Origin of the sequence: Steroidobacter sp., assembly GCF_036402275.1 — a bacterium.
Classification (GTDB): Bacteria; Pseudomonadota; Gammaproteobacteria; order Steroidobacterales; family Steroidobacteraceae; genus Steroidobacter.
The window spans coordinates 1-56985 of record NZ_DASWTF010000015.1; the positions used below are offsets into that span (position 1 = coordinate 1).

The following is a 56985-nucleotide window of genomic DNA, read 5'->3' on the forward strand; positions in this document are numbered from 1 at the left end:
CATGTGGTTCACGTTATCGGTGAGGTCCTTCCAGGTGCCGGCGACGCCTTCCACTTTCGCCTGGCCGCCGAGCTTGCCTTCCGTACCCACTTCGCGCGCCACGCGCGTCACTTCGGAGGCGAACGAGTTGAGCTGGTCCACCATGGTATTCACGGTGCTCTTCAGCTCCAGAATTTCGCCGCGCGCATCGACGGTAATTTTCTTGGAAAGATTGCCGCTCGCCACCGCGGTAGTGACCTCGGCGATGTTTCGGACCTGGCCGGTCAGGTTCGCGGCCATGTGGTTCACGTTATCGGTGAGGTCCTTCCAGGTGCCGGCGACGCCTTCCACTTTCGCCTGGCCGCCGAGCTTGCCTTCCGTACCCACTTCGCGCGCCACGCGCGTCACTTCGGACGCGAACGAATTGAGCTGGTCCACCATGGTGTTCACGGTGTTCTTCAGCTCCAGCATTTCGCCTTTGACGTCGACGGTGATTTTTTTGGAAAGATTACCGCTCGCCACCGCGGTGGTGACTTCGGCGATGTTTCGCACCTGGCCGGTCAGGTTGGCGGCCATGTGGTTCACCGAGTCGGTGAGGTCCTTCCAGGTGCCGGCGACGCCTTTCACGTGCGCCTGACCGCCGAGTTTGCCATCCGTACCCACTTCGCGCGCCACACGCGTCACTTCGGAAGCGAACGAGGCGAGCTGATCCACCATGGTGTTCACGGAAGTGCTGATGCGCAGGTACTCGCCTCGCATCGGCCGGCCGTCGACTTCGAGATTCATGGTCTGCGACAGGTCGCCGTTCGCGACGGCGCCGATGACGCGCGCCACTTCGGATACGGGATAGGCCATTTCGCCGACCAGGCCGTTCACCGAGTCGATACAGTGCGACCAGCTGCCGCTGGCGGTGTTGAGGCGGGCGCGTTCGGAGATGCGGCCTTCGCGGCCGATCATTTCGCGCAGCCGGGCGAACTCCCGGGTCATGGAGTCGTTGAGCTCGACCACGTCGTTGAAGGTCGTGGCGATCTCGCCATCGATTCCGGCCATATCCATGGGCAGGCGGACAGAGAAGTCGCCGCGCTTCAGCATGCGCAACGCCTTGAGGATGTCGCCGCGGTCCAGTGAAGCCGCGGTCTCGATTACAGCTTGGGCCATTTACTCACCCGTCGACGATCCAGACGCGGGGTGGATGGCGTTGTTTAGTCGCGGGGCGGCAGCTGAGCCACTGCCGCGATCAACGCTCGTTCCACGTCCGCTTCGGTATAGGGCTTCGCGAGGAAGCCCAGAGGTTGTGCGTCCTTGACCCGGTCGCCCAACGACGCCAGGGGCGCTCCGGTCATCAGCAAAGCCGGGATGCCGTGCCGGGCGCGCAAGGCGATGGCGGCATCGATGCCGTCCCCGCCGTCGCCGGCCAGGCCGACGTCCACGATCGCCAGGTCCGTCGGCGTGCCGGCCGCGAAGGCCAAGGCCGTCCTCAATGAAGGAGCGATGCCGCTGACTTCATGGCCCAGGTCCCGCAACACGCCTTGCAGAAACAGGCTGACCAGCGATTCGTCTTCGACGATCAATACGCGCAGCACCCGGGTGACGGCGTCCGTTGCGGAAGAATCGGAATTCATTTGCATGCGATGAGCACGTCCACCGCGCCGCTACTCCCGGAAATATATCGCGCCCAATGACCGCGGTTTTCCACCCTGCGGCCACACCTACTGCCCCTAACTCGCGGCACCTTGAGAATATGTCGTTGTTTCGAGCCAGGTCGCGGCGCAGACCACCAAATGCGCTGCTCGTGTAGAAAGTTCCGCGTCGCTCCCAAGGTGCTTCATGATTGTGACTGAAATACTTACAAGAAGTGCGTTATGACGTACTTTTCTTAGGCTTTACCGTAGGTTATACGCAGGGTGCGCGGACTGCAGTACACTGCGCCGCTCAGCGCGCCGGGTCGCCATGGTGGCAGCCAGGCAAGTAAGAAGACAACCAAAGATCCATGACAGATACGCAGTCAGGACCCGCTCGCGTTCTCATCGTCGAAGACGAGATGCTGGTGCGGATGTTTGCGGTGGACGCCCTCGAGGATTCCGGCTTTCAGGTACTGCAGGCGGGCGACGCCGGAGAGGCGACGGCCGCGTTGGCCGGGGCGCCAGATGTCGCAGCGGTCATCGTAGACATGGGCTTGCCGGATCGGTCTGGCGACCAGCTCGCCGCGGAAATGCGGGCCCAGCGGCAAAGCCTGCCCATCCTGATCGCCAGCGGTCGCAGCGAGCGCGAGTTGAAGGACAAATTCGCGGCCGACAAGCGCATCGGCGTGCTGGTCAAACCGTACACGGCGTCCATGCTGATCAATGCGCTGGCCGCATTAGGGGTGCAGGCTCCGTCGCCTCAACCTCTATAGGGGCGAGCCGCGTCAGTGACTGCGGCTCCACTCGTCGGGCCGGTTCTGGTCCTTCACTTTGCCTGGATTGGCGGCTTCGCCCTTGCGATAGCCCCGCTCGAACAGCCGTTTGCGGAACACGAAAATGGTCAGCGCGATCGCCAGCGCCAGCAGTATCACCACGGCGACGAAGTGCTGTTGGAAAAACTCCTGCATGACGCACTACCTCTGAAGCGACGTTCCTAGAGGTAACGGCTGAACGACTGGCGATGTTTCCCCGGCAGTCGCTGGGTAACTCAGCGCTTGCGCCTGGCGCGCAGCCAGATCACGGCGATGACGAACGCGATCAGCAGCAGAATGACGACGACGCGCAAGCGCTAGCTCTCCGGGGTGGGGGCGCTGTAGGTCGATTCCGGCCGCTGAAAACGTTCCGTGAGCAGGGCGAGATCTTCCGGGGTATCCAGATCGATGGCCGCGTTCGCCATGGGCACGCGCGTCAGCCGATAGTTGTTTCGTTCGAGCACCATGCGCGCGCCTTGATCGCCGCGCAGCTCGGCCAGCTCGCTGAAGCTCAAGCGCGGAAAAATCGCTGGCACGCCGACGCGCTGATCGTACACGCTGGCCGCGATCATGCTCTCCTCGCCTTTCCATGCGCTGACCAGTCGCTTCAAATCGTCCGCGGTAACGGCGACCTGATCGCCCAACAGCACCATCACTGCATGACACGCCGGCGGCAACGACGCGACCCCGAAGCGCAGCGACGACGCCATGCCTTCTTCCCAGTGGCGATTGACGATCACCGAGGCGGGCGAATGGGCCAGCAGATGGGTCATCTCACGGGCATGCGCGCCGACCACGACGGTGACGGCATGGCCGGCCACGGCCACGGCATTGGACACCACGATGTGCAGCGCCGGCCGACCGGCCAGCTTCACCAGCTGTTTCGGCTGACCCAGACGCCTTGAAGCGCCGGCAGCGAGCACCAGAACATGGGGTGTTGAAGACATGCGGTGACAGTTGGATGACAGGCGATTTGGGTCAGATAGGTTACGATGGCGATGCGGTGGTGTCGCCGGTTTTTAACGTTCGATTTGTAACATGGCTGTCCGTCCGGTCTTGAGAATGGGTGATCCCGTGCTGCTGCAGGTGGCGAAGCCTGTGGAGCACTTCGACACGCCCGAGCTGCGCGCGCTGCTCCAGGATATGAAAGACACCATGGCCGCGCTGAACGGCGCGGGCATCGCCGCCCCGCAGATTGGCACATCGCTCCAAGTCGTGATCTTTGGCGTGGGCAAGAATCCGCGCTATCCGCAGGCCGAAGAAGTGCCTTACACCGAGCTGATCAATCCCGTGCTGGAGCCGCAGACCGACGCGATGGAAGATGGCTGGGAGGGCTGCCTGTCCGTTCCCGGCATGCGCGGCGTGGTGCCTCGTTACACGAAGCTGCGCTATCGCGGCTTCGATCCGCAGGGCCGGCCCATCGATCGCACCGTCGAGGGCTTTCACGCCCGGGTCGTGCAACACGAAGTCGATCACTTGCACGGCATCCTCTATCCCATGCGCATCCGCGATCTGCGCAATTTCGGTTTCAACGAAGCATTGTTCCCCGGTCAGCAGCTGGTCGACGATTGATTCGCCGCGCTGACCCTTATTTCCAGTCGGAGCATTCCATGGCCGCCGCCCCTCAGAGCACGTTGTCCCTTCGCGATCCCAGTCTGTTTCGCCAGCAAGCCTTCGTCGGTGGGCGTTGGGTGGATGCAGCCGGCGGCGAGGTGAAACAAGTCTTCAATCCCGCCAACGGTCAGCTCGTCGGCACCGTGCCGAACTGCGGCGCGAAGGAAGCGCGGGAAGCCATCGAGGCCGCGGACAAGGCGCTGGCCGACTGGCGCTCGCGCACTGCGAAGGTGCGCGCACAGCTGCTGCGCAAATGGTTCGATCTGATCATGGCGAATCAGGAAGATCTCGCCGTGCTCATGACCGTCGAGCAGGGCAAGCCGCTGGCGGAAAGCCGCGGCGAGATTGCGTACGCCGCTTCATTCATCGAATGGTTCGCCGAAGAAGGTAAGCGCGCTTATGGCGACGTGATTCCCGCGCACGGCACGGACAAGCGTATCGTCGTGTTGAAGCAGCCCATCGGCGTCACGGCCGCGATCACGCCTTGGAACTTCCCCACGGCCATGATCACTCGCAAGGCCGGCCCGGCGCTGGCGGCGGGCTGCACCATGGTCATCAAACCGTCCGAGCTCACTCCTTTCTCTGCACTCGCGTTGTGCGTGCTCGCGGAGCGTGCGGGGTTGCCGTCGGGAATCCTTTCGGTGGTCACGGGCGATCCGAAGCCGATCGGTGGCGAATTCACCAGCAATCCGTTGGTGCGCAAGCTGAGCTTCACCGGGTCCACGCCGGTGGGCAAGCTGCTCATGTCTCAGTGCGCCGGCACGGTGAAGAAAGTTTCTTTGGAGCTGGGCGGCAACGCGCCGTTCATCGTGTTCGACGATGCGGATCTGGAAGCGGCCGTGAATGGCGCGATCGCCTCGAAGTATCGCAATGCCGGCCAGACGTGCGTGTGCGCCAATCGCATTTACGTCCAAAGCGGCATCTACGATCGCTTCGCCGCGCGCCTGGCCGAGAAGGTGTCTTCCATGAAGGTGGGCAACGGCTTGGATCAAGGCACGGTTATCGGGCCGCTGATCGAAGAGAAAGCCATCGCGAAGGTCGAAGAGCACGTGCGCGATGCTGTGAGCAAGGGCGCGAAGGTTGTCGTCGGCGGGAAGCGCGCCGATGGCAACGGTCACTTCTATGTGCCCACGGTGCTGACGGGCATCAAGGCGGACATGCTGGTCTTGCGCGAAGAAACATTCGGGCCGGTGGCGCCGCTGATGAAGTTCGAGACCGAGGAAGAAGTGATTCGGCTGGCGAACTCCACCGAGTTCGGACTCGCCGCTTATTTCTATAGCCGTGACATCGCGCGTGTCTGGCGCGTGGCGGAAGCGCTGGAGAGCGGCATCGTCGGCATCAACGAAGGCATCATCTCCACCGAAGTCGCACCTTTCGGCGGCGTGAAGGAGAGCGGCATCGGTCGCGAAGGCTCCAAGTACGGCATCGACGACTATCTCGAGATCAAGTATCTCTGCATGGGCGGGATTAGCTGATGAAGGCGCGCATCAAGTGGGTGCAGGACGTGATGTTCCTCGGCGAGTCCGGGTCGGGACATACCGTCGTGATGGACGGCGCACCCGACGCGGGCGGACGGAATCTCGGGTTTCGGCCGATGGAGATGTTGTTACTCGGACTCGGCGGCTGTTCCGCCTTCGACGTCATGCTGATCTTGAAGCGAGGGCGCGAGGCGGTGACCGATTGCGTCGTCGACATCGACGCCGAGCGCGCCACCACCGACCCCAAAGTCTTCACCAAGATCGTCATGCACTACACGGTCACCGGACACGCGCTCGACCGCAAGAAAGTCGAGCGCGCCGTGCAGCTGTCGGCGGAGAAATATTGCTCGGCGAGCGCCATCATGGCGAAGACGGCTGAGCTTTCTCATACCATCACCATCGTCGAGTCCCAACCTACTTCCTCTGGAGCAACGGCATGAAACGCACTGCATCCGCCGTCTGGAAAGGCGGCTTGAAAGACGGCAAGGGCGCCATCTCTACCGAGAGCGGCGTGCTCAGCGATACTCAATATTCCTTTTCGACCCGCTTCGAGGAAGGCAAAGGCACCAACCCCGAAGAACTGATCGCCGCCGCCCACGCCGGCTGCTTCAGCATGGCCCTGTCCGCCCAACTCGGCAACGAGGGTAAGACCCCTGAAAACATTCAGACCGAAGCTGCCGTGACCTTGCTTAAAACCGACGCCGGCTTCACCGTCACCGCCGTCCACCTGAAAGTCCGCGCCAAAGTCCCCGGCTCCACCCCACCCGACTTCCTCAAAGCCGCCGAAGCCGCCAAGGCCAACTGCCCCATCTCGCGCCTGCTCAAAGCGGAAATCACGATGGAAGCAAAGCTGGAAGGCTGGACCTGAGCTAGTTTCGCAAGACTGCCTGTAGACTTCCGGCGGCCAACAAGCGATCGCCAATCGCGTCCAGTTCCTCGCTGGATCTGGACGCGATGTGGTCCTTCACTTCCTCACTCAGCGGACCGGCCGCGGCAGGCCGCGCTGAAGGTGACGAGCTAGCTTTTCGGAGTTAGCGCTTCCTCCAGGCTCGCCGCGGTCAGCAATCGATCGCCGATCGCGTCCAGTTCCTCGATGGAGCTGGCGGCTATCCGCTGTTTTACTTCTTCAGTCAGCGGGCCGAACCGCGCGTTGAGCTGACGCGTAATCAACGCCGCGCGTCCTTCCACGCATCCTTCCGATCGACCTTGCGTGAAATAGCGCTTCGCAAAGTCGCTCTGATACTCATACTTGAATGGGAGCATGTTCTGCACCGCCGTACGGGCGGCCTCACTCAGTGCATCCAGGATCACGTCAAAGTACAGATTGGACCAGTCAGCGTCGAGCTTGGCGCTGACCCCCAACGCAATGGTCGCGATTTGTGCGGCCTTCGCGACATTCGGATCGCGACCATGCGCCACTGCCGATAGTATCGCCAGCTCCGGAGCTATTTCCCCGCTCGCTGAGTCGGCAATTGCCGGGATTTCGTCCGGCAGAACAACTCGTGGAATGAAAACGTTGGCGCAGCCTATAGGGATGGGTTGTTCAGCCCACCTGGCCACGTCCATGTCCTTGCAGACTACGAGCAAACAAACCGGGCAGCGCCACCGCGCGCGCAAGGTAGCCACGTATACGGGCCAAGAATATCGCTTGCTGCCATCGATCGACAGCTGCACCTCGAGAATGACGCAGAGCACGGGCTTGCCATTCGAAATCGATAGTACGAGATCCGCGCGATATTCCGTGGGCTGTATCTCGGAAAGATCTGCTGACTCGATCTTGACGTCGGTGTAGCGCGGCAGCCCTCCGCACACTTTATCGCGGAGCAGGTCGAGCGCCAGCTGTGGGCGGAGACGGAACAAGTAGACTAGCGCTTCGTGAAGTCGCGATGGCATGCACGAAGCCTATGGCCGTGCGCGTGTGTGTAGCGACCTGAATTTTATAAATAACAAAGCTAACAAACGAATTCGAGATATCGAGATCGTGCTAGGGCAGCGTCCGCCGCACCCAGAGATAGCACAGCAACGCTAGAGATGCGCCAGTGGTCATGATCGCAGCGAGGGTGTGGACGGCGCCGTTGTTGAAGGCGGCGACGGCGAGACCGCCGCAGGTGGTGAGGGTGGATTGGGTGGCGCCCATCAAGGCGGAGGCGGTGCCGGCGTTGCGGCCGTGAGGGGCGAGCGCTAAAGCAGAAACATTGGGGCTGACGCGGCCGACGCTGAGGAAGAACAACAGCTGCAGCGAGACCACCGCCCACAGCGGCAAATGGAATAAGAAACTGAGGGCGAGCAAAATAAAGCCCAGCACGGGCGAAGCCCAGACATAGCGCGACAGCACCTGACGCGGCGTCATCGTTCGCAAGGCGCGCATGTTGAGCATGCTCGCGGACATGAACGCCAATCCATTCAACCCGATCAGTGCGCCGAACTGCTGCGCCGACAAGCCATAGTTCTCCGTGATCACTCGGGGTGCGCCGGTCACGTAACAAAACATCGACGTCATGGAGAAGCCGAGCAGCAGCGATAAAGCCATGAAGTGGCGATCGCGAGTCAGCCGGCCGTAGTTACGAAGGATGTCACCAAAGCTCACGTTGGGATCGCGAGTGACATTGGACTCCCTCAGCACGTTGTGCATGGTGAGCATCAACGTCAGCGCCAGCAGGGCCTGGACGACGAACGTCGCGCGCCAACCCAAGTAAGTAACAATCAACCCGCCCACAGCCGGCGCGAGCACCGGCCCAAGGGCAACGATCATCGTCAGCGTAGTAAACGCTCGCGCCGCTTCGTGAGGCTCACAGCGATCTCGCACGATCGCGCGACCAATGACCAAACCCGCGCACCCGCCCAACGCCTGGACGACGCGCATCACCGTGAGCATCGTCATGTTGACCGCCAGCGCACATCCCAGCGCGCCGATCATATAAACGCCGAACCCAAAGTACAGCGGCGGCTTGCGACCGAAGCGGTCGCTGATGGGTCCGTAGAACAGCTGACCGATGGCGATGCCGATGATGAACGCCGCCATCGTCACTTCGACGCCGCGCTCGCCGAACTCGCGCTCGATGGCGGGGAAGCCGGGCAAATACATGTCGATCGAGACCGGCCCGACGGCGGTCATCGCCGCAACCAGAATCAACCACCCGGGAAGTCGTGGCCTCGACGCGCCGGTCAAGTCAGCAGCTGGCGGCCATGGTGCCGCAAATGGTCTTCCATGAACGTTGAGATGAAATAATAGCCGTGGTCGTAGCCCGGATGCATCCGGAAATGCAGCTCGCTGCCTGACTCCCTGACAGCGTCGGCGAACAGATCCGGTTTCAATTGCTCCTCGAGGAATTTATCGCGCGACCCCTGATCGATGAGGATGGGCCGCGGATACCGCTGCTTGCGAATCAACTCGCTGGCGTCATATTCCTTCCAGGCATTGCGATCCTCGCCCAGATAGCCGCTGAACGCCTTGATGCCCCAGGGCACTTGCGAGGGCGACGAGATCGGCGCGAACGCCGACACTGAGAGATACTGCTTCGGATTGCGGAACGCGCAGACGAGCGCCCCGTGACCGCCCATCGAATGTCCAAAGATGCCTTGCCGGTCCATGCGCGCAGGCCCGAGCGACTGCACGATCTCCGGCAACTCGCGCGTCACATAGCTATACATCCGATAATTCTGCGACCACGGCGCCTGAGTGGAGTCGACGTAGAACCCGGCCGCGATGCCGAAATCCCAGCTGGCGTCGTCGCCAGGGAAGCGCACTTTGCGCGGACTGGTGTCCGGCGCGACCAGGATCATTCCAAGCTCGGCGGCGACACGCTGCGCGCCCGCCTTCATGATGAATGTTTCATCCGTGCAAGTGAGGCCGGCGAGGTAATACAGCACTGGCGCCTTGCCCTTCTCCGCCTGCGGCGGCAGGTACACGGAAAATTTCATCTCGGTCCGACACTCACGCGACTCATGCGAATAAAAACGCACCCAGCCACCGAAACAGGCATGTTCCGAGACGAGATTGAGTGTCATGACGCGATCTCCTCTAATAGACGACCACCGACCGAATGGACTCGCCCGAATGCATCAGGTCGAACGCCTGGTTGATGTCATCGAGCGGCATCTTGTGGGTAATGAGCTCGTCGATCTTGATCTTACCGTCCATATACCAGTCGACGATCTTGGGCACATCGGTACGTCCACGCGCGCCGCCGAACGCCGTGCCCTTCCAGACCCGGCCCGTGACCAGCTGGAACGGACGCGTCTTGATCTCCTGCCCCGCGCCGGCCACGCCGATGATGATCGACTCGCCCCAGCCGCGATGACAGCACTCCAGCGCCTGACGCATCAGGTCGACGTTGCCCACGCATTCGAAACTGTAATCCGCGCCGCCGTCGGTGAGCGACACGAGGTAAGGCACGAGGTCGCCCTCGACCTCCTTGGGATTGACGAAATGAGTCATGCCGAACTGCTCGGCCAGCGCCTTGCGCGCCGGATTGATATCGACGCCGACGATTTTGTTCGCTCCGGCCAGGCGCGCGCCTTGAATCACATTCAAGCCGATGCCGCCCAACCCGAAGACGACGACGTTGGCGCCCGGCTCCACCTTAGCGGTGTTGATGACGGCGCCGATGCCCGTGGTGACACCGCAACCGATGTAGCAAACCTTCTCGAATGGCGCGTCCTCGCGGATCTTGGCGAGCGCGATCTCCGGCATCACGGTGTAGTTGGAGAATGTGGAGCAGCCCATGTAGTGATGGACCATGTCCTTACCGATGGAAAAGCGGCTGGTGCCGTCCGGCATCAGCCCCTTACCTTGCGTGGCGCGGATGGCCGTGCACAAGTTGGTCTTCTGTGACAGGCACGACTTACATTGCCGACACTCCGGCGTGTACAGCGGAATGACGTGATCGCCCTTCTTCAACGAAGTCACGCCGCGTCCCACGTCGACCACGACGCCCGCGCCTTCGTGACCGAAGATCGCCGGGAACAAACCTTCGGGGTCCGCGCCCGAGCGCGTGAACTCATCGGTGTGACATACGCCCGACGCCTTGATCTCCACCAGCACCTCGCCGTCACGCGGCCCATCCAGGTCCAGAGTCATGACTTCGAGGGGCTTGCCAGCGGCGAAGGCGACAGCGGCGCGGGTTTTCATGATTAGTGTGCTGAGAGCCGGGAACGGGGAGCGAAGATTGTCCTCCTTCGTGCTAGAACCGCAAGTGCATCCGAATCACCGCGCCACCCTCGACCGGCTGCAATGCCAGCGTCGAGTCCGGCGCGGACAATCCCATGAACGCGTCATTGATAAAGGAGGCGACGAAGTTGCCGAGCGCCATGCTAAACAGCGTGTCCGCCGGGTAATGCCAGCCTGCTTCGATTCGCGCCCACGACGTGCCGATGGTGAGCGCATGCAATCCGACGTCGAGTGCGACACGCGTGCCGTCGTACATCTCGATCGATTGCAGATTGCGAGACGCGAGCCTCGTATGCACGGCCGACGAAGACGTGTGTCCGGACGGGAAGCTTTCGCCGGCGAGCCCATTGGGACGTTCCCGATCGAAGCCTTTTTTCATTCGATTGGTGATCTGACCGGTCGCACTCACGGCGGCCATGTCGACCAGCGTGCCTTTGAGTTTGTTGAGCAGCCACTCGTCCGGCTCATCGCCGCTGGGTGTCGCAAGAATGGTGACGCGGTGAGCGAAGGCGGAAGCAGAGCGCAGATCGTCGCTCCACTGCTCGGCGCTGCTCTGTGAACCGAACACTGGTGTGTGCTCGCGTGCCCAATCCGACGTGCGGCGATCGAGGTTGTCGATTTGAAATGCGGCCGCGCCGAGCAGCGGACCCCAGGTCCAGGGATCCTTGGCGGCATTCACGGCCGATGTTTGTATCCGTTGCCAGCCGGGAACCAGGGTCGCTTCTTCACCCCAGCCCTTGCCATCCGGCAGCGTGCCGCATCCCGACAGCAAGAGCGCACACAAGACGATCGCAGAGCGTGATGGCATGACCCTCACCCATCTGGACCCCTGCTACTCGTGCCGTAGCGCCTCGATGGGATCGAGCTGCGCGGCGCGCCGTGCAGGGAAGTAACCGAACACGATGCCTACTGCGGCGGAGAAAGCGAAGGATAGCACCACGATGCCAGGGTTCAGCACGAAGGGCACATTGAACGCATTGGTCGCGAGCGCGCCCGCGCTCAATCCCAGCACGATGCCGATGACGCCGCCGAACGCCGCTAGCGTGACCGCTTCGATCAGGAATTGCAGTAGTACATCACGCGCCATGGCGCCCACCGCCAGGCGTGTACCGATTTCACGCGTTCGTTCGGTCACGGACACGAGCATGATGTTCATGATGCCGACGCCGCCGACCAGCAAGCTGACCGCCGCCACCGCGGCCAGCAGGCTCGTGAGCACGCGGGTGGTCTGCGTCATGGCGCTGCTGATTTCCTTCAGGTCGCGCACGTTGAAATCGTCGTCCGCGCCAGGCCGAATTTTTCGCCGCTCGCGCATCAGTCGTTCGAGGTCCGCTTGTACCTTTTCCGTCGACACGCCGTCGCGCGCCGACACCATGATGGAATTGACGTCGGCGTTACCCACCATGCGTCGTTGTAACGTTCGCAGCGGCACCAGCACCAGATCGTCCTGGTCCTGGCCGAAGCCGGACTGTCCCTTGGAGCTCAACGTGCCGATGACCTGGCAGGACAGGGTCTTCAGGCGAATGCTCGTGCCCAGGGGATCTTCCTGGCCGAACAGTTCGCGTTGCGGCGTGGCGCCGAGGATGCATACGGCCGCGCCGGCGCGCAGCTCCGATTCGGAAAAGTTGCGGCCACTGGCAAGCGGCCAGTCGCGCACCGAAATGTATTGATCGTCGCTGCCGGTGACCATGGTCGACCAATTTGCGTTTCCATAGATCGCCTGAGCGCTCGTGTTCGCGGCTGGAGCGACCGTGCGCACACCGCTGATCTCGTTCTTGACCGCCTCGACATCGTCCATGGTGAACGGCGGCGACGACGAGCGCGCGCCGCCCGGTCCGCCGAAGCCCTGGCCGCGAAAGACTTGCAGCAGGTTGGAACCGAGCTTCTGGATGTCGGCCTGCACTTGCGCAGTCGCGCCTTCGCCGATGGTGACCATGGTGATCACCGCGCCGACGCCGATGACGATGCCGAGAATAGTCAGCGTCGAGCGCAGGACGTTGCGGCGGATCTCGCGCAGCGCGAGGACGATGGCGTTAGCGAACATTACAGTTCCCGCACCGGCTCGTTGGCCTGATCGCTTTCGATGTGACCATCGCGGAATCGAACGACGCGTCGGGTCCAGGCGGCGATGTCCGGCTCGTGCGTGACCATCGCGATGGTGATGCCGCGCTGCTCGTTCAAGCTCGTCAGCAGCTTCATGATTTCCGCGCTGGTGGCCGTATCGAGATTACCCGTGGGCTCGTCGGCGAACAGCACCTGGGGCTGCGACACGATCGCGCGTGCAATCGCCACGCGCTGTTGCTGACCGCCCGATAGCTGACTCGGCACGTGAGTTTCACGTCCAGCCAATCCGACTTCGTGCAACGCCTTGCGCGCCATGGCGCGACGCTGCTCCTTCGGCACGTGCCGATACACCAGCGGCAACTCGACATTCTCGAGCGCCGTCGTTCGACTGAGCAGATTGAAGCCCTGGAACACGAAGCCCAGATAATTCCGCCGCAGCAGCGCGCGTTGATCGGCGTTCATCGTGCCCACGGGCACGCCGAGGAACTTATAAGTACCGCCGGTCGGTGTATCGAGGCAGCCCAGAATGTTCATGCACGTCGACTTGCCGGAGCCGCTGGGCCCCATCACGGCGACGAACTCGCCGGGATGGATGGTCAAATCGATGCCGCGCAAGGCGCGCACTTCGCCCTCGCCGTGACCATAGATCTTGGTCACTTGCGACAGATCGATGACGGGCGTCGGACTGGAAGGCATGCCGGTCACGGCGCCGGCGCTCCGGAATCGACGATGACTTTGGTGCCCGGCTCGAGCTTGCGCTCGAACGCCTTTTTCATTTCTTCCGGACTCAAAGCGGGAGCGCCCGGCCCGTTGATACGCATGCCGCCACCTTCGGGAGGACGCATGCCGCCACCGCCCTCGGGACCACGCATACGCATGCCACCTTCTTGACCATTCGGCGGCCGCTCGAACGGCAGCACTTGAGTCATGCGGCCATCGGTCGCGCCGGCACGGAACATCACCAGCGCCGGTTTGCCCTCTTCGAGAATGTACGCGCGGCCCATGCGACGGCCCGGCCCTTGTTGTTGCTGTCCGCGAGGACCGCCGAACCGCATCCTCGGCATGATCATCGACAGCGGACCACCGCCGCCCTGCGGGTTAGCCTGCGGTGTTTCCGGCGTGAAGCGCAACGCTGCGTTCGGCACGAGCACCGCATCGTTGATGTGAGTCGTGACAATCTCGGCCGTCGCTGTCATGCCCGGGCGCAACAGCAGCTCCGGATTGTCGACTTCGAGGACGGTCTCATACGTCACGACGCCCGTCGAAGTCGCGCTCGAGCTCGAACTGCTCGACGAAGAGGAGGACGCGCTCGACTTGGTATTGCTCGACGCAAAGTGCACCTGCGTGATGTGCGCGTTGAAGCGCCGGTTGGGATAGGCGTCGACGGTGAACGATGCTTCCTGGCCAACCTCGACCGAGCCCACGTCGGCCTCGTCCACCGACACGTGCAGCTCCATCTTTTTCAGATCTTCCGCCATGATGAACAGCACCGGCGCTGAAAACGACGCAGCCACGGTCTGACCGGGCTCGACGGAGCGCACCAGGATCACGCCGTTGATGGGCGAGCGAATCTCCGTCTTGCCGAGATCCGTCTTGATGGTTTCGAGACTGGCGCGCGCCTGAGCGACGGCCGCCTTGGCCGCCGCCAATTCACCATCGGCTCGCGCCGCGGCGGCCTCGGACACGTCGAGATCCTGTTGCGACGGCAGCTTGTTGCCGCTCAACTCACGCACTTTCTGCAGCCGCGCGAAATTGGCCTTGGCTTCCTTCGCGCCCGCATCCGCTTGCAACACGCGCGCCTCGGCCGACGCCAGCGAGCTCTCCGCCTGCAGCACCTGCGCCCTCAAGCGCGTGGTGTCGAGCACGGCGAGCACCTGTCCGGCTTTGACCTCGTCGTTCACGTCGACATTGACCTTGGCCACCGTGCCGGACAGCTCGCTGCCGATTTCGACTTGATTGCGCGGCTCGAGATTACCGGTGGCCGTAACGCTGACGGTCAGATCGCCGGTGACGACGTCCTGAGTCACATAGGACGTTTCTTTGGAGCCGCCGCGACCGAACGTGAAATACGCGGCCGCGATGACGACGATCGCGAGCACGCCCCACTTCAGATAGCGCTGCCACGGCGGCGGCCCTTCGAGCCCGGCTCTCAGGGTGTGAGACAGATCGGTGGAGTTGGTGGTTTCAGTATCCATGGAAGCCTTGCGATATTCAGGTCGCCGCCGGGAACACCGACCAGCCACCGCCGAGCGCCTTGTACAGACGAATCAGATTGGAAGTCATCTCGCCATCGCTGACCGCGAGCGAGTCTTCCAGCGACAGCAGCTGGCGATCCGCCGTCAACACGCTTTCGAAATCGACCAGCCCGGAGTTGTACTGGACCCGCGCCAGCTCGGCCGCGCGACGCCCGCTTGCGACCGCCTCGACCAGCGCTCGATGCCGACGCTGCTCGCTGGTCCAGGAATCCAGCGCGTTTTCGACTTCCTCATACGCCGCCAGCACGATGGACTCGTACGAGGCCAGCGCCTGATCGACCAGCGCGTTCTGCACCTTGATGTTCTGGCGGAGCGCGCCGCCGTTGAAAATCGGCAGGCTCAGAGACACGCCGCTGCGCTCGTTCTTGAAGCCGTCGAGCAAATCGCTGGCCGTGAGCGACTGCCAGGTGATCGAGCCATTCAGCGACAAGCTCGGATACAACGCCGCGGTTGCCACGCCAACCTGCGCAGTCTGCGCCGCCAGCTGACGTTCGGCGCTGCGAATATCCGGTCGACGCCGCAGTACATCGGCTGGAACACCTGCGACGATATCGACAGGTGCGATCGGAATGGGCTTACGGTCCTGCAGCGACGCTTCGAGCGCGCCAGGGGTCTGCCCGGTGAGCACGGCGAGCCGGTTCATGTTCTGAACCAGGCTGGATTCCAGCAAGGGAATCTGCGAGCGGGTCTGCTCGTAATTGGTATTCGCCTGCTCGACATCGAGCACCGTGGTCAGGCCGGCTTGCGCGCGCCACCGCGTCATATCCAATGCTTCACGCTGCGACTCCAGATTGCGCTCGGCGAAATCGAGGCGCGATTGGGCCGTCCGGACCCCGACGTAACTCAGCGCCACGTCGCCCAGAAGGACGACCAGCACGTCGCGCAGCTCCGCTTCGGTAGCGGCGAGTTGCGCCGTTGCGGCCTCGTACGAGCGCCGCTGACCTCCGAAAAGATCCAATTCCCAACTGGCACTGAACCCGGCGCTGTAACTTTCGCCGACCGTGCTGACTGCCTCGCCCCGCTCGTTGAAGTTGCCTTCGGACTCGCTGCGGCTGGCGCTGGTCGACGCGCCGATGCTCGGCCAGAAGCCCGAGCCGGCGATGGCCCGTTGCGCGCGCGCCTGGACCACGCGGGCATACGCCTGCTTGACGGTCTTGTTGTCGGCCAGCGCGCGTTCGATCAATTCGTTCAGTTGCGGATCGTTCAGGCTGGTCCACCACGCCGCCAGAGAGGGGGCGTCGGGGGATTCAACGCGAACTCCGGTCTGGGGCAGCTCGTGCCACTGATCCGGAGTGACCGTCCGCGGCGCTCGATAGTCTGGCCCCACGGCGCAACCGGCCAACGATATCGACACGGCCAGCGCGACCAGCGGGCGGAACACGGGGACGCGGTCTGTCGTTCCTGCCGAATTCGACGGCGCTGCCGGGCGGAGTTGTGAGAGCGTCATTGGCATGCTGAAGACGGGTTCGTGATGGCCGGGACACGACACAAATGGCCGGCCAGTGGGCTGGCGTGGAGTCAGGCGCCGCGCCAGGATGCAAGTTCAGCACGGCCCCGTGCCAAGTAGTGTTACAAGATTGTAAGCATATGTATCTGAAAAGGCCGTGTTTTTAGCCCCCTGCGCGGGCGCGCGGTCAGCGCGGTGACTTGCTTATAACCATCTGTGAGCGGCGCCGTACCAGTTGCGATATGCAGTCACAGGCCGTTAACGCACAATTTGTCGCCCGCGCCGGCCGGGATCCGCATGCACTTTTGCGGCCAGGCGACCGGGATTCGAACTGGCGGGATGTTTCGCACGCGATGACCAGACTGACTCATTTACAAAGACTCGAAGCCGAATCCATTCACATCCTCCGCGAGGTCGTGGCCGAGTGCGAGCGGCCCGTGATGCTGTACTCCATCGGCAAGGACAGCTCGGTGATGCTGCACCTGGCGATGAAGGCATTCTATCCGGCCAAGCCGCCGTTCCCGCTGCTGCACGTGGACACCACCTGGAAGTTCCGGGAGATGATCGCCTTCCGCGATCGCATGGCCGGGCAGCTCGGCCTGGATCTGCTGGTGCACATCAATCAGGACGGCCTGGCCCGCGGCATCGGCCCGTTCACCCATGGCTCGGCCGTGCACACCGACGTGATGAAGACCCAGGGCCTGAAGCAGGCGCTGGATAAATACGGTTTCGACGCGGCCTTCGGCGGCGCGCGTCGCGATGAAGAGAAGTCCCGCGCCAAGGAGCGCGTGTTCTCGTTCCGCTCGGCCCAGCATCGCTGGGATCCTAAGCGCCAGCGCCCCGAGCTCTGGCGTCAGTACAACGCTCGCAAGAACAAGGGCGAAAGCCTGCGCGTGTTCCCGCTCTCCAACTGGACCGAGCTGGATATCTGGCAATACATCTATCTGGAAAAGATTCCCATCGTGCCCCTGTATTTCTCCGCCATGCGCCCGGTGGTCCGCCGCGACGGCGCGTTGATCATGGTCGACGACGACCGCATGCCTCTGCGCGACGGAGAGAGGCCCGAACTGAAGTCCGTGCGCTTCCGCACGCTGGGCTGCTACCCGCTGACGGGAGCGGTTGAGAGCGAGGCGGCCACGCTGCCCGAGATCATTCAGGAGATGCTGCTGACCACCAGCTCGGAACGACAGGGCCGCGTGATCGATCACGACAGCGCCGCGTCGATGGAAAAGAAGAAGCAGGAGGGCTATTTCTAATGGCCCACAAGTCCGATCTGATCGCCACCGACATTCAGGCCTACCTGAAGTCCCACGAGCACAAGAGCCTGCTGCGGTTCATCACCTGCGGCAGCGTCGATGACGGCAAGTCGACCCTGATCGGCCGGCTGCTGTACGAATCCAAAATGATTTTCGAGGATCAGCTCACCGCGCTGGAAGCCGATTCCAAGAAGGTCGGCACGCAAGGCGGCGAGTTGGATTTCGCGCTGCTGGTGGACGGCCTGGCCGCCGAGCGCGAGCAAGGCATCACCATCGACGTCGCGTATCGCTTCTTCTCGACCGACCGACGCAAATTCATCGTCGCCGACACGCCGGGGCATGAGCAGTACACGCGTAACATGGTGACCGGCGCGTCGACAGCCGACGTCGCAGTCATCTTGATCGACGGTCGCAAAGGCGTGCTCACGCAGACGCGCCGGCACAGCTACATCGTGTCTCTGCTCGGCATCAAGCATGTCGTGCTGGCCATCAACAAGATGGACCTGGTCGGCTACTCACAGCAGATTTTCGACACCATCGTCGCCGAGTATCGCGACTTCGCGGCGCAGATCGGCCTGGACAACATCGTGGCCGTGCCGCTCTCGGCATTGCGCGGTGACAACATGCTCGAGCCCAGCGCCAACACGCCGTGGTATCAGGGTCCGACCTTGATGTCATATCTCGAGTCCGTCGAGATCGAAGACGATTTGCAGCAGCGGCCGTTCCGGTTGCCCGTGCAGTGGGTGAACCGGCCGAATCAGGACTTTCGCGGTTTCGCGGGCACCATCTCCAGCGGCGTGATTCGCAAGGGCGATAAGATTCGCGCGTTGCCTTCCGGGCGCACGAGCACAGTCGCACGCATCGTTACTCATGACGGCGACCTGGAGCAGGCGGTCGCGGGTCAATCGATCACGCTGACATTGGCCGACGAAGTCGACATCAGTCGCGGTGACGTCATTGCGGCGGCCGAATCGCCGCCGGCGGTGGCCGATCAATTCCAATCGACCATCATCTGGATGCACGACGAGCCGATGCTTCCGGGCCGGCCTTATCTGATCAAGCTCGGCGCACGCACCGTGACCGGCAGCATCACTGCGCCGAAGTACAAGGTGAACGTCAACACGCTGGAGCATCTGGCCGCGAAGCAGCTGGAGCTCAACGAGATCGGCGTGTGCAACCTGAGCCTCGATCGCCCGGTGGCCTTCGATGCATACACCGACAATCGCGAGACCGGCGGCTTCATCCTGATCGACAAGATCACGAACGATACCGTCGGCGCGGGACTGCTCAGCTTCGCGCTGCGTCGTGCTGAAAACATTCACTGGCAAGCGCTCGATGTGAACAAGCCGGCGCGCGCGGCGCTGAAAGGTCAGCGGGCTTGCGTGCTGTGGTTCACCGGCTTGTCGGGTGCGGGTAAATCGACGGTCGCGAACCTGGTCGAGAAGCGCCTGCACTCGCTCGGCCGGCATACGTACACGCTCGATGGTGACAACGTGCGCCACGGCTTGAACAAAGACCTGGGCTTTACGGATGCGGATCGCGTCGAAAACATTCGTCGCGTCGCCGAAGTGTCCAAGCTCATGGTGGACGCGGGCCTGATCGTGCTGGTGTCGTTCATTTCTCCGTTCCGCTCCGAGCGTCGCCTGGCGCGCGAGTTGATGCAGCCGGGAGAATTCTTCGAAGTGTTCGTCGACACGCCGCTCGAAGAAGCAGAGAAGCGCGATCCGAAGGGCCTGTACAAGAAGGCCCGTCGCGGCGAGCTGCAAAACTTCACCGGCATCGATTCGCCTTACGAAGCGCCCGAGCATCCCGAGATTCACTTACGCACAGCGCTGTACTCTCCGGAGGCTGCGGCCGAGCAGATCATGAATCAGCTGCGGGACGCGGGTATGCTGTATCCGGCGGACGAGTTGTCCGGCTTGTAAGGAAGCACGCGTGGCGCACTCGGGACTGTTAGCCGACGTGGTGAAGCTGGCTCAGCGGGCCGGCGATGCCATCCTGAGTGTTTACAGCGAGCAGTTCGAAGTCACTCACAAGAGCGATCAGTCGCCGCTGACCGTGGCCGACCTGCGCTCGCACGAGATCATTTCCCAGGGACTGCGTAGTCTGACACCGGATGTCCCGGTGCTGTCCGAAGAAGCCAGCGACATTCCTTTCGAGCAGCGTCGTGAATGGCGGCGTTACTGGCTGGTCGATCCGCTCGATGGCACGAAGGAGTTCGTGTCCCGCAATGGCGAATTCACCGTCAACATTGCACTGATCGAAAATCACGTGCCCGTGCTCGGCGTCGTGCATGTGCCGGTTACGAGCACCACCTATACAGGCGCGACCGGCGTCGGCGCGTTCCGTCAGGTCGATGCGCAAGCGCCCGAGCCGCTGCGCGTTCAAGCCCCGGCCGCGAGCCCGCTCCGCATCGTCGGCAGTCGCTCACATCGTGGCGACTCGTTGGATAAATATCTGCCGAAGCTCGGTCCCTATGAATTGGTCGCGGTCGGCAGCTCCCTGAAGTTCTGCCTGGTTGCGGAAGGCAGCGCGGACTTTTATCCGCGCTTCGGCCCCACTAGCGAATGGGACACGGCCGCCGCGCAAGCGGTGGTTGAAGCCGCCGGCGGCGCGGTCGTCAAAACAGATGGCGAGCAACTTCGCTACAACACCAAAGCGGATCTATTGAATCCGCACTTCCTGGTCTTCGGCGATCGCAGCCGGAACTGGCTGCAAATTTTGTCGCTGCGCTGAGCGCACGGTGGGCGCTGGGGCGGGAAAGACGGTCTGGGCGGTGTCGCCCGTCCCTGGGCTACTGCTTCGAAATCATCTCGCGTGTCCTTACATGTGACGAACCGGGTCGGTGTCGCTCACCGCGATCTGCTGAATCGTCACCGTGCCGCGCCTGCCGTCGACTGTCTCAGACGTATTGAAAGAAACATCGAACAGCGCAGCCACCAGCATGGCCGCCGTCAAAGACATGAAGATGGCGCCGAAAGCGCCGACTAGCCTGGTATGTATGTTCACGAGTCGTACTCCACAGTTGCAAACGTTTTCCAGCGCGCCCCCAACTGCGCGACAGCAATGCGGAGCCGTCAATCGCAGGATTGAATGCGGCAATGCAGTCGCGCAGTGAATGCTTGTTTCTCATGCTGGATAGCTTGCGCTCCGCTCGTGACGGCACGGTGATAGCGCTCGTGAACAACGCGTGAATTTTGCGAACGGCCCGAAAGGCCAATGTCGCTAAGCGATCGTTTGTTTTGCGTCAGGGAATGTCGATGGCGGTGGCATCGTTTGTTTTATCCCTGTCGTTTACCCGTATGTACACTTGCGCGCCACGCATCGTGCCATCGCGCGCTGGCAACATGCTTGTGAGACGAACGGGATATTCGCCGGCCTCGGTCGGTTGCAAACAAATATTGCGACGTGAGCGCTTCAGGCCGAGGCGTTGCTTGTGATCCTGCCGAATCGAGATCGACAACGGCGCTCCCGCGACCGGCTCATTGCCCGGGCCGGCCGCGCGAATGCTCATCTGCGTCACACACAAGCGTTTGCCGAGCTCGAGCACCTGGACAGCGGGCTCCACCTCGACCTGCTCCACTTTGACGTTGGCGAGACTTTTCGAGACCAGGTCGGAGGCCACGAACAGCTGTCGTCCGGCGTACGCCGGAGACTTGTCGGACGCGCTCGCCGCTTCGCCGATCACGACCCAGACGATCTGGAACGGCGGCTCCTGAGCCACCGCGGGGTCGACCGTCGAGGCCAGGGTCCAAGCCAGGATCGCGGTCATCGTCACCGCGCTCCAGCGGCTCCTCCTGGGGTTGGTCCGTTGCACCATACCCAACCAACCCAAGGGCCAGGGGAGCAGTTCCCCTACCCGAGACGACGGCCATCACGGAATGCCGCAGGAACAACTTGCGTTTCGCGGAGGGGCCCTGCTAGATTCATGCACATGCGTACGATCCAGCAAATGTCTGCTCTGCCCCCCCATGGCAGTGGGCTGCTGCGTGCGCGCCTGCACCTGCGTCGCTAGACGCACAACTTCACCCTTCCGCCTCCCCCCTGAAATGGGATCTGGGATCGGCGCTAAAAAAAGTCCTTGAGTTTGTCTCGCTCTCAGCGGCGGACGAGGACCCCGGGCAGGCACATCATCTCCGGCAGGTCGGCGTCAGCTGCGATAAGGAAACGGCACCATGTTGCAGGAACCTTCAAGCAAATATCGTTCGTTCGCTCCCATTCCGCTGCCGGATCGGACCTGGCCCAACAAGGTCATCAGCGCGCCACCCCAGTGGTGCAGCGTCGACCTGCGGGACGGCAACCAGGCGCTGATCGAACCCATGGACGGCGCCCGCAAACGCCGCATGTTCGATCTGCTGGTGAAGACCGGCTTCAAGGAAATCGAAGTGGGCTTTCCGGCCGCTTCCCAGACCGACTTCGATTTCGTGCGCGAGCTCATCGAGCAGAACCTGATTCCGGATGACGTAACCATCCAGGTGCTCGTGCAGTGTCGCCCGGAGTTGATCGCCCGCACGTTCGAGTCGCTGCGCGGCGCGCGACGGGCCATCGTTCATTTCTACAATTCCACCTCCACAGTGCAGCGGCGCGTGGTGTTCGGACTGGATCGCGCCGGCATCATCGATATCGCCGTGAAGGCCGCTCAGTGCGTACGTGAGCATGCCGACCGCCATCCCGAGACGGAATGGCGCTTCGAGTACAGCCCAGAAAGCTTCACCGGCACCGAGCTGGATTTCGCGGTGGAGATCTGCGACGCCGTGAACGCGGTGTTGCAACCCACGCCGGAACGCAAGGCGATCATTAACCTGCCGGCCACCGTCGAGATGGCGACGCCGAATATTTATGCCGACCAGATCGAATGGTTCCTCCGTCACGTGAAAAATCGTGACTGCATCATTCTGTCCCTGCATCCGCATAACGATCGTGGCACGGGCGTGGCCGCGGCCGAGCTCGGCATGATGGCGGGCGCCGATCGCGTGGAAGGCACGCTGTTCGGCAACGGCGAGCGCACGGGCAACGTCGATGTCGTCACGCTCGCGTTGAATCTCTACACGCAGGGCGTTAATCCGGGCCTGGACTTTTCCAACATCAACGAAGCGGCGCGCATTGCCGAGCATTGCAATCAGCTGCCGATTCATCCGCGTCATCCTTACGTCGGCGATCTGGTGTTCACAGCCTTCTCGGGTTCGCATCAGGACGCGATCAAGAAAGGTTTCGCCGCCCGTCGCGACGGCGATTTGTGGGAAGTGCCGTATCTCCCGATCGATCCGCGCGACGTGGGCCGGACTTACGAGTCAGTCATCCGCGTGAACAGCCAGTCGGGCAAGGGCGGCATCGCCTATCTGCTCGAGCGCGACTACGGCATCACCATGCCGCGGCGTTTGCAGATCGAGTTCAGCCAGGTGGTTCAGGCAGTCACCGACGCGACCGGCAAGGAGCTCTCGTCCGAACAGATCTGGGCGTTGTTCCAGCAGGAGTTCCTGGGTGACAACGGCACGTATGTTTACGGCGGCCACCAACTCACTTCGCTGCGCGATCAGCACGAGGTCGAGCGCCTGTCTCTGAAGCTGAAATGCAACGGCCAGGGCGCACTCCTTCATGGCGAAGGCAACGGCCCCATCGACGCCATCGTCGACGCCCTCGGCCTGCGGTTCGACGTGCTTTCCTATGAAGAGCACTCGGTGGGCACCGGCAGCGGCGCCAAAGCCATGGCCTTCGTTGAAATCACGACCCCGGCCCGCGCCACGCTATTCGGCGTCGGCTACCACGAGAACATCGTGACCGCCTCGCTGCTCGCCGTACTGAGCGCCGTCAACCGCGCCCTGCAACGCGGCCTCCTCGACGACGCCATGCCCGTCGCGACGGCCCAGGGTTGATCGAAGCTCATGGAGACCCATCCATTGGGTGGGTCTTCCGCTCGATATTTACCCAGCGATATAGCGTTCCAGCTGGGTGATGGTCTGCTGTTGTTCTTCGATCACCGCCTTCACCAGGTCGCCGATCGAGATCATTCCCACCAGCCGGTTTTTCTCCACCACCGGCAGGTGGCGGATGCGCAGCTCCGTCATCAGCTCCATGCAGCGATGCACGTCTTCGTCCGGGGACACCGTTTTTACCGGCGATGACATGATCTGCCACACCGGCGTGTCGGAGCTGGAGCGACCGAGCAGGATCACCTTACGTGCGTAGTCGCGTTCCGAGACGATGCCGACCAGCTCTTGATCGCGCATGACCGGCAACGCGCCGATGTGCTTGTCGGCCATCAGCTGAATGGCTTCCAGCACCGGCTCTTCCGGGCCGATGGTCCAGACCGTCTTGTTTTTGAAGGCAAGCAGGTAACTAACGCGCAGCATCGCGGCCCTCCTGTCTTATGCGAGGACCAGCCTACTCCCAAACTCCGGCGCGATGAAATGCGTGCGTTCGTCAGCCGTACAGCTTGGCGTGAACGGCGCGCTCGGCTTCCAGCCAGTCGTCCAGCTCGTGGCCCGGCGAGAAGTTACGGGCGGCGGCGAGATAGTAGGCAGCGGTCGCGATCATCGTGCCCACATCTTCAGGTGTGGGATCGAGTGTTGCGGCCACGACCTGCACTTCGGTGGTCGCTGGGGCTGCAGTTTTGTCTGTCGGTGTTTTGCGAGGAGCACGCGGTTTTTTCGCCGCCGCGGACTGAGTCTCAGCGGGTTTCGCGGCGACTACCTTGGACTTGGCGCGAGTGCGCTTCGGGGGTGAGGTGTCAGGGGTGAATTCCATCGACATCTCCTGGAACGTGAGGATCGCTCCGTGAGCAAGCACGGAGTGTGCCAGCGAGGCGGCGTCATTCTACGGTGCGGATGTGACCGCGAAATGTCGGAAAGTCGCGATCAAGGACGCCAGTGGCGATGGAGGGTTGGTGCAGGAACCTGCACCGTACGCACGATCCTAGTGCGCACGGCGCAGCAGGCGGATCAGTGGTGGTGGCCGCCCGGGCCGTGCACATGGCCGTGCGCCAGCTCTTCTTCCGTGGCGGTGCGAACGCTGACCACTTCCACCTTGAAGTTCAGATTCTTGCCCGCCAGCGGGTGATTGCCGTCGAGCGTGACCATGTCGCCCTGGAGCTGCGTGACCGTCACCGCCCGCACGCCGTGCTCGGATTGCGCATGCAACTGCATGCCGACGTGCAGATTGCCGATCCCCTTGAGGGCACGCTTCGGCACGCGCTGGATGAGCGACTTGTCGAACTCGCCGTAGCCGTCGGCGGGCGAAATTTTCACGTCGAGCTTGTCGCCCTCGCCCTTGCCTTCCAGCTCGCGCTCCAGGCCCGGGATCAGGTTGCCGTTGCCGTGGATGTAGGCAAGCGGCTCACCGCCGGCCGAGCTGTCGATGGTAGTTCCGGCATCGTCAGTCAGCGTGTAGTGGATCAGTGCGACGGCGTCTTTGGTGATTTGCATGACAAGGGCCCAAATCGGGATGGCCGAAACTCGGCATTATGGACCATTGCGGGCGTAAACACCCGCACAGTCTTGCTCAGCCCTCCCGCTCGGACCCTTCAGCCGAAGCGCTGTGCAAGGAGCTTTTTCGCGTACGACTTGTAGAACTCGCCCTTCGAGTCGCTCTCGTGATGGATCTGTATGGGATAGGGCCCGCTCTCCTCCTGTGGAATTTCGCTCAGCGCCTCGAGGAACGATTCGACCGTGCTCGAATAAAAGACGAACTCCCGATAGCCAGGCTCGGTGAAAACGACGCAGAGGAGCGCCTGTTCCGTCGCTTCGATGTACTCGCAGATCCGGCTCTCGAATCTTCCCATCGCGTCCTGCTCCTCCTCGGCGGGCGTATCGTCCGGCCCCGTGTCACGGTACGCCCAGATGACGTTCAGCCGCTCCGGATATCGCTGGAAAGCAAACGAGGCGTCCAGTTCCATGATTCGGATCAACGACAGACCTTCGTCGGTCTTGCGTTCCGCCAGCACCCATTTTCGATCATGCATCATCTCGTGATTTCCTTCGTTTGCCGAGGCGTTCGAACACATACGAGCGCGCGGAGAGAGACACGTCCACCCACCCGATACGGCCGGGCCCGCTCAGCCCGTCCGATTTGTTCTCGATGTACATGATGCGTTTCATGCGTCGGCCTCGTTGGCCTCGGAACGTGGCTCCCTCGCCGGTTGGTGCAAGAGGTCACGCATCAAGATGATAGTTGCAAACATCGAGAATCGAGCAAAGGCGGCCAGGAGCGCCAGCCACAATGGCGCTGGCGTAGTCACGGGATAGAGATGCGATTCCGACAAAGGAACGTTCACATCGACAAAAAAGACTGCCACCGAGGCCGCAACCAAAATCACAGCCGCGGCCCACCAGCGAACCGCGCGCGCCTTTACACGCGCCAACAGGCTCACCACGACGAATGCAGCCGCGAGCACCGCCAGCAGCGCCACGATGGACCACGTCATGTTTCGTCGGGTCGTCGCTGCGGTAGCGGGCTCGCCAGACAGAGAGAGGCAAGCGCAGCGAGTCGGGCGAAGGTGGCGAGTAGCGCAATCCATAAAGGCGCCGGCGCGCCGGAATCAAAGTGCGATTCCGAGAAAGGAATGTTCACATCGACATATAGCATTCCCACGAACGCCGCGGGCCAGAGCACAGCCGCAATCACCCAGCGAAAAGCACGAGACTGGACGCGCCCCAGCAGGCCCACCACCACGCCCGCCGCTGCGAACACCGCCAGCCACATGAGTAGCGACGCAATCATGTTTCTAATCCTTCAGATCGAGAAGCGGCTCTATACGCAGTACTTGCGGACGTCCCGGTTCTTTTCCCAATGAACCAGCTGCAGCGACGTCTGAAAGCGGTGCACGCCGCCTTTGTATTGAATCGCGCCCGTGACCTCGACCGCTTCGTCGCTGGGGAATACGAGCTTGCGGACGCCAGGTCCTTCAAAGAAGCTGATCGGACCTTGTGGGATATCGAGACCCGTCGTGGTTCCTGACTTGGCCAGGTGCGCGTACAGCGCGCCCGCCGACGCTGTCCCGATTCGATCGATGCTGATCGACACGACCTCGCCGGCCGGATCTTTGGTTTGAAAGGTCGAGGTCAGGCAGTACGCTTTGCTATTGGCCTGATCCATCAGACTGAAGTCGATCGCCCCGCCCGGCACCGCCACGCTGACTTCCGCGAAGCCGCGCCGGTCGTAGCTCCAGGGCTGGAATATCGCGACCAGCGCCAGGGCCACGATGACACATCCAGCGATCTTCATTGCTTGCGCGCCCCATCCCGTTGGCTACGGGAGAGCCTAGCAAGGAACGCTCAGGAATGATGTGATCGAGTCGATGCCAGCGGCACCGACTCGACATAACAAAGGAATCAGGACATCAATTCGCAACCGGCGCGGAGGCTGCCGCAAAGTCGCCATGCACGGCTTGACCGGCGAACAGCGTCAGCAGCACCTGCGTCTTGGCGATTTCGTTCACGGGAATCTTGAACAGATCGCGATCGAGCACCACCAGGTCCGCGCTCTTGCCGACGACCAGCGAGCCGCTGCGATCGTCCAGATGCGACGCGTATGCCGAGTTGATCGTGTAGTTCTCGATGGCCTGCGCGAGCCCGATGGCCTCGTTGGGCGCCAGGCGCTCGCCCTCCGCCGCGCCAGGAAAGCGACGCGTCAGCGCGACTTCGATGCCTTCGAACGGATTGGCGGAAGCGACGGGCCAATCGGATCCATACGCCACTTTGCCGCCGGCTTTTATCAACGTGCCGGTGGGATACGTACGGTCGAGCCGAGCCTGACCGACGCGCGTGCCGACCATGACCATGTACTCATCCAGGCATGCCCACAGCGGCTGGAAAATGACAACGACGCCCAGCTCGCGGAACCTCGGCAAATCAGCCGTCGAAATCAGATTCACGTGCGAGAGCAGATGACGATGATCCTTCGCACCGTTTCGCTCACGCGCTTTCGTAAACGCATCGAGCGCCGTGCGCACGGCGCGATCGCCGATGGCATGAATGTGAATTTGAAAACCCTCGGCGTCCAGTCGCGTCACCGCCTCTTCGAGCGCGGCCGGTTCCATGTGCATGTCGCCCGTGAATCCCGGCATGTCCGAATAAGGTTCGATGAGCGCTGCCGTACGCTGCGCCGGCACGCCATCCAACAGGAACTTCACTGACTTGGCTTCGATGCCAGCCTCAGCCAGCCGCTGCGCGGCCGCGACCAGATCGGGAATCTGCTCGACGCCCTGTTTCTTATCCCACGCCAACGCCAACCGGACGTGACCTTTGAGCGTGCCCTTCTTCGCCAGGCTGGCATACGTCTGCGGAACGCCAGGCGGAATGGCCTGCCCCGGCTCGTCACCGGAGATCGGCACCAACGCGTCGTGCCAGCCGACGATGCCCACGCTGTTGAAATAATCGCGCGCGTAATGCAAAGCATCCTCGCGTGCTTGGTCCGAAGGCGGCGGGAGTTTCTTGACGATCAACTCCACCGCCGCTTCCTGAAACGAGCCCATCGGCTCGCCGTTCTTGTAACGATCGATCCGTCCGTTCGCCGGGTCTGGCGTGTCTTTGGTGATGCCAGCGGCTTCCAGACCTTTGGAGTTCACCCAAATACTGTGACCGCCGACGGAAGTGAACGCCGCCGGCCGATCCGATACTACAGCGTCCAGCAGCTTCTTATCCGGCGTCCCCTCGGGAACAAACAAACCATCCTTCCAGCCCACGCCGACCAACCATCCCGAGCCCGGCTGGTCCGCCGCGCACTTGGCGATCATTTTCTGATACTCGGCCACCGAGTTGCCCTCGTGCAGCGGACACTGGCTCTGGCCGAGGCCGCCCCACACCGGATGAGTGTGTGCATCGTGAAAGGCTGGCAGAACGAATCTTCCCTGCAAGTCGACCACCTGTGTCTTGGGGCCGATCAACGCCGCGGTCTCTCCATCCGCACCGAGCGCGACGATTTTGCCTTCGCGAACGGCGACCGACGTGACTGTCGGTTTGTTCGCATCGACGGTATAGATGTTTCCATTCTTGAACACCAGCTCCGCGGCGGCTTCGGCTCGCGGCTCCTGCTTCGCACACGCGGTGACAACCGCCGCCACAGCCAGCACCAACACCCGCGCGGAGAGACGAGCGCCGAGATAGCGCTCGCCGTTGCTCATTAACTTCATCGAGTCTTCCACAGTCGTCGAAAGATCAGAACTTCTTGGTCACGGCGCCGATGATGGTGCGCGTCTGTCCCGGATAGCACATGCCATCGAAGGGCGTCGCCCACGCGGCACAGGAGGCGTAGTACTCCTTGTCGGCCACGTTGTTGACGTTGAGCGACAGCGACCAGTCTTTCCAGGTTGCTTCGGCGCTGGCGTCGACCAGCGTGACGGCGGGCGTCGTCTGGATCTGATAGTAGTCGATCTTGTCACCCACACGCCGCACGCCGGCGCCGATGCGCATCGTGAGATCGTTGTTGATGTACAGCATCTGACTCAGCCACAGCGACGCCAGATGGTTGGGCAGATCCTCGATGCGATCGCCCGCCGGATGATCCGACGTGCCTTCGAGAACTTCGGCGTTGGTGTAGCTCCAGCTGGCGTTGATGCTGAGGCCCATGGCGAAGTTCACCTGCGCCTCGAGCTCCACGCCCTTCGAGCCGATCACGCCGCTCTGGATGAAGTTCTGAATATTGGTCGGATCGGTGGTGAGGAAGTTGCTGTCCTCGATATCGAAGTACGTCGCGGTCAGCAAGCTGTTCGAGATCGGCTGCCACTTGATGCCGGCCTCGTACTGGCGGCCTTCCTGCGGCTTGTAGGGATTGCCGTAGAAGTCGCCACCGAACAGCGGCGTGAACGACTCGGAGTAGCTCGCGAACGGCGAGACGCCGGGCAGCACTTCGGCGATGACGCCGACCTTGAACGTGGTCGCATCCACCGTGTCCTTCGGACTGAGCGTGGCTTCGGAAGTGGCGCGGTCACGACGCACGCCGAGCACGAACGACACGTTGCCCCCGACCTTCATCTGATCCTGCAGATAGATACCGAGCTGCGTGCTGCGACTGTCGTACGCGTTGGTGTAACCGTAGTCGAACGGCTGCCCGTAAACCGGGTTATAAATATCGAGCGGCGGCGTGTCGGTGCCGAAGCAGCCTGGATAGAGGAAGCGGCACGAGTAGCCTTCGCGGCGATCCTGTTCGAACAACGTGTAGTCCACGCCGACCAGCACTTTGTGCTCCAACGGGCCGGTCTGGAAATCGAGCTGCGCGTGATTGTCGGAATTGACGATGGTGTACTCGTCATCGAGGATGTAGAACGCGCGCGACAACTGCGTCCGCTCCTCGTCGAGGAACGGGTCGACCCCGAAGTTGAAAGTCGCGTACACCTCGCCGTAATCCACCGTCTGGTCGAGATAGCGGGTGTTGCTCGACACCGCGATCAAATCGTTGAAGCGGTGATGCACCAGCAGCGTGCCCGCGTACTGATCGGTCTTCATGTGATTGAATCCCGGCTCGCCGGCGAAGAAGTCGATGGGAATCTCGCGATCCGTGCCGCCGGCTTGCAGCGTCTTGGACATGGGCAGATACGTCTGCGTGCCCATATCTTCCTTTTGATAGAGCGCGATGAACGTCACGTCGGTCTGCTCGGTCGGCTTCCAGGTGAGCGAAGGCATCACCACGTACTTGTCGTTCTTCTGGCCGGGCGACATCAGCTCGCCATCGCGCAGCACGCCGACGAAACGGCCGGCAAGCTCGTCGCTCAGCGGACCGGTGAGATCGACCTGCAACTGCTTGCGCTCGAAGTTGCCGGCTTGCAACCCGATCTCGCCGCCCCACTCGAATTGCGGCCGCTTGCTGATCGCGTTCAGCAGGCCGCCCGAGCTGCCCGCGCCATACAGCACGGCCGAAGGACCGCGCAGCACTTCGGCGCGTTCCAACGTAAACACTTCGGTGGTCGAGCCGTACAAACCTCTCGGAGTTTTGTTGAGGCCGTCGAGGTATTGCCTCAGATAAAAGCCACGCGCCGCAAACGTATCGGAACGCGTGTCCGTGCCCTGCACTTCGGTGGAAACGCCGGCGGAATAACGGAACACTTCCTGATACAGCAGCGCGCCGCGCTCGGTGATCTGCTCGGCCGTCACGACGCTGATGGACTGTGGAATCTCGACCAGCAGCGTGTCGGTCTTGGTGGCCGCGCCCGCGCGATCCGCGAGCACCGTGACTTCTTCGAGCGTCTCGCCGCCGTTGGCGTCGCTCTCTTGAGCTCGTGCGGCCGATGCAAGCGTCAGGGCGCAGGCAACGGCCATTGAAATCTTGTTCATCCTTCTCTCCCCATGTTGCTGATCTTGGCAACGTCAGCGTTGGAGCAAGCTAGGGCGGGGGATTGGCGGTGGCTAGCCCACTACCCATCGCGCGGGCCCAACTACCCGCGCGGCGCTGCTCATACCCTTTTGGCGCGTGACCAGACGCCGTACATCAGCGAAGCGGCCAGCGTCGCATCGAGCGCGGGCACGCTGGTCAGCGTGAAATAACCTGCATTGGCGAGCAGTGCGATTCCGGCCGACACCGCCCAAGTAACGACTGCCGGCCAGTGGACCGGCGCCTGCGTGTGGTTCGAACGGAACGCGTCGATCACGTAGATCGCCGCGATCGGAGGAATGATCGCGCCGAGCAACAGCAGGAATGAAACGAATGCATCGAGAATGCCCGCGACGGCGAGCAATGCCCCCAACACGCCCGCGACGAGCGTGAATTTCCATTGCGCAACGCTTGGAAACGTCGCGGTCAGACTCAGGCTGGCGGAATAGAGATTGGCGGAATTGATGGTCCAGGTGGACAGAATCAGCACTAGCAACGCTGGCACGCCGAGGCCGAAGCCGATGATCAGGCGCATGATGTCGATTTCTCCGGTCGCGAGCACCGGAATCGCCGCGGCCAGCGTCAGCAGCGGTATCGCGACGGGAAACGACAACAACATGCCGAGCACGGATTGCCTGGCGGAGCGAATGTAACGAGTCAGATCGGGCATCGCGGCGACGGTGAGCATGTTGCCGCCGATCAGAGCAGACAGCGCGATGCCGAAGCTCATGGGTTCCGGTGGCGTCGGGTCTGGCGCGGAGATGACGCCATAACGCTGCACAGCCATGACCACGACCGCGCCCAAGATCAGTGCAAGTATGGGAACTGCGATGAGCGCCAGACGGTCGAGCGCGCGAAAACCGTAGATGGTCGTGATCGCCATCAGGATTCCGCCGACAACAACAAACGCCGCGAACGGCCCGGAGACGCCGAGCACCTCTTGAGTCCCAGCGACCATGGCGTTGCCGAAGAACGCGGCGTTCACGCCGAACCAGCCAAAGTGCACGAACGCGATCGCGATGTTCACCAGCGCCGCGCCACTGCGTCCAAACGAACGCTGTACGAGCAGATAAGTCGTGAGTCGCGTGCGAACGCTGACCACGGACGTGAGGCATCCCATCGCACACAACAGCAGTCCGGCCAGTAGCGACACCAGGAAGGCGTCGCGCATGCCGAGCGCGCTCGAAATCTGTGCGCTGCTCAGAAAGCTCGGCAGCGAGATGGCGAAGCCTGTGAGAATGAGCGCGACACGCCAGCCGTCGACGGTCTCGCTCTCCGGCACGGGCGCATTGGCGAATTGTTCAGTCTTCGATTCGATGGCCGTGCTGGACATGTTGGGTTCCGCAGACTACTTCCAGCCGTTGAGCTCGGCGATCGAGCGATAGGGTCCGGGTAGATTGAATGCATCGGGCCCGAGGACAGCCAGCGCCTCCGCGGACCGCAAAGCACGGGGCGCGCTCGCGCCGACGACTTTGACGCGCTGACCGTATTTCAAACACTCCGTCACGATGGTCTCGGCCGTCTCGCGGTCGAGAATGCTGATGATGTCGGGCACGAGTGCCCGCACCTGGCCGTCCACGCGCGCGATCAGATTCTCGTTCTTGAACTCGACTTCGAGGCGCTGGCCGCCGCCGAATGCATCGATCACTGCCCGTCCCACCGAAAAGCCGTTGCGCGTCTCACGCTGCAAATCGACGATTTTGCCATCGAACAGCACGCCCGCCTGATCGAAATGACGCGACAACTTCAGTGCTTCGAACAATCCCTCGAAGGGGTCGCGCCCACTCTCACGAGCCATGCGAATGCCGCGACCGATACGAAGCGCGTCCGTGATCGTGCCCCGCAGGGCGCTGTTCTTCATCTCACGCGCCGATGCTGAGTACTCGATGAGGTGACAGGAGCCGCCCAATGTCACGGCCGCCGTACGCGCCAGTCGCTCTTCGCTGACATTGTCGACGGTCTCGAGCACGACGCAGTTGCCCTTGTCGTCCGTGAGAATGGCGGGTGAGGCCTTCTGACCGCGGATGTTGAAAATAACCATCTGCGATTCCGGGAAAGCGCGGCCCATGCCGTCGCAATCCACCACCGGCAAGCCGGAGCGCAATGCCAGCAGTAGCGCCGCCAGACCGTTGCTGCCGCCGATTTCCACAGGAAACACCGCATCGACGCGTCGGCCCGAAATCTGTTCGAGCCTGCGTAAGCCCTGCAGCGCCTCGCGCCCGCTGGGCAATTTTTCGGCCGAGATCGTCGGCGCGCCGATCCAGCCGCAGGGAGCGACGAATGCGTTGTCCGCCAGCTGTTCGATATCGATCAGCTCGATGACGCCGCCGTCGGCCAAGGCGGTTTCGATCTCCATGAACGCCGTGTGCGGGTCGCCGCCACCGCCCGAGCCCAAGAACGCGCAGCCGCGCGCCAGGTCGGCGACGTCTTCGATCGTGAGCTTGGTGCTTTTATTCGAGGCGGTGCTCATGCCGCACCTACCGCGAGATCGCCCACGACTTTGGCGCGAATCTGGACTGTGTTGCCTGGCATGTAAGAGAGGAATGTTTCTTCTACATCGACAAGACGCACGGTGCGCGCGTCAGCTCCAGCGGCAATGGCGCGCTCCGCCGCTTCGCGTTCGACGTCCTGCAAGGCCGTGGCTCGATCCTGATTGTCGTAAGCGACGATGCGATCCACCTCGGCCCCAACTTGGGAAATGGCGGCGCCGACGGCGTTCGCGACCGAAGCATGCTCCGGACGAATGACCCGCGATGCGCCCTTCAGCTCGTTCGGCACGAGAACGCTGCCACCGCCGACGAGCACGACTGGAACGTCCGCGGCTGCGGTCTTCATGCGATCGATACCGTCTTCGAGCATGGTACGGAAGCGCGCGAGTATCTGGTCCATCACGCCCGGCTTGAGATCTGGAACCCTGCCCGCATTGCCGAAGTTCGCGTGGCCGGCCTTCACCGCGATGTCGCTGGCAGTGAGAGTGGAGCCGCCGAACAAATAGGCTTCCTTGGACAACAGATAACCGACGGAATCCGGCCCGATCTCCAGCAACTGACCGTCGGCATCGAGGTGAATGCGCGTGCCGCCGCCCAGCCCGATGGAAAGAATATCGGGCATGCGGAAGTTGGTTCGCACGCCGCCGATGTTCACGGCAATCGACGACTCGCGCGGGAAGCCATTCACGAGCGCACCGATATCGGTGGTGGTGCCGCCCACGTCCATCACGATCGCATCTTGAATGCCTGTGAGGAACGCCGCGCCTCGCATGCTGTTGGTGGGGCCGGAGCCCAATGTGAGCACGGGATACTGGGCGGCGTAGTCGGCCGAGATCAGTGTGCCGTCGTTCTGACTGACGAACAGCGGCGCGTGAATGCCGATCTCGGCGAAGGCCGAGGTGAACGACGCCATCACATGGCGCGCCATTCGAGACAGGGCCGCATTCAAAATCGTGGCGTTCTCGCGCTCCAGGAACCCAATGCGTCCCAGCGCGCTAGAAACGGTGACTGACATCTCGGGAGCGACTTCTTTGACGAGCGCCGCGGCTCGTTGCTCCATCGAGCGATTGATAGGCGCGAACACGCAGGAGATGGCCACGGACTGCAATCCCTTCCGACGCAGCTCGAGCGCGGCGTTCCGGACGGCGTTTTCGTTGAAGGCCGTGTTCTCCTGGCCGTCGAACTCATAGCCGCCAGGAAGTTGAAAGCTGATGGCGCCAATGCAACGTTTCAGATCGCTGGGCCAGCCGCTCATCGGCGGCAGCGCTTCGCCGGCTGCACCGGCAAGGCGCAACACGCCGACGCCGAGGAGCCCTTTGCGCTCGACCAGGGCATTCACGAAATGCGTGGTGCCGATCATCACGCCTTCGATGGCCGACGGGCTGACGGCGGCGGCGTCGAGCACCGCTCGGGTCGCGTTCACGATGCCGCTGCTCACGTCATCGGTCGTCGGTCGTTTCGCCGAGGCCAGCACGGTCCGTCCCGCGACCAGAACGGCGTCCGTATTCGTGCCTCCCACATCGATTCCCAGTCGCATGGCGGGCAGTCTACGTGGGCTGGGCATGGATCCCCGCGCAAAGACGGGTAAGCGTCGCCCCGACGATGGGCAGTCAGGCCGCGGCGATGGGTAGCGGTGTTGATTTGCTATGCTCGACGGCCTCCCCGGAACTTACGATTGGATCCGTGAACAGCCTCGGCGATCCCATACTCACCAAGATCGCGCCTTCGGCTCGCCCGAGCCAGCATGTGCCGCGCGAGTCGCTCTTACAGCGGCTGGAGGATGTGGTCACTCGCCGTCTCACCCTGCTGCACGCCCCGGCCGGATACGGCAAAACCAGCCTGCTCGCCCAATGGCATCGCGTGCTCATGGAACGCGGCATCGAGGTCGCATGGCTGACATTGGAGGAAGAAGAATCTGACGCCGCGCGTTTCGCCGAGTATCTGATGGCTGCGATCGGCGGCGGGAATAGCGGCGAAAGCATGCCGACGCGCGCAGCGCTGTCCGCCATCGTGAACCGACTTTCGCATGCCGATCGCGACACGGTCCTGATCCTCGATGACTTTCATCGCGCCGAGAGCGAGGCCGTCTGTCACTTCATGCGAGGGCTGATCAAACTGGCGCCCGCCCGCCTGCACATCGTGATCGCCTCGCGTGACTATCCGAAACTTGGTCAGGCCGTGCTCGCCGCCAACGAGGATCTGGTCGAGATCGGCGCGGACGATCTCAAATTCACGCTCGACGAGGCGCAGCTGATGCTGAATCGAGCCGCCTCGGCGCCGCTGGCCGACGACGACATCGCCCGATTGTTGAAGCGCACCGAAGGCTGGCCCATCGCGTTACAGATGACGGCGCTCTCGCTGCGCAAAGGGTGCGACCGCGCCGAGCTGATCGCCAATTTTTCCGGCCCGGCGTGGGAGCTCGCCAGTTATCTCTCCGAGCAGGTGTTGGCCAGCCTGCCTCCGGACATCGAGAACATCATCACTCGCACCGCCATTCTGGAGCGTTTGAACGGCGATCTGGTGAATCTGCTGTGCGACCGCAGCGACGGCCAGTTCATGCTCGAGCAGCTGGAAAAACAGAATTTGTTCTTATTGCCGCTCGACGCTCAGCACCTGACTTACCGATATCACCAGTTGTTCGCGCAGATCGTTCGCGATCGGCTGGCGCGACGCGACCCGGCAACGTTTCGGCAGCTGCATCGTAAGGCTTCAGTCTGGTTCGGATCGCACGGCCAGGTGGCCGAGGCTGTCGGTCACGCCATCGGCGCGGCGGACGAGGAATTCCTCGCCACCGTGCTCGACGAGGCCGGTGGCTGGCGCATGATCCCGGAAGGAAGAATGGAGACGCTGGTCGCAGGTCTTACTCATGTTTCCAACGCCACCATCGCGCGCTTCCCGCGGCTGCAACTGGCGAACGTGTATCGGCTCATCAAACAAGGCCAGATGACCACGGCGCGCGCCAGCTTCGATTCGTTCCGCAATTCGGTGGAACGCTCCAGCTTGCCCGCGGATCTTTGGACGGAAGTGAACCTCGTCGGCGAGGTGCTCTCGGGATACGAGAACACGCCGGTGCGGCATGAAGATCTGCTGGCGAAAGAAGCGCTGATCCTGAGTCTGCCGTCGAACGATCATTTGATGCTCGCGAATGTTTGCGAGTCGCTGGGCGAAAAATATTGCGACTGTGGCTGGCTGGAGCGCGCGCTCGAACCCACCCGCCGCGCGCGTGAGCACCATCGAGCACTGGGTTCGCTTTACGGCGAAATGTTTGCTCGCCTGCTGGAGGCGAGGATCCGGCTTGCCCAGGGCCGACTGGATGAAGCTCAGGTCGTGCTGAAAGAAGCGGCGGCCGACATTCAGCGGGCTTACGGGCCGCGCTCGGATCTCGCTGCTAACTGTGCCGTGTATCAAGCGGAAGCGCTGTTCGAGCGCGACGCTATCGAGGAGGCGATGGCGCTGCTCGACTGGGCCCTGCCGCACATGGAGCAGTCGGACGGCTGGTTCGAGATTTACGCTTCAGGCTTCTGCACAGCCATCCGCGCGGCTTTCGGCAAGAGCGCGGTCGACGCCGAGCGCATCATCGCGCGCATGCGCACGATCGCCAGCGATCGGCATCTCAGCCAGTTGCAACTGCTTGCTGACATCTATGAAGTCGAGTCGCTGATTCACGCTGGCCGGAACGAGGCCGCTCGCGAGCACGCCGAGAAAATCGGTGTGCGCAAATTGGCGGCGGCGATGCGTGAGGAGATGCCGGAATATCGTCACATTGCACTCGCTGCTTCCGTGTGTCTCGCCAAGGTTCATCTGTGTGGCGGCGATCATCAGGCGGCGCTCTCGGAGATCGAAAGCACCGAGCGATGGGCCCGCCAGCATGGCCACGGCCGGCTGCTCATTACGCTCTGCATTCTCGCTGCCCATGCTCATCGTTTGGCGAAGCAGCCGGAACAGGCCATTGCCCGCTTCGACGAAGCGGTCAGCATGTCGATGTTCCAGGGCTTCATCGGCCCGTTCCTCGACTGCTGGCGATTCATCAGCCTGTCCGCCACCATCGACGCGCGGCACGCAACCCTGCGTCACACCGACCGCTTCCGCGAGAACTTCCTTCGCCGTCTGCGCAAGTCCCTGGAACGCCACTCCGCCCAAAGCCGCGACTCCACCCTCCTCAGCGGCCCGGAGCTCTCCGCCCTCCGCCACCTGGACCAGGGCTACACCAATAAAGAAATCGCGCGCCTGCTGAAAATCTCGCCGAACACGGTGAAGTATCACCTCAAGTCCCTCTACGAAAAGCTCGGCGTCAACTCCCGCCGCGACGCCGTCCGCCTGTCTCGCGAACAACGCCTCCTCGACAGCTCGCCGGACAGCTCGCCCTGAGTGTTATTTCTTTTCGGCGCGCAGGGCCGTACGGCGAGTCTGGATCTGCTCGAACTTCTCACGCTTGCTTGCAAGTCGCCGCAGAATCCTCGGCCAATGCTCTTCATGGAAACGGGCATCGGCGATTCGCTTCACCGGGACCGCGGCCAGCACATCGATGTCGTATTTGAAAGCTGCCTGGGCGAGCCGCGTATCGAGCGCCATCTTCTCGATGCGTTTGAGCACCTGGCGAACGATGCGGGGATCGCCTCCCTCGGCCATGTGACTTTCGATGAAGGCTCGGACAACGTCGATCGCCAGGCGCGCTTGCGCCACTCCAACGGCGTTCTGCTTCGAAGGCAGCGTAGCGAGATTGGCCAAGCGGCTCTCCAGCAAATCGAGGGGGTGCAGAACATGAACTCTACTGCCGTCCTCGAGCACGAGCTGGGTCGCTCGAGCACGCACTCTGTCGGTGTCCAGGCCCACGATGCCTGAGAGAAAATCGATTTGCTTGACGCCTTGGCTGGGGATCGCCGCGTACACCTTGGCAACTTGCCCGCCAGCGTCATCCAACGTTCCTTCGCGAATCTTCCAGGGCTCGCCGAGCTTTTGTTGGAGCGCACGAGCGACATCCTTGCCGCCGATGAAATCCGCATCCATCGTGATGGCGCGCGCTAGCACTCCCGCCGGCTCAACGTCGTAGTAGAGCGCCCAGGTGGCGAGTGCCTGACCGCCGACGAGCAAGGCGAGCTCGCCGCAGATTCGCAGAATCTGGTCGACTTCCTCCGGGGAGAGTTTCGCTTCCTGGAGTACGTCGGCCAGTTTGCTCACACGAGACTAGCCTTGGGCCAACGGACCTTGGCGCCACGCAGGCGCTCCGGACGCAGAAGAAACATCTCGCCGTTGGATACGTCGACCGATCTGGCGATCTTGCGATCGCGCTGTTGAGACTTGCGCTTCAGTACGCGCAACTGCTCCATCGAGGGTTCCGCCGGAGCCGCTGCTCGCACTTCAAACGGCAGTCCCTGATGCGCAACCACCTGCTTCAGGAACAGCCGAATGGCCTCGCTCGGATCGAGGCCGCACGCCGCCAGGACCCGAGCGGCATCCGCCTTGAGATCCGAACCGACCCGAGCGCGAATGACGTCATCTTTCATGAGCCACACTGTAGCTACATTTTAGTAATGTTGAAAGAGCCGCCCGCGACGGGGTCGGCGCCATTTATATCCTAAGTATTTGAATCGACGGGGAGAACGCTACTCCACCGTCACCGACTTCGCCAGATTGCGTGGCTGGTCCACGTCTGTGCCCTTGAGGATGGCGCAGTGGTAGGCCAGCAGTTGCAGGGGCACGGTGTAGACCGCGGACGCCTGGAAGTGGCTGACGTGCTTGGGCATGGTGATGACGGTTACGCCTTCGGACGGCTGGAAGCCCGAGTCCGGATCCGCAAAAACATACAACTCGCCGCCGCGGGCGCGCACTTCCTGGAGGTTGGATTTGAGCTTTTCCAACAGGTCGTTGTTGGGAGCGACGGCGATGACGGGCATGTCCGCGTCGACCAGCGCCAGCGGTCCGTGCTTGAGCTCGCCGGCCGGATAGGCTTCGGCGTGGATGTAGGAAATCTCTTTGAGCTTCAGCGCGCCTTCCATTGCGATCGGGTGCATCTGACCGCGACCGAGGAACAAGGCGTGATGCTTGTCGGCGAAACGTTCGGCGAGCTTCTTGATGGTCTCGTCGAGATGCAGGGTCTTCTCGATCAGGCCGGGGATTTCGATCAGTCGCTGCACCAGTCCCCGCTCGCGCTCCGGATCGGTGCCGTGGAATTTGGCGAGCGCGATGACCAGCATGCCGAGGGCGCACAGCTGCGTCGTGAAAGCCTTGGTGGAGGCGACACCGATTTCCGGGCCGGCGCGAGTCAGCAGCACCAGCTCGGACTCACGCACCAGCGAGCTCTCCGGCACGTTACAAATCGACAGCGTCGAGAGATAACCGGACTGCTTGGCCATGCGCAGCGCGGCCAAAGTGTCGGCGGTCTCGCCCGATTGTGAGATCGACACGAACAAAGTGTTCTTCGGAACGACCGGGCTGCGATAGCGATATTCGCTCGCGATTTCGACCCAGCATGGCAGCCGGGCGATCTGCTCGATGTAGTACTTGGCCACGGCGCCCGCGTGATAGCTCGTGCCGCACGCCACGATCTGCACGGCTTCGCAGCGTCGGAACACTTCGGTCGCCAAGGGACCGAACGCAGCTTCGAGCAGCTTGCCGCCGGCGACGCGCTCTTCGAGCGTCTGCGCGATGGCGCGAGGCTGCTCGTGAATTTCCTTGAGCATGTAGTGGGCATATTCGCCTTTCTCAGCAGCATCGGCGGACAGCGAGCTTTCGCGAATCTGACGCTGCGCGTTGTTGCCTTCGACGTCGAGGATGCGGATGCTCGTGCGACGAATCTCGGCTACGTCACCTTCGTCGAGGAAGATGAATTTGCGAGTGACGGGCAACAGCGCGGCGACGTCGGAGGCGACGAAGTTTTCATTGTTACCAATGCCGATCACGACCGGGCAGCCGGCGCGAGCGAGGATCATGCTTTCCGGCGCATCCTCGGAAACAACCGCGAGCGCGTAGGCCCCTTCCAGCTCGGCGACGGTGGCGCGCACAGCGCGGAAAATGTCACCTAGCTTCTGCTTGTGATAGTGGATGCGATGCGCGATGACTTCGGTGTCGGTCTCGGAGGTGAACTGATAGCCGATCTTGGTCAGCTCCTCGCGCAGCTCTTCATGGTTCTCGATGATGCCGTTATGAACGATGGCAATGCCGTCCCGCGAGATGTGCGGATGGGCGTTGCGCTCGGAGGGCACGCCATGGGTGGCCCACCGGGTATGAGCGATGCCGAGGTGGCCTTCGACGGGGCTGTCGTTCAGGGCGTCCTGAAGCTTGCGCACCTTACCGACAGTGCGCAGCCGGCGCAGGTGACCGGTGCCATTCAGAATGGCCAGGCCGGCCGAGTCATAACCCCGATACTCCAGGCGCCGGAGGCCTTCGATCAGGATGGGAACGATGTTGCGATCCGCAATCGCGCCGACGATTCCGCACATGGGAGATGGGGTAGTCCGTTGAGTCGCTGATTTATAGAAAACAGAGTGTAGCCGACCGGGGTTCCAGGGGCTGCGGAAAGTCTCACAGCTCCGCCCCCGGGCGGGAAGCGTCCTTAAGCCTGTTGAGATACGCCGGTGGCCAGCCTCAGGGGCAAAGCTTCCCCCTATTTGGGACCCTTTTGCGGCCGCTTCCACCCCTCGATCGTGACCTGCTTGGCGCGGGCCAGGGTGAGTTTGCCTTCGGGGGCGTCCTTGGTGATGGTGGAGCCGGCGCCGGTGTTGGCGTTGGCGCCGATCTTGATGGGGGCGATGAGCATGGAGCCGGAGCCGACGAAGGCGCCGTCGCCGATTTCGGTGCGGTGTTTGTTCACGCCGTCGTAGTTGACGGTGACCGTGCCCGCGCCGACGTTGACATTTCTACCGACGGTAGCATCGCCGAGGTAGGTCAGGTGGTTGGCCTTGCTGCCGGGGCCGATCTCGCTCTTTTTCACTTCGACGAAGTTGCCGATGTGCACGTCGCCATGCAGGACGCTCTCGGGCCGGAGGCGGGCAAACGGGCCAATCACATTGCGCGGGCCGACGATCGCGCGGTCGACGACGCAATTGGGATGGATCTCGGTATCCGCATCGATGCGGCAATCTTTCAAGTAACAGTTCGGGCCGATGCGCACCCGGTCGCCCAGCTCGACATTGCCGACGAGCACCGCATTCACGTCGATGAAAACGTCGCGCCCCACCGTGACTTTGCCGCGAATATCGATTCGAGCCGGATCGGCGAGTGTGACGCCATTGATCATCAACTCCCGTGCCCGCTCGGCGCGTAACGCGCCTTCGAGCTGCGCCAGCTGCACTTTGTCGTTGACGCCGAGCACTTCCGTTTCCGTCGGCGCAACCACCGCGTTGACCTTGAGCCCGCCGCGCACGGCCATGACGATGATATCGGTCAGGTAATACTCGCCCTGCGCATTATCGTTCTTCAGATCGGACAGCCACTTGCGCAGCGACGCGGCAGGCACCGCCATCAGGCCGGTGTTGATCTCGCCGATGGCGCGCTCCTTGGTATTCGCATCCTTCTGCTCGACGATGCGCACCACGTTCCCGGCGTTATCGCGAACGACGCGACCGTAACCGGTCGGATCGGGCAGCACGACCGTGAGCAGCGCAAGCGCCTTGGGATTGCATTGCTGGAGCAATGTTTCCAAGGTCGGCTGGCGGATCAGCGGCACGTCGCCGTACAGAATCAATACATCGTGATCGTCCGGAATCGCGGGCATGGCCTGAGCCACCGCATGGCCGGTACCCAATTGCTCCGCCTGCAGCACCCAGTTCACCGGCTCGGTCGCCAGCGCTTGGCGAACCTGTTCGCCGCCGTGGCCGTAAACGACGTGGATGGCCTCGGCTTTCAGCTGTTTCGCGGTGTCCAGTACATGCGACAGGATGGGACGACCGGCCAGCGGCTGCAGAACCTTGGGCAGGTCCGACTTCATACGTTTGCCCCGGCCGGCGGCCAGGATGACGATGGACAAAGGCATGTGGCGATTAGCTAGGTTGCAGGCCGACGCGGCCTCGATGAGGGCGCATTATCGGGACATGCGGCCGCCATCGCCAGCCGGCTGACTCTCTAGGTCAAAAGCCGAGCCGCCCTTCACTCGCCTGGCGGGCGCTCGTCGGCGAACCAGGGCGCCTCCAGCACGCGGCGGCGCGGCCACAGTTCATCCAGCGTGTTGGCGTCGTAAAGCCGGCCGTTCTTCATCACCAGGGCAATGTCACGGCTGCGGCGAATGTCCTCCCTCGGATCGGTATTCAACACGACCAAATCGGCGAACTTGCCCGGTTCGATACTGCCGAATTCCGCTGCTCGGCCGATGGCCCGCGCGCCGCCCAAGGTGCCGGCATGCAGCGCTTCGAGCGGCGTCATGCCGCCCTGCACGTGCGCTTCCATCTCCCAATGGAATCCTGGCCCTTGCAGCTCGCCGTGCGAGCCCATCGCGGTAACGCCGCCGGCGCGCTGAATGCGAGCCACGTCACCGCCAATCCGCGGATAGAGCAAGGTCGACGGCTCGGTCCATTCGCGCGACAGCACCTGCTGACTGGCGATGTAATAGGGCCGGAAGCGCCGGTACTTCTGGTTTGTGAACAACTGATCGCGAATCACGAAATTGTCCTGCGCGCCGGGCCCGCCGTTCTTGATCTGCAACGTGGCGTCATAGCTCGTGCCACTGCGCGCCACGAATTGGATGACGTCGTTATAAAGCGGCGTCGGCAAAGCATGCTCGCTGCCCGCGTAGCCATCCATGATCTGACTCAGGTCCAATTTCAACGCCAGCGAACCTTCGGTAGTCGGCATCACCCCCAGCTCGGACGCAGCCTGCACCAGCCACTGGCGCTGCATGCGATTGCCGATCAGATATTGCTTCACGTTGCGCGTGCGGTAGTGATCGCGATAGCGGGTCAGCAACGCGCGAGCCTCATCGATCGAGGCCAGACGATTGAACGAGAACATCGCCGTGCCCGTGCTGGGCACGCGCGAGCCCACCAGGATGCCGGCATCGACCAGGTCCTGATAAGCAAACATATCGATGCTGAGCGTCGAGGGATCGAACGCGGTCGTAATGCCATAGGCCAAGCGGGCGCGCAGGCCCCAGCTCTCCATGGCAATCACATCGCGGCGAATGTCGGCGACGTGATCGTGAATATCGATGAACCCCGGCACGATGGTTTTTCCCGTGACTTCGCGGATCGCCGCGTCCGCCGGCGGCTTCAGGGATCCGCGGGGACCGACGCCAGCGATCTTTCCATCGCGGATCAAAACATCGGCGTCGTCGATCACTTCCGCGTCGCGCATCGTGATTACGCGAGCACCACGCAAGATGAGGCTGCCGCGAGGATCGTCACGCGGCACTTCGACGATCGCCCGGAATGAATCGACCCCTCGCTTCGGCGCATCCGCGCTCCAGTTCGGGCTGTTGGCGGCGTTGAGTTTTATATCTGCGAGCGGGCGTCTGAAGAAGGTCGAGCCGACCGACCAGGTGACGGTGTTGCCGCCGTCGGCCCATTCGATGAAATCCGCACCCACGTCGGTGATGCGGCGATGCTCGCGTTCCGGGTTGAGCAGATCGACCACCTGACCCGGTGCGGGCGCCGCCACCACATGCGCTTGCTGAGCGATGATCGCCAGCACCCATTTGCCATCCGGGCTCAAGCGGCTGTCGTCGACTTGCGCCAGCGACTCTGCGAAGTACCAGTTCGGCCCCTGCACATTCACTGCGGGTTTGATCTCACCGCTCACGAGATCGATGCTGCTCAAGCCCGCCGCCTGGCGCACGTAGACCAGATTCGAATCGGCCGAGAAGTGAGGTTTGCCACCGAACGTCCCTGTGGCGATCACCTTCACAGGCCCGCCGCCGTCGACCTGCATCGACACCAGCGCAGCGTCTCGAACGTGCTGGCCGAATTCCATGGAGGTATGCAGACGGGCGCTGTTATCAGAACGCACGGCCAGCACGGACTTGCCGTCCCGCGTGAAGATCGGATGTGAGTAATAACCGGCGACGTCACTGATTTGTCGAGGCGCGCCGCCATGCGCGGGAGCGATCCACACCTGCCCGGCGTCTTTCGCACTCCAAGTGACAAAGACGATGCGCGTTCCATCAGGCGACCAGCTCGGATGAAACTCTGGCTTGTCACTGGCTGTGAGTCGGGTTGGCATCGCGCCGCTTTTCAGCGGCATCACGTACAAATGACCCAACGAAGAGAATGCCACGTGTTTTCCGTTGGGCGACTGCTCGGGCGTCTGGATCAATCTGGCGCGTACGGGGCCGGTCTCCTGTTTCACGGCGACGCGAGTCAACGGCCCGAGCTGCATGTCGACTGGGGCGATGAACGGAATTGCCGCGCCAGCACTACCATCGATGGGGACCCGTTCGAGCTTGCCGTTGCGACTCACGACGACGGCGCGACCATCGCGAGTAAAAGCGTAGCCTGGCGCGAGATCTTGCCAGCTCTGCGCATGAATCTGATCGTGCTCGATCGGGAGTGCGAGCCAGCGGTCTTCGTGCGTTTCCAGATTTCGCAATCGCAGACCGGTCTGACCTTCGAAACGAGTGGCGTACGCCAGCAGCCGGCCATCGGGCGACAGGGCGGGACGGAAGTAAGCGCCTGGGGAACGACCGCGCGCCGTTGCCGCTGGTATCAATGTTTTCTCGACCCCGGTTTCGATCTCACGACGGACGATGGACCATTCGTTGACCTTGTGGTCCTCCGATATGCCCTGGCGGCGCGCGAAATAGAGATATTTGCCGTCCGGCGACGCGACTGCGCCGAGAGAGCTGTTGCCGCGATCGCGGGGCTGGCCCGGAGCCTTGATCGGCGCGATGAGCGTTTCGACGCTATCCAAGTCGTAGCGCCACAATTGATAGCTGTCGGCGCTCCAGAGAAACCGGCTCACGTAGATGGATTTGCCGTCGGCGCTCCAGGCAGGAGAGACCAGCACGCTATCGTCGCCGCCGAGGCTGATTTGCCGAGCGTCCGAGCCGTCTGGCCGCACGATCCACACGTTCTCCGCGCCGGAGCGATCGCTGACGAATGCGATCCACGCGCCGTCCGGCGAATACGTCGGTTGTGTATCGAAGCCCAGTCCGCGCGTGATCGCGGTGGCTTTGCCGCCTGCCGCGTCCAGCGTGTAAATGTCACCTAGCAGGTCGAACACCAGTCGCTTGTCGTTGGGCGCAATGTCGATGGACAACCACGTGCCCTCATCGGTGTCGAATTTGATCTGCCGCGTGGTTTGTAACGGGAGCGTTTGTCCCGCTGGTTGTTTGGGGCGAATCAGGTTGGACGCGAAACCCGCTTCGGAAGGAACGCCCTGCGCAAGCGTGGGGAAGAGCATTTCATCTTCATGCGCGCCGGCCACGGCGGCGAACAACGCCAGGCCGAGCCCGAGGACACCAGCCTTCATAGGCTCCCTCATGTAATCGATCGGTCGACTCGTATTGTGGTCGCGCTCGCGCCCAGAGAAAAGCGGCCGCCGCCGATCACGGCGGCCGCAGCAAACGCTAGAAGTCCAGCGAGGCCGAGACCACGAAGGTCCGCGGCCCACCGAGCACCAGATAGTTCGCACCCACCGAGCCGCCGACCGAGGCCCAGTAGTTTTTATCGGTGGCATTGTCGATACGGGCGCGGAATGTCAGCGTGTTGTTTTCGCCCAGCTCCATCTCGTAACGCGCGCCGAGATCCAGGCGCGTCCACGAAGGAATGCTCAACGTGTTCGCCATGTTGGCTTCCTGCGAGCCGGTGTAGACCACGCGGCCATCGACGCTGAGCCCGGTGAGCTTTGGCAAATCCCACTCGACACCCACATTGGCCTGAATGTCTGGCACGCCAATGACGGTGTTGCCTTCGTTTACGCCGAACTGTGTTTCCTTGTACTCGGTATCGAGGAAAGTCACGCCGCCGAGCAGCCGCAGACTCTCCACCACCTGTCCGTACCAGCTGAGCTCGATGCCCTGATTGAGCTGCTCGCCATCGTCACGCACGACATCGCCCGCCAGGATGGCCGTCGGCTGATTCACCCGGAATACCGCGAGCGTGGCGCCGATCACACCGCCATCGTATTTCGCGCCGACTTCGTACTGCGTCGATACAAACGGATCCAGCGTCACGCCCGCATTCACCGGCGTGACAACGCCGTTCGGAGTATTCACCGTGTTCGGCACCTGCGTACCTTGCAGCAAACCTTCCGCGTAGTTCGCGTACAGCGAGAACTGATCCGCGATCTTGAAGACGACCGCGCCGATGGGCGTGACAGTGCTCTCGTCGTAACCGCAGATCCGGGTCGCGCCGGGGAAAGGCGGGGTCTGACAGTTCTCTGCACCGGTGTTGTAGTTGAAGGTGTGCTGCTCGATGATCTGATAGCGCGCGCCAAGCGTCACCATGAATCGATCGTCAGCGAACCCCAGCGTGTCGGCCAGGGCCAGACTCTTGGTCGTGGTTTCGGTGGTGGTGCGAGGGTCGAACAACACGCCACCAAAGAAATTGCCGGTCGGACGGGCCGCCTGCACGGGGTTGAACAGATCGCTGACCACGCTCGTGGTCGGCAGCGCCATGGCGTACGCGTTCTTGGAGTCCAGGTCGAAGTACGATCCCGACGTGCTGACGCGATGACTGACCGGGCCGGTGTCGAATTCGAAGCGAATGCCCACGTCGCCGGTCAGCACGAAATCTTCACGGTAGTTTTCGAACAAGTACGTGGTGATGCGATTGGGCGAGCTGGCCGTCGGGCTGAATGTCGGATTGGCGAGCGCGTTGTGTTCTTCGCTGTCGCGAATACCCACGGCGGCCCACACATCGATGCTATCGGTGATGTCGTACTCGCCACGCGCCACGCCGAAGAAATCTTTCTCGCTGCTGAAGGTCCAGTCCTGCGCAAAGTTCTTGGACGAATCCGGTACACGCGGAATTGCCGTCGCTGATGGAGTCACGCTGGGGCGAGGCGAATCGATGTTGTGATCCTGCCAGCCGAAGTCTGCCGAGAACCGCGCCTTGTCGCCGCGATAATCCACACCAAGCGAGAACATGGTGAGCTGACGTTCCTGATCTTCGATTGACGTTTCGCCATCGCGACGCACGGCGTTGGCGCGAATGCCGAAGCCATCGTCGCTGCCGAAACGACGCGCGAAATCCGCGGCAGCGTAACCCTGGCCGTCGTTTTCATAGCCCAGCGTCATGCGGTTCAGATCTTCGTCTGGCGCACGCTTGGGCACGAGATTGAACGAGCCGCCGACGCCGCTGCCGCCCGGCGCCGCGCCGTTCAAGAAGCTGTTGGCGCCACGGAAGACTTCCACGCGCTCGAGGAATTCCGCGGCGACATACTGGCGCGGCAACAGGCCATAGAGGCCGTTGTAACCCATGTCATCGGAATACACGGGGAAACCGCGCACGACGTACAGTTCCTGGAAGTTGCCGAAGCCGCGAGCCACGCGCACGCCAGGGTCGCTCTGCACGACGTCGGCCACGCTGCGCGCTTGCAAGTTGCGCATGAACTCGGCCGTGAAGTTGGTGCTGTTGAAGGGCGTATCCATTAGGTCGAGGTTGCCGAACAGACCGACGCGTCCGCCGCGGGCCACCTGCCCGCCCGCGTACTCGGGCGGCAACGACACCTGCGAGCCCGTGACGATGACGTAGTCGAGGATCTCATCGCTGCTGTCCGCAGGCGTCTGCGGCGACGTTTGAGCGGCGACATTCTGGACAGCGAACAAGCAAGGAACGGCAAGACTGGATAGCAACAGGGAACGGCGCGCGATGCGACGATTGAGGGCGGCCAACATGGGATCTACTCCTCTTTAGGGGGCGCGGGACCAGGCGCGCTTCATACCCGAGAGTAGAAGGACTGTGACCTGGATCAAGTTATAAGAATATCAGTTGCTGTAAGCGCACCCGTTGGGTGCGCAACCGCGCGGACGGCGCACTGTTTGGGGCGAGTCCGTCAGGTTTTCGCCAGCTTTTGGCCTCGGCCGCCGCCGAAGTGCGAACCTCCGCACACTTCGACCCTCAACCCGCACGGCGCCGGACCGACATAGTCTTGAGATTCGATTTATTCCAGAGCAGGCGGCGGCGCCGCTCCGGTACCCGCCTCACAGAAATGGCAGGCGCGTTAACGCTGATAGCCGCTGACGGAGTACCGTTGGTCCCTTCGCATAACAAGCAACCAGCATGAGCGCCACGCCCGATTTTTCACCGCCTCGCCGCATCCTGATCGTGGATGCCGATGTGGGCATGCGCGAGTCGGCGGCAGCGTTGCTCAAGCTGCAGGGCTACGAAGTGGCTGCCGCCGCTGACGGCGTCGAAGCGCTTACCATGTTTGCTCGCGAGTGGTTCCCCGTCGTCGTTACCGACAGCGCTGTGCCGCCGGTGGATGGCATCGAATTCGTGGCCAGGCTGCGCATTCTTTCGCTGGCGCCCGTTTATATCATCATGCCCACCGACACCACGGACGTGCGCGTTCATGAGCAGGGTTACTGCATGGGCGTGGACCAGTACCTGATGCGGCAAAATTCTCTGTCCGAGCTCGTGGGTCGAGTGCAGGCGGGCATCACTGCGATTCGCCGTCGTCAGTCGTCACGAACGGGTCGCGCGCATGAGCCGGCAACGGTCGATCTGGAAAACGGCGCGCACACGGCGCGACATCTCGTCGGCCGCTTACGAGCTGAGATCGTCCAGTCGGGACGCTCCAAGAAAACATTGCAGATCCTGAGCATCGGCCTCGACGCCGCGGATGCCACGGCTTTCCAGCAACGCAGCGGCTCCGGAACGGTTTCGGACACGTTACTCAGCGCCGCACACGAAGCTATGCGACCGAAGCTCGACTGGGTCGTTCGGCTGCCTGCGCCTGCGAATACTTGCCGACTGGTCGTCGTCATGCCCGAGAGCGGCGCGACCGAGGCGAGCGCCATGGAACAAACGATTCGCAATGCGTTCGTTCACTGGGGATTGAGCTCGATCGCGAGCGGGATTCGCCTCTCGACGGGCTTGGCCGCGTTCGCGGGCGAAGACCAAGCACCCGCTGCTTTGGAATTGCTGGGCCAGGCGGAACGTCACCGCCGCGCCAGCGACACACCCGCGCGGGCCAGCGCAGCTCGCCCAACTGAATCCGCTCCCGCGCAGGACGCGGCCTGATCCGGCCGATTCAAGTCCCGCAAAATGTTTTGTACGGTTGCTCGGAGGGAGGCGGCGGTAGCCGGTACTCCTCGAATTCGGGCTGGCTCTCGAAGGGACGTTGCAGAATTGCCAGCAATCGGTTGAACGGCTGCAGATCGCCCGAAGTGGCGGCTTGCAACGCCTCCTCGACGCGGTAATTGCGAGGAATGAATTCGGGGTTCGCGAGTCGTAGCGTTTCGGCGCGTTCGGCTGGGCTTTGCGGGTCCCGCGCCAGGCGCAAGTGCCAATCGCTCAGCCATTCGTCGATCTCGTCCGCGTCTGTAAACAACACTCGTAATGAGGCTGCTTCGCCCGGGCTCGTGGCTGCTCGTGAGATGCCGCTGAATGTTAGGGTGAAATCGGCCTCCGACTTCTGCATCGCTGCGAGCAACCGAGTGATCAAATCGGCGTCGCCGTCCTCTGCGGAGACGAGCCCTATCTTTCGGCGCATGCACTCGAGGAATCGAAGCTCGAAGTGCTCCACGAAATCCTCGACGACCTTGGTCGCCAGTTCGACCGCTTTGTTTTTATCGGCGTCGATGAGCGGCAGCAACGTTTCCGCGAGCCGCGCGAGATTCCACTGAGCGATGCCGGGCTGGTTGGTATAGGAGTACCGCCCGCCCAGATCGATGGAGCTGAACACGGTCTGCGGATCGTAACTATCCATGAAGGCGCAGGGACCGTAGTCGATGGTCTCGCCTGACAGGGCCATATTGTCGGTGTTCATTACGCCGTGAATGAAACCGACGCGCATCCAGTCGGCGATCAAATGCGCTTGTCGCTTCGTGACTGCTTCCAGCATCGCAAGGGCTGGCACATCTGCCGTTTTTGCCTCTGGATAGTGACGCGCGATGACGAAATCCAACAGCTGCCGTAGCGCTTCTTCGTCGCCGCGGGCAGCGAAGAACTGAAACGTTCCCACACGGATGTGACTCGCGGCCACTCTCGTCAGCACGGCCCCCGGGAGGACTTCCTGGCGATACACGTGCTCGCCCGTTGTGACGACAGCGAGCGATCGCGTGGTCGGAATCCCGAGTGCGTGCATCGCTTCGCTGATCAGGTATTCACGAAGCATCGGTCCGATCGCCGCGCGCCCGTCGCCGCCTCGCGAGAACGGCGTGCGACCGGAGCCCTTCAACTGCACATCGCGCAGAATGCCGTCACGACCCCGCACTTCGCCGAGCAGAATCGCCCGCCCATCGCCGAGCTGCGGCACGAACTGCCCGAACTGGTGGCCTGCATAGGCCATCGCAATCGGCGTCGAATCTTCCGCCAGCTCATTTCCTGACAGCAGAGCAGCCGCCTGACTGTCATCGAGATCCTTCGGATTCAGCCCGATTTCAGACCACAAGCCGCGGTTGACAACGACCATTTGCGCCTTCGCGACTTTGGTCGGGTGAATCGCCGCGAAGAACCGCGCGGGCAGCGCTGCGTACGTATGTTCAAAGCCCAATCGCATGGGCTCATCCTATCGTGCCGAAGCCTGGAATCCTATCCGGCTTGATCCGCGTGGCTATTTCTGCGTCAGGAGGTAGTACCGTCGTGGTGGCGTGTTTCTTCGGCTGGCTTCTTTTCTTCGCTCCTGCTCGCGTGCGAGTGGCGGTGATAGGTTGGTTTCCGTGGTTTCCGTTGTTTTAGTTCGGGTCGCTTCTTCAGGCGCTTTTGCGATAGAGCGCCAGCGAGCCCGCGAGTCCTAACAAAGCTCCACCGCAGATCCGGTCGAGCCACAACACACCTTTGGCTCGCAGGAATCGGATGGCCTGCGCGCCGGCCGAGGCATAGGCCAGCATGACGATGAAGTCGATCGTGGCAAACGTGACCGCCAGCGCCGTGTACTGAGGCAGTTGCGGCTCGGAGATGTCAATGAACTGCGGCAAAAAGGCTGAAACGAACAAATAGCCTTTGGGATTGGTGACAGCAACGAGGAAGCTGCGCAGAAAGATCGCTCGGGCGGACATGCGAGCAGGGGCGGTCTCCTCGGACGGTACGGACAGCGCGCCCTTGGAACGCAGCATACGAATGCCGAGATACGTGAGATAAGCGACACCGACCCATTTGACAACGGAGAACCAGAACTCCGACGCTGCCAGCAAAGCGCCTAGACCTGCAACCACGGCCGACATGAGCACGAAGTCCGACAGCACCGCGCCGGCCATTCCCGGCAGAGAACCGCGAACACCGAATCGAGACCCGTTGGCCAAAGCGAGCAGGACCGTCGGGCCAGGCGTGGCGATGGCGATGAAGGCGACGAAGGAAAACAGGAGCAGTGTTTCAGTCATCTGAAGCTTGTACCGGCCTTTGCTGTCGAAGTCCATGCGACTCGCGCCAGCGATTTATCACGGCGGCGGTGCTCCGTGTTAACTTGCCCACAAGACGCGAAACTGGGGGATTCGAATAAGGTCATGGCAGCGGAACCGGACTTTACTGCCCCCATGGATCAGCGATTACTCCTGGTGCTCGATCTCGATGAAACCCTGATGCATGCAACCGAGCGACCGTTGCTGCATGCGGCGGATCACGAGCTGCCGCCCTATTTTCTCTACCGTCGTCCGGGCCTCACGGAATTCCTGAGCGTCGTATCGTCGGCGTTCCGCCTCGCCGTCTGGACGTCTTCTTCGCCCGGCTATGCGCGAGCAGTGTGTCAGTGGATCTTTCCGGATCCGAGTCGGCTCGAGTTCGTTTGGGCGAGCGATCGCTGCACTCCGACGCGGGACTTCGACACCGACAGCTGGTGTCAGGCCAAACCGCTGAAAAAGCTCAAGCGCCTCGGCTACGACTTGAACCGGGTGCTCGTGGTCGACGACAGCCCGGAGAAGCACACCAGGAACTATGGAAACCTTGTCCAGGTCGCTCCGTTCATGGGCGACCCAGACGACAATGAGCTTTCACATCTGGCGGTGTACTTGACCCACCTCGCCGCCGAGCCAAATGTTCGTCGAATCGAAAAGCGCTTCTGGCGCCGGAGGCTCGCTGAGACTTAGTGACTGCGGTAGTTGCGGGCGAACCAGCCGAAGCAGAGCATGAAGGCCCAGTAAGCGAACAGGCACCAGCCTACTATCGCGAAGGTGTGAGTCGCTTTCTCCGCTGCTAGTTCTTTGTAGCGGCCGGCGAGTTCCGATGCTGGTCCGGGAAATATGGCGACCGCGAGGCCGACGCCGGGAAAGAGTAAGGAGGGCACAAAGCGACCCGTTCGCCGGCCACCCATCGCCGCCCTGAAATCGTCCGCGCCGAGGAAGCCAGTAGCGATGATCATCGCGAGCAAAAGGCAGGCGGCGATGACCGCCCCACGTTTCCATAGCCCCGAGCTCAACCCAAAGCCTCCACCCCACTCGACACGATGTCGATATGCGAGCACGCCTACGGGGCCAAGCAGCAGGGTCAGGGCTAGTACTGTGTCGTCGTCGAACTGCACGTCAAACTTGCTTCACTTGCTCGATCGGGCGCGGCGACCGTTGGTTGCACGACGCAGGCGGAAAGGTATCACTATCCGAAGAGTGTCATCTGGAACGACTTTCTGTACGTAGCGTATGCGATGAACAAGGAAGACGTGGAACTGACGCGTATCCCATTGTCTAGCCTGAGCACAGCGCGCTAACTCACGCGCGGCAAGGGCTCCCATCAAGCGCTGCGCCGAGATGCCGTTACATCGAGATCAAAGAAGGTCTTCCAAGGGAATTCCAGCCTGTCCTTCCTTTCGCTTGTACTCCGCTTTGATCTCGGAAAACAGTTGAGTCAGGTCCATGAAGTATTGCCCATAGTCAGCGCGATCACGCAGTGTCTGACTCTTGAGAAGCTGCTCGTTGTATCTGACCGCGTCCCTCAGTGCCTGGATGAGAAGCGGGGCGGCTGCACTGGATATCTCGATCATGCGGACTCCCTCAAGGCGCTCATCGCCAACTCGTTCAGCAGCCTCTTGAAAACCAAAAGAGGCACATCGTAGGCGGGCCAATCGTGTAGTGCGTCGCGTCGTTATCAATCAACCGAAACCACGCGGCCGCATGCCTGCGCTGACATCCTCTCCAGGATGCCCAGAGCGTTCGCCCAGCCTTCTAGGCTATCGGGCGCTTCGAAACAGATGTCGCCGGAGAAGCCGAGGTCCTGGCGTCCTTTGGCATTCAGGGTGACTTCGATCGTCGCTGGCCGAACCAGAATCTTCTCTGCTCCGTCATTGCAGCTGTACGCCTGGTCGAACCGCTCGAGATAGACGGCGTCGTGTCCCTCCCCTAGATCCTGATCGCCGGGGTCCAGCGCGCACACGACATGCAGCACATCGAGCTTCTCCAGCTCGGAAGAGAAACCGATGCTGACCCAGAGACAACCCTCATCGACGCCCGCCGAGATTTCTTCGATTTTGTATGTTTCCACGGCCATCTACACGATCCCACGCTGCCGCTATTCCTTGCGTAGGCCGGCAGTACTGATAAAGGACATCTCGTAGGCTGGATCGAAGTAGACCTTCGATCCCTTGGCGCCGAAATCGATCGAGCAGATGCGCTCGACGACACCTTTCTCCAACTCCGCATGATGCAGCGTGCTGGACACAAGGGCGCGCTTTGTTACATTGCCTTCCGGGGCAATGGTCATGGACAAAACGATCTTGCCTTTGAGGTATGGCTGGTCGCGCAATGCGCGATTGTACAGCGCGAAGATTCCGCCTTTGTGAATGTCGATAACGCGTCGTACGTCATCCTTCGTCCGCACAGCCGCGGACTTCGCCGCCACCACAACCCTCTCCGCTGCGCTATCAGACGCGTTAGCGAAGATTGGGAGCGCCAGGCATGAAGCGTCGAGAGCCCCGGCTACGAGGCAAACGACGCCGCCCCGCCGGCGGCGGATTTGCCCTGCTCCTGGGTCGCTGCCTCTGGCCACCACAAGGACGCCTTCTTCTTTTCGTCACTCAACGTTAATGTTCCAGAAACTGACGGCGTTCGCTTTATACGCCATCTGTTTACGATCAAGATAGGGCTTTGCAGTGGCTCCGCCCGAATTCGAGACTCATACATTCCGACGGCGTGGGAAAGGATGCGACTGATAGGAGTATCGAGTTGCTGTGCTTGCAGATTTCAGTGAATGGACGCGTCGTTCTCACGACTGGGCATGACAAGGCCGAGAACCTGACCGCTTATGTTGAGGTGCTGCCGCGGCATCGAGCGGTGGTGCTCAACGCTCATGCCACCTCCAGCTCCGAGTTCCTGATGTGGCCAACGCCGGCGATCACACCCGGCGATGAGGTGACTATCCGCCTGGTGGATACAGACACGCCCGATCGAGCGTCGATCGCGGAGTTGGGCAAGGGTTCGATAGATGAAAAGCCGTCAGCGGGGCCGATCTGCGCCTTCTGCGGCAAAGCTTACTACGAAGTGCAGACCATGCTGTCGGGCAAGCGCGCGTTCGTTTGCGGCGGTTGTGTCGAGCTTCTCTATTCTGAGTATGCAAGATCTTGATCGAAGGGATGGAGTGAGCAATGGCCGATTCGCTCGACAAGAACTCCCGCATGGAATGCGCACGCCACGGCGAGCATCGGCCGGCGTTCATTTGTCATCATTTGCGGTTCGGCAAGGGGATCGGGTTCAATCAGGACGACGAGCCGTTCGACCCGGAGTGGCCGTTTCAGAATGCCTGGTGTGACGAATGTGACGAGGTCCTGCTCACGGAGGGCGAGTGGAACGACGTGTCGGAGGGATTCGCGAAGCTGATGGTCATCTGCGAAGGGTGCCTCGAAGAGATTCGCCTCAGGAATCAGCTTCGCAAATGAGGCGTCTTGCCACGCTGTTCGCGGGTATCTGCGCGGTCGTCTCGCAGGCTAGCGCCGCAAGCGATGTGACCGCTGGCGAATCCGTGGTCGTTTTGCACGGATTGGCCAGATCCTCCGACTCGATGTCGCGCATGACGCGTGCGCTCGAGGAAGGCGGATACCATGTGTGCAATGTTTCGTATCCCTCCCGTCAGCATTCAATCGAAGCACTCGCCAAGGATTTCGTGCTCCCGGCAGTCAAAGCATGCCGGCCGAGTGAAACAGATAAGATCCATTTCGTTACGCACTCTCTGGGCGGTATCGTCGTGCGGCAGCTGGCGAAATCGGCGCCCGATATTAGAATCGGCCGCGTTGTGATGCTGAGCCCACCCAATCACGGCAGTGAGGTCGTGGACAAGCTTGGAGACCTTACTTTGTTCCAGCTGATCAATGGGCCCGCCGGATTGGAGCTTGGCACGGGCGAGAAATCCGTGCCGCTGAGCCTCGGCCCGGCCTCCTTCGAAGTAGGCATCATCACCGGCCGCCGCACCATCAATCTGATCCTGTCCATGCTGATTCCCGGCTCGGACGATGGCAAAGTCTCCATCGAGAGCGCGAAGCTGGAGGGCATGGCGGATTTTCGCGTGATCCCGTCGAGCCATCCCTTCATCATGAACAACCGGCTAGCGATCGAACAAACGTTAGCGTTCCTGGCAATCGGCAAGTTTTCACCCGAGGCTGAGCAGCCATGAAATATCCATCGCCCGCCGACATCGAGGAAATGAAGGCGCGTGGCTACGATCGGTCGACGATCGAGAGTGCCATGGAGCTTTCGAAGCGGTGGCACGAGGCGGAGGCGATTCGTGACGCCATCAAGGCCGCGTTTGCTGGAGTTAAGCTGGGCGGCGGGGTTGGGCTGCGGCAAGCGCAAGCGATCGATGGTTACGAGGACGATGAGACCTGCGCGGCTTGTCGGGAACAGGACGAAAAGGAAGATTGGAGCCGCATTACGGTCGAGCTGCTGGATGAGTGCAACAGCAGCCTGTCATTCTTCGACGATGAGGGCATGCGGTTTCATTTGCCGGCCTACTTGATTGCGGACCTGAATGGCCAGTATTCGTATGGCATGGCGTACACCCTGACGCAGTCGTCTCAGTTGAATGAACAGTGCTGGCTGTTGAACGACCAGCAACGGGCCGCCGTGCGTCGTTACCTGGAGTTCATTGCGGACGAGCCGGAGTACGCCGGCGATCGAGCTCACATCAAGGCCGCGCTCGAGTCGTTCTGGTCGGATTAGACGGGTCGGCGGCGTCGGTTCAACTTGTTCAGGAAGCGCTGCAAATGAGGGTCGCTTCGCGAGAGGGGCGCCTCGCCAGCGTGGAACCAGCGCACCGAGTTGAACTCCTCGGTATCGAACGTGAGCGGTTCCGAACGGTTCGCATCGATCACATACCAAAGTGACACATCGGTGTGGCCCGCGGTTATTCCAACTGTTTGAGAGCAAGTCAGCATCAGCGGCGCCATGACCGGCTGCCGGAGCTCCAACCCGAGCTCCTCGCGTAGCTCACGCGCCACGGTGGCTCGCGGATGTTCGCCGGGCTCGACGTGCCCGCCGGTCGGTAGCCACAGACTG

Annotated in this window: 57 protein-coding genes (1 of these 57 only partly in view); 16 read left to right on the forward strand and 41 right to left on the reverse strand. The window is 62.1% G+C overall.

Features of this window, described 5'->3' with window-relative positions; genetic code table 11:
• Together VGD45_RS08365 and VGD45_RS08370 are read right to left on the reverse strand one after the other, a co-directional pair.
• A partial coding sequence (locus tag VGD45_RS08365) for a HAMP domain-containing protein (protein WP_331154830.1) occupies positions 1-1137 on the reverse strand: 1137 nt, incomplete at its 3' end.
• 44 nt (positions 1138-1181) lie between these two features.
• Entirely contained in the window at positions 1182-1607 is a 426-nt protein-coding gene (locus VGD45_RS08370; RefSeq protein ID WP_331154831.1) for a response regulator, read from the reverse strand.
• A gap of 362 nt (positions 1608-1969) precedes the next feature.
• On the opposite strand from VGD45_RS08370, the gene VGD45_RS08375 reads away from it, so the two are divergent.
• Positions 1970-2374: a response regulator gene (locus VGD45_RS08375; RefSeq protein ID WP_331154832.1), complete on the forward strand. Its 405-nt coding sequence runs from the start codon at positions 1970-1972 to the stop codon at positions 2372-2374.
• Between the two features lie 12 nt (positions 2375-2386).
• Here the strand turns inward: VGD45_RS08375 and VGD45_RS08380 are convergent, their stop codons facing one another.
• Both VGD45_RS08380 and VGD45_RS08385 read right to left on the reverse strand, forming a co-directional pair.
• A complete protein-coding gene (locus tag VGD45_RS08380) occupies positions 2387-2569 on the reverse strand; it encodes a hypothetical protein (RefSeq protein ID WP_331154833.1) in 183 nt (60 codons plus the stop codon).
• 161 nt (positions 2570-2730) lie between these two features.
• The gene (locus tag VGD45_RS08385) at positions 2731-3360 is read right to left on the reverse strand and encodes a nucleotidyltransferase family protein (RefSeq protein ID WP_331154834.1); all 630 of its coding nucleotides are present in this window, start codon (positions 3358-3360) and stop codon (positions 2731-2733) included.
• Between the two features lie 91 nt (positions 3361-3451).
• On the opposite strand from VGD45_RS08385, the gene def reads away from it, so the two are divergent.
• The 4 genes from def to VGD45_RS08405 are packed head-to-tail and all read left to right on the forward strand — an operon-like array spanning position 3452 to position 6373.
• Entirely contained in the window at positions 3452-3985 is a 534-nt protein-coding gene (gene def / locus VGD45_RS08390; RefSeq protein WP_331154835.1) for a peptide deformylase, read from the forward strand.
• 38 nt (positions 3986-4023) lie between these two features.
• Positions 4024-5502, forward strand: a complete 1479-nt coding sequence (gene gabD / locus VGD45_RS08395; RefSeq protein ID WP_331154836.1) for an NADP-dependent succinate-semialdehyde dehydrogenase — start codon at positions 4024-4026, stop codon at positions 5500-5502.
• The gene (locus VGD45_RS08400) at positions 5502-5945 is read left to right on the forward strand and encodes an OsmC family protein (protein WP_331154837.1); all 444 of its coding nucleotides are present in this window, start codon (positions 5502-5504) and stop codon (positions 5943-5945) included. Before gabD ends, VGD45_RS08400 begins: the two co-directional genes overlap by 1 nt.
• Positions 5942-6373, forward strand: coding sequence for an OsmC family protein (locus VGD45_RS08405; RefSeq protein ID WP_331154838.1), 432 nt, complete (start codon positions 5942-5944; stop codon positions 6371-6373). Before VGD45_RS08400 ends, VGD45_RS08405 begins: the two co-directional genes overlap by 4 nt.
• A gap of 149 nt (positions 6374-6522) precedes the next feature.
• Here VGD45_RS08405 and VGD45_RS08410 read toward each other — a convergent pair whose 3' ends face one another.
• The 9 genes from VGD45_RS08410 to VGD45_RS08450 all read right to left on the reverse strand — a co-directional run bounded on the left by VGD45_RS08410 (position 6523) and on the right by VGD45_RS08450 (position 16441).
• Positions 6523-7179 (reverse strand): DUF4351 domain-containing protein, encoded by a 657-nt coding sequence (locus VGD45_RS08410; RefSeq protein WP_331154839.1) that lies wholly within the window; start codon positions 7177-7179, stop codon positions 6523-6525.
• 310 nt (positions 7180-7489) lie between these two features.
• The gene (locus VGD45_RS08415) at positions 7490-8674 is read right to left on the reverse strand and encodes a multidrug effflux MFS transporter (RefSeq protein WP_331154840.1); all 1185 of its coding nucleotides are present in this window, start codon (positions 8672-8674) and stop codon (positions 7490-7492) included.
• Positions 8671-9513: an S-formylglutathione hydrolase gene (gene fghA, locus VGD45_RS08420; protein WP_331154841.1), complete on the reverse strand. Its 843-nt coding sequence runs from the start codon at positions 9511-9513 to the stop codon at positions 8671-8673. The genes VGD45_RS08415 and fghA overlap by 4 nt, the downstream gene beginning before the upstream one ends.
• 13 nt (positions 9514-9526) lie before the next feature.
• Positions 9527-10636 (reverse strand): S-(hydroxymethyl)glutathione dehydrogenase/class III alcohol dehydrogenase, encoded by a 1110-nt coding sequence (locus VGD45_RS08425; protein ID WP_331154842.1) that lies wholly within the window; start codon positions 10634-10636, stop codon positions 9527-9529.
• Between the two features lie 52 nt (positions 10637-10688).
• On the reverse strand, positions 10689-11483 hold the full coding sequence (locus VGD45_RS08430) for a phosphatase PAP2 family protein (RefSeq protein ID WP_331154843.1): 795 nt from the start codon (positions 11481-11483) through the stop codon (positions 10689-10691).
• Between the two features lie 24 nt (positions 11484-11507).
• Complete coding sequence (locus tag VGD45_RS08435) at positions 11508-12719, reverse strand: ABC transporter permease (RefSeq protein WP_331154844.1); 1212 nt, start codon at positions 12717-12719, stop codon at positions 11508-11510.
• A complete protein-coding gene (locus VGD45_RS08440) occupies positions 12719-13435 on the reverse strand; it encodes an ABC transporter ATP-binding protein (protein WP_331154845.1) in 717 nt (238 codons plus the stop codon). The genes VGD45_RS08435 and VGD45_RS08440 overlap by 1 nt, the downstream gene beginning before the upstream one ends.
• A gap of 5 nt (positions 13436-13440) precedes the next feature.
• Complete coding sequence (locus VGD45_RS08445) at positions 13441-14934, reverse strand: efflux RND transporter periplasmic adaptor subunit (protein WP_331154846.1); 1494 nt, start codon at positions 14932-14934, stop codon at positions 13441-13443.
• A gap of 16 nt (positions 14935-14950) precedes the next feature.
• Entirely contained in the window at positions 14951-16441 is a 1491-nt protein-coding gene (locus tag VGD45_RS08450) for an efflux transporter outer membrane subunit (RefSeq protein WP_331154847.1), read from the reverse strand.
• Between the two features lie 353 nt (positions 16442-16794).
• Between VGD45_RS08450 and cysD the strand changes: the two genes are divergently transcribed.
• Genes cysD through cysQ form a run of 3 tightly spaced genes read left to right on the forward strand, consistent with a single transcriptional unit; the run spans position 16795 to position 20433 of the window.
• Entirely contained in the window at positions 16795-17697 is a 903-nt protein-coding gene (cysD, locus tag VGD45_RS08455) for a sulfate adenylyltransferase subunit CysD (RefSeq protein ID WP_331154848.1), read from the forward strand.
• On the forward strand, positions 17697-19622 hold the full coding sequence (cysN, locus tag VGD45_RS08460; protein ID WP_331154849.1) for a sulfate adenylyltransferase subunit CysN: 1926 nt from the start codon (positions 17697-17699) through the stop codon (positions 19620-19622). The genes cysD and cysN overlap by 1 nt, the downstream gene beginning before the upstream one ends.
• Positions 19623-19632: 10 nt before the next feature.
• Positions 19633-20433: a 3'(2'),5'-bisphosphate nucleotidase CysQ gene (gene cysQ, locus VGD45_RS08465; protein ID WP_331154850.1), complete on the forward strand. Its 801-nt coding sequence runs from the start codon at positions 19633-19635 to the stop codon at positions 20431-20433.
• A gap of 87 nt (positions 20434-20520) precedes the next feature.
• On the opposite strand, the gene VGD45_RS08470 is transcribed toward cysQ, so the two are convergent.
• Positions 20521-20706, reverse strand: coding sequence for a hypothetical protein (locus VGD45_RS08470; protein WP_331154851.1), 186 nt, complete (start codon positions 20704-20706; stop codon positions 20521-20523).
• Positions 20707-20944: 238 nt separating this feature from the next.
• A complete protein-coding gene (locus VGD45_RS08475) occupies positions 20945-21469 on the reverse strand; it encodes a hypothetical protein (RefSeq protein WP_331154852.1) in 525 nt (174 codons plus the stop codon).
• Positions 21470-21872: 403 nt separating this feature from the next.
• Between VGD45_RS08475 and leuA the strand changes: the two genes are divergently transcribed.
• Entirely contained in the window at positions 21873-23570 is a 1698-nt protein-coding gene (leuA, locus tag VGD45_RS08480; RefSeq protein ID WP_331154853.1) for a 2-isopropylmalate synthase, read from the forward strand.
• Positions 23571-23618: 48 nt separating this feature from the next.
• Here the strand turns inward: leuA and VGD45_RS08485 are convergent, their stop codons facing one another.
• The 13 genes from VGD45_RS08485 to VGD45_RS08545 all read right to left on the reverse strand — a co-directional run bounded on the left by VGD45_RS08485 (position 23619) and on the right by VGD45_RS08545 (position 35022).
• Entirely contained in the window at positions 23619-24047 is a 429-nt protein-coding gene (locus VGD45_RS08485; protein WP_331154854.1) for a CBS domain-containing protein, read from the reverse strand.
• Positions 24048-24117: 70 nt separating this feature from the next.
• A complete protein-coding gene (locus VGD45_RS08490) occupies positions 24118-24441 on the reverse strand; it encodes a DUF2934 domain-containing protein (RefSeq protein WP_331154855.1) in 324 nt (107 codons plus the stop codon).
• 194 nt (positions 24442-24635) lie between these two features.
• Positions 24636-25118 carry a peptidylprolyl isomerase gene (locus VGD45_RS08495; protein WP_331154856.1) on the reverse strand — a complete coding sequence of 161 codons (483 nt, stop codon included), beginning with the start codon at positions 25116-25118 and terminating at the stop codon, positions 24636-24638.
• Positions 25119-25216: 98 nt separating this feature from the next.
• A complete protein-coding gene (locus tag VGD45_RS08500; RefSeq protein ID WP_331154857.1) occupies positions 25217-25657 on the reverse strand; it encodes a DUF695 domain-containing protein in 441 nt (146 codons plus the stop codon).
• The gene (locus VGD45_RS08505) at positions 25647-25790 is read right to left on the reverse strand and encodes a hypothetical protein (RefSeq protein WP_331154858.1); all 144 of its coding nucleotides are present in this window, start codon (positions 25788-25790) and stop codon (positions 25647-25649) included. Before VGD45_RS08505 ends, VGD45_RS08500 begins: the two co-directional genes overlap by 11 nt.
• Entirely contained in the window at positions 25787-26101 is a 315-nt protein-coding gene (locus VGD45_RS08510; protein WP_331154859.1) for a hypothetical protein, read from the reverse strand. Before VGD45_RS08510 ends, VGD45_RS08505 begins: the two co-directional genes overlap by 4 nt.
• Before the next feature lie 11 nt (positions 26102-26112).
• Positions 26113-26412 carry a hypothetical protein gene (locus VGD45_RS08515; protein WP_331154860.1) on the reverse strand — a complete coding sequence of 100 codons (300 nt, stop codon included), beginning with the start codon at positions 26410-26412 and terminating at the stop codon, positions 26113-26115.
• A gap of 30 nt (positions 26413-26442) precedes the next feature.
• Positions 26443-26916 (reverse strand): hypothetical protein, encoded by a 474-nt coding sequence (locus VGD45_RS08520; RefSeq protein ID WP_331154861.1) that lies wholly within the window; start codon positions 26914-26916, stop codon positions 26443-26445.
• 115 nt (positions 26917-27031) lie between these two features.
• Positions 27032-28822, reverse strand: a complete 1791-nt coding sequence (locus VGD45_RS08525) for an amidohydrolase (protein WP_331154862.1) — start codon at positions 28820-28822, stop codon at positions 27032-27034.
• 25 nt (positions 28823-28847) lie between these two features.
• The gene (locus tag VGD45_RS08530) at positions 28848-30959 is read right to left on the reverse strand and encodes a TonB-dependent siderophore receptor (RefSeq protein WP_331154863.1); all 2112 of its coding nucleotides are present in this window, start codon (positions 30957-30959) and stop codon (positions 28848-28850) included.
• Positions 30960-31078: 119 nt separating this feature from the next.
• Complete coding sequence (locus VGD45_RS08535) at positions 31079-32329, reverse strand: cytosine permease (RefSeq protein ID WP_331154864.1); 1251 nt, start codon at positions 32327-32329, stop codon at positions 31079-31081.
• Positions 32330-32344: 15 nt separating this feature from the next.
• A complete protein-coding gene (locus VGD45_RS08540) occupies positions 32345-33466 on the reverse strand; it encodes a DUF917 domain-containing protein (protein ID WP_331154865.1) in 1122 nt (373 codons plus the stop codon).
• Positions 33463-35022, reverse strand: coding sequence for a hydantoinase/oxoprolinase family protein (locus tag VGD45_RS08545; RefSeq protein ID WP_331154866.1), 1560 nt, complete (start codon positions 35020-35022; stop codon positions 33463-33465). The genes VGD45_RS08540 and VGD45_RS08545 overlap by 4 nt, the downstream gene beginning before the upstream one ends.
• Positions 35023-35168: 146 nt before the next feature.
• Between VGD45_RS08545 and VGD45_RS08550 the strand changes: the two genes are divergently transcribed.
• Positions 35169-37853 (forward strand): LuxR C-terminal-related transcriptional regulator, encoded by a 2685-nt coding sequence (locus tag VGD45_RS08550; RefSeq protein ID WP_331154867.1) that lies wholly within the window; start codon positions 35169-35171, stop codon positions 37851-37853.
• 3 nt (positions 37854-37856) lie between these two features.
• Here VGD45_RS08550 and VGD45_RS08555 read toward each other — a convergent pair whose 3' ends face one another.
• The 6 genes from VGD45_RS08555 to VGD45_RS08580 all read right to left on the reverse strand — a co-directional run bounded on the left by VGD45_RS08555 (position 37857) and on the right by VGD45_RS08580 (position 48249).
• The gene (locus VGD45_RS08555; RefSeq protein ID WP_331154868.1) at positions 37857-38663 is read right to left on the reverse strand and encodes a hypothetical protein; all 807 of its coding nucleotides are present in this window, start codon (positions 38661-38663) and stop codon (positions 37857-37859) included.
• A complete protein-coding gene (locus VGD45_RS08560) occupies positions 38660-38989 on the reverse strand; it encodes a type II toxin-antitoxin system RelB/DinJ family antitoxin (protein WP_331154869.1) in 330 nt (109 codons plus the stop codon). Before VGD45_RS08560 ends, VGD45_RS08555 begins: the two co-directional genes overlap by 4 nt.
• A 99-nt stretch (positions 38990-39088) precedes the next feature.
• Positions 39089-40924, reverse strand: coding sequence for a glutamine--fructose-6-phosphate transaminase (isomerizing) (glmS, locus tag VGD45_RS08565; RefSeq protein ID WP_331154870.1), 1836 nt, complete (start codon positions 40922-40924; stop codon positions 39089-39091).
• 164 nt (positions 40925-41088) lie between these two features.
• Positions 41089-42456, reverse strand: a complete 1368-nt coding sequence (glmU, locus tag VGD45_RS08570) for a bifunctional UDP-N-acetylglucosamine diphosphorylase/glucosamine-1-phosphate N-acetyltransferase GlmU (RefSeq protein WP_331154871.1) — start codon at positions 42454-42456, stop codon at positions 41089-41091.
• A gap of 113 nt (positions 42457-42569) precedes the next feature.
• Positions 42570-45881: an amidohydrolase family protein gene (locus VGD45_RS08575; RefSeq protein WP_331154872.1), complete on the reverse strand. Its 3312-nt coding sequence runs from the start codon at positions 45879-45881 to the stop codon at positions 42570-42572.
• A gap of 97 nt (positions 45882-45978) precedes the next feature.
• Positions 45979-48249: a TonB-dependent receptor gene (locus VGD45_RS08580; protein ID WP_331154873.1), complete on the reverse strand. Its 2271-nt coding sequence runs from the start codon at positions 48247-48249 to the stop codon at positions 45979-45981.
• Between the two features lie 385 nt (positions 48250-48634).
• On the opposite strand from VGD45_RS08580, the gene VGD45_RS08585 reads away from it, so the two are divergent.
• Positions 48635-49597, forward strand: coding sequence for a response regulator (locus tag VGD45_RS08585; RefSeq protein WP_331154874.1), 963 nt, complete (start codon positions 48635-48637; stop codon positions 49595-49597).
• Between the two features lie 10 nt (positions 49598-49607).
• On the opposite strand, the gene VGD45_RS08590 is transcribed toward VGD45_RS08585, so the two are convergent.
• Entirely contained in the window at positions 49608-51077 is a 1470-nt protein-coding gene (locus VGD45_RS08590; RefSeq protein WP_331154875.1) for a protein adenylyltransferase SelO, read from the reverse strand.
• Between the two features lie 193 nt (positions 51078-51270).
• The gene (locus VGD45_RS08595; RefSeq protein WP_331154876.1) at positions 51271-51897 is read right to left on the reverse strand and encodes a LysE family translocator; all 627 of its coding nucleotides are present in this window, start codon (positions 51895-51897) and stop codon (positions 51271-51273) included.
• A 123-nt stretch (positions 51898-52020) separates the two neighbouring features.
• Between VGD45_RS08595 and VGD45_RS08600 the strand changes: the two genes are divergently transcribed.
• A complete protein-coding gene (locus VGD45_RS08600; protein ID WP_331154877.1) occupies positions 52021-52599 on the forward strand; it encodes an HAD family hydrolase in 579 nt (192 codons plus the stop codon).
• On the opposite strand, the gene VGD45_RS08605 is transcribed toward VGD45_RS08600, so the two are convergent.
• From VGD45_RS08605 to VGD45_RS08620, 4 genes are all read right to left on the reverse strand, one after another.
• Entirely contained in the window at positions 52596-53030 is a 435-nt protein-coding gene (locus tag VGD45_RS08605) for a hypothetical protein (RefSeq protein WP_331154878.1), read from the reverse strand. The genes VGD45_RS08600 and VGD45_RS08605 overlap by 4 nt on opposite strands.
• Positions 53031-53270: 240 nt before the next feature.
• Positions 53271-53486 carry a hypothetical protein gene (locus tag VGD45_RS08610; RefSeq protein ID WP_331154879.1) on the reverse strand — a complete coding sequence of 72 codons (216 nt, stop codon included), beginning with the start codon at positions 53484-53486 and terminating at the stop codon, positions 53271-53273.
• A 104-nt stretch (positions 53487-53590) separates the two neighbouring features.
• Entirely contained in the window at positions 53591-53989 is a 399-nt protein-coding gene (locus VGD45_RS08615) for an Imm10 family immunity protein (protein ID WP_331154880.1), read from the reverse strand.
• A gap of 21 nt (positions 53990-54010) precedes the next feature.
• Entirely contained in the window at positions 54011-54340 is a 330-nt protein-coding gene (locus VGD45_RS08620) for an AgmX/PglI C-terminal domain-containing protein (RefSeq protein ID WP_331154881.1), read from the reverse strand.
• Positions 54341-54684: 344 nt separating this feature from the next.
• Between VGD45_RS08620 and VGD45_RS08625 the strand changes: the two genes are divergently transcribed.
• Genes VGD45_RS08625 through VGD45_RS08640 form a run of 4 tightly spaced genes read left to right on the forward strand, consistent with a single transcriptional unit; the run spans position 54685 to position 56649 of the window.
• Complete coding sequence (locus tag VGD45_RS08625; protein WP_331154882.1) at positions 54685-55062, forward strand: ClpX C4-type zinc finger protein; 378 nt, start codon at positions 54685-54687, stop codon at positions 55060-55062.
• A 20-nt stretch (positions 55063-55082) separates the two neighbouring features.
• Complete coding sequence (locus VGD45_RS08630) at positions 55083-55373, forward strand: hypothetical protein (RefSeq protein WP_331154883.1); 291 nt, start codon at positions 55083-55085, stop codon at positions 55371-55373.
• Entirely contained in the window at positions 55370-56104 is a 735-nt protein-coding gene (locus tag VGD45_RS08635) for an esterase/lipase family protein (protein ID WP_331154884.1), read from the forward strand. Before VGD45_RS08630 ends, VGD45_RS08635 begins: the two co-directional genes overlap by 4 nt.
• Positions 56101-56649: a DUF6714 family protein gene (locus tag VGD45_RS08640; RefSeq protein WP_331154885.1), complete on the forward strand. Its 549-nt coding sequence runs from the start codon at positions 56101-56103 to the stop codon at positions 56647-56649. The genes VGD45_RS08635 and VGD45_RS08640 overlap by 4 nt, the downstream gene beginning before the upstream one ends.
• On the opposite strand, the gene VGD45_RS08645 is transcribed toward VGD45_RS08640, so the two are convergent.
• Positions 56646-56985, reverse strand: the 3' portion of a protein-coding gene (locus tag VGD45_RS08645) for an NUDIX domain-containing protein (protein WP_331154886.1). It continues 206 nt past the right edge of the window; 340 of the gene's 546 nt are visible here — the last part of the coding sequence; the start codon falls outside the window, past its right edge; it ends in the stop codon at positions 56646-56648. The two genes, VGD45_RS08640 and VGD45_RS08645, sit on opposite strands and share 4 nt — an antisense overlap.

Bases quoted from the DNA above. Each gene is read 5' to 3' on its own strand.
- VGD45_RS08370 (WP_331154831.1), bottom strand. From the start codon at position 1,607: ATGCAAATGAATTCCGATTCTTCCGCAACGGACGCCGTCACCCGGGTG.
- VGD45_RS08375 (WP_331154832.1), top strand. From the start codon at position 1,970: ATGACAGATACGCAGTCAGGACCCGCTCGCGTTCTCATCGTCGAAGAC.
- VGD45_RS08380 (WP_331154833.1), bottom strand. From the start codon at position 2,569: ATGCAGGAGTTTTTCCAACAGCACTTCGTCGCCGTGGTGATACTGCTG.
- VGD45_RS08385 (WP_331154834.1), bottom strand. From the start codon at position 3,360: ATGTCTTCAACACCCCATGTTCTGGTGCTCGCTGCCGGCGCTTCAAGG.
- def (WP_331154835.1), top strand. From the start codon at position 3,452: ATGGCTGTCCGTCCGGTCTTGAGAATGGGTGATCCCGTGCTGCTGCAG.
- gabD (WP_331154836.1), top strand. From the start codon at position 4,024: ATGGCCGCCGCCCCTCAGAGCACGTTGTCCCTTCGCGATCCCAGTCTG.
- VGD45_RS08400 (WP_331154837.1), top strand. From the start codon at position 5,502: ATGAAGGCGCGCATCAAGTGGGTGCAGGACGTGATGTTCCTCGGCGAG.
- VGD45_RS08405 (WP_331154838.1), top strand. From the start codon at position 5,942: ATGAAACGCACTGCATCCGCCGTCTGGAAAGGCGGCTTGAAAGACGGC.
- fghA (WP_331154841.1), bottom strand. From the start codon at position 9,513: ATGACACTCAATCTCGTCTCGGAACATGCCTGTTTCGGTGGCTGGGTG.
- VGD45_RS08425 (WP_331154842.1), bottom strand. From the start codon at position 10,636: ATGAAAACCCGCGCCGCTGTCGCCTTCGCCGCTGGCAAGCCCCTCGAA.
- VGD45_RS08430 (WP_331154843.1), bottom strand. From the start codon at position 11,483: ATGCCATCACGCTCTGCGATCGTCTTGTGTGCGCTCTTGCTGTCGGGA.
- VGD45_RS08435 (WP_331154844.1), bottom strand. From the start codon at position 12,719: ATGTTCGCTAACGCCATCGTCCTCGCGCTGCGCGAGATCCGCCGCAAC.
- VGD45_RS08440 (WP_331154845.1), bottom strand. From the start codon at position 13,435: ATGCCTTCCAGTCCGACGCCCGTCATCGATCTGTCGCAAGTGACCAAG.
- VGD45_RS08445 (WP_331154846.1), bottom strand. From the start codon at position 14,934: ATGGATACTGAAACCACCAACTCCACCGATCTGTCTCACACCCTGAGA.
- VGD45_RS08450 (WP_331154847.1), bottom strand. From the start codon at position 16,441: ATGACGCTCTCACAACTCCGCCCGGCAGCGCCGTCGAATTCGGCAGGA.
- cysD (WP_331154848.1), top strand. From the start codon at position 16,795: ATGACCAGACTGACTCATTTACAAAGACTCGAAGCCGAATCCATTCAC.
- cysN (WP_331154849.1), top strand. From the start codon at position 17,697: ATGGCCCACAAGTCCGATCTGATCGCCACCGACATTCAGGCCTACCTG.
- VGD45_RS08475 (WP_331154852.1), bottom strand. From the start codon at position 21,469: ATGACCGCGATCCTGGCTTGGACCCTGGCCTCGACGGTCGACCCCGCG.
- leuA (WP_331154853.1), top strand. From the start codon at position 21,873: ATGTTGCAGGAACCTTCAAGCAAATATCGTTCGTTCGCTCCCATTCCG.
- VGD45_RS08485 (WP_331154854.1), bottom strand. From the start codon at position 24,047: ATGCTGCGCGTTAGTTACCTGCTTGCCTTCAAAAACAAGACGGTCTGG.
- VGD45_RS08490 (WP_331154855.1), bottom strand. From the start codon at position 24,441: ATGGAATTCACCCCTGACACCTCACCCCCGAAGCGCACTCGCGCCAAG.
- VGD45_RS08495 (WP_331154856.1), bottom strand. From the start codon at position 25,118: ATGCAAATCACCAAAGACGCCGTCGCACTGATCCACTACACGCTGACT.
- VGD45_RS08500 (WP_331154857.1), bottom strand. From the start codon at position 25,657: ATGATGCATGATCGAAAATGGGTGCTGGCGGAACGCAAGACCGACGAA.
- VGD45_RS08505 (WP_331154858.1), bottom strand. From the start codon at position 25,790: ATGAAACGCATCATGTACATCGAGAACAAATCGGACGGGCTGAGCGGG.
- VGD45_RS08515 (WP_331154860.1), bottom strand. From the start codon at position 26,412: ATGATTGCGTCGCTACTCATGTGGCTGGCGGTGTTCGCAGCGGCGGGC.
- VGD45_RS08520 (WP_331154861.1), bottom strand. From the start codon at position 26,916: ATGAAGATCGCTGGATGTGTCATCGTGGCCCTGGCGCTGGTCGCGATA.
- VGD45_RS08525 (WP_331154862.1), bottom strand. From the start codon at position 28,822: ATGAAGTTAATGAGCAACGGCGAGCGCTATCTCGGCGCTCGTCTCTCC.
- VGD45_RS08530 (WP_331154863.1), bottom strand. From the start codon at position 30,959: ATGAACAAGATTTCAATGGCCGTTGCCTGCGCCCTGACGCTTGCATCG.
- VGD45_RS08535 (WP_331154864.1), bottom strand. From the start codon at position 32,329: ATGTCCAGCACGGCCATCGAATCGAAGACTGAACAATTCGCCAATGCG.
- VGD45_RS08540 (WP_331154865.1), bottom strand. From the start codon at position 33,466: ATGAGCACCGCCTCGAATAAAAGCACCAAGCTCACGATCGAAGACGTC.
- VGD45_RS08545 (WP_331154866.1), bottom strand. From the start codon at position 35,022: ATGCGACTGGGAATCGATGTGGGAGGCACGAATACGGACGCCGTTCTG.
- VGD45_RS08560 (WP_331154869.1), bottom strand. From the start codon at position 38,989: ATGAAAGATGACGTCATTCGCGCTCGGGTCGGTTCGGATCTCAAGGCG.
- glmS (WP_331154870.1), bottom strand. From the start codon at position 40,924: ATGTGCGGAATCGTCGGCGCGATTGCGGATCGCAACATCGTTCCCATC.
- glmU (WP_331154871.1), bottom strand. From the start codon at position 42,456: ATGCCTTTGTCCATCGTCATCCTGGCCGCCGGCCGGGGCAAACGTATG.
- VGD45_RS08575 (WP_331154872.1), bottom strand. From the start codon at position 45,881: ATGAAGGCTGGTGTCCTCGGGCTCGGCCTGGCGTTGTTCGCCGCCGTG.
- VGD45_RS08580 (WP_331154873.1), bottom strand. From the start codon at position 48,249: ATGTTGGCCGCCCTCAATCGTCGCATCGCGCGCCGTTCCCTGTTGCTA.
- VGD45_RS08585 (WP_331154874.1), top strand. From the start codon at position 48,635: ATGAGCGCCACGCCCGATTTTTCACCGCCTCGCCGCATCCTGATCGTG.
- VGD45_RS08590 (WP_331154875.1), bottom strand. From the start codon at position 51,077: ATGCGATTGGGCTTTGAACATACGTACGCAGCGCTGCCCGCGCGGTTC.
- VGD45_RS08595 (WP_331154876.1), bottom strand. From the start codon at position 51,897: ATGACTGAAACACTGCTCCTGTTTTCCTTCGTCGCCTTCATCGCCATC.
- VGD45_RS08600 (WP_331154877.1), top strand. From the start codon at position 52,021: ATGGCAGCGGAACCGGACTTTACTGCCCCCATGGATCAGCGATTACTC.
- VGD45_RS08610 (WP_331154879.1), bottom strand. From the start codon at position 53,486: ATGATCGAGATATCCAGTGCAGCCGCCCCGCTTCTCATCCAGGCACTG.
- VGD45_RS08615 (WP_331154880.1), bottom strand. From the start codon at position 53,989: ATGGCCGTGGAAACATACAAAATCGAAGAAATCTCGGCGGGCGTCGAT.
- VGD45_RS08630 (WP_331154883.1), top strand. From the start codon at position 55,083: ATGGCCGATTCGCTCGACAAGAACTCCCGCATGGAATGCGCACGCCAC.
- VGD45_RS08635 (WP_331154884.1), top strand. From the start codon at position 55,370: ATGAGGCGTCTTGCCACGCTGTTCGCGGGTATCTGCGCGGTCGTCTCG.
- VGD45_RS08640 (WP_331154885.1), top strand. From the start codon at position 56,101: ATGAAATATCCATCGCCCGCCGACATCGAGGAAATGAAGGCGCGTGGC.